This is a genomic window from Pseudomonas putida W15Oct28, assembly GCF_000708715.2.
Lineage (GTDB): Bacteria > Pseudomonadota > Gammaproteobacteria > Pseudomonadales > Pseudomonadaceae > Aquipseudomonas > Aquipseudomonas putida_R.
Genome location: NZ_JENB01000028.1, coordinates 1 through 57,671 on the forward strand (window position 1 = coordinate 1; position 57,671 = coordinate 57,671).

General features: G+C 60.6%; 54 protein-coding genes and 1 other RNA gene (1 of these 55 running past the window's edge). 18 read left to right on the forward strand and 37 right to left on the reverse strand.

Features of this window, described 5'->3' with window-relative positions:
* Positions 1–82 precede the first annotated feature (82 nt).
* Both AK81_RS18905 and ssrA read left to right on the forward strand, forming a co-directional pair.
* A complete protein-coding gene (locus tag AK81_RS18905; RefSeq protein ID WP_043201312.1) occupies positions 83–376 on the forward strand; it encodes a hypothetical protein in 294 nt (97 codons plus the stop codon).
* Positions 377–475: 99 nt separating this feature from the next.
* Positions 476–874, forward strand: a transfer-messenger RNA (tmRNA) gene (gene ssrA, locus AK81_RS18910).
* 621 nt (positions 875–1,495) lie between these two features.
* Here the strand turns inward: ssrA and AK81_RS18915 are convergent.
* Complete coding sequence (locus AK81_RS18915; RefSeq protein ID WP_043201314.1) at positions 1,496–3,889, reverse strand: TonB-dependent siderophore receptor; 2,394 nt, start codon at positions 3,887–3,889, stop codon at positions 1,496–1,498.
* Positions 3,890–4,092: 203 nt separating this feature from the next.
* On the opposite strand from AK81_RS18915, the gene AK81_RS18920 reads away from it, so the two are divergent.
* The 10 genes from AK81_RS18920 (at position 4,093) to AK81_RS28535 (ending at position 13,162) form a co-directional block, all read left to right on the forward strand.
* Entirely contained in the window at positions 4,093–4,863 is a 771-nt protein-coding gene (locus AK81_RS18920) for a nuclease-related domain-containing protein (RefSeq protein ID WP_043201316.1), read from the forward strand.
* Between the two features lie 282 nt (positions 4,864–5,145).
* Positions 5,146–5,664, forward strand: coding sequence for a hypothetical protein (locus AK81_RS18925; protein ID WP_043201318.1), 519 nt, complete (start codon positions 5,146–5,148; stop codon positions 5,662–5,664).
* Positions 5,657–6,520, forward strand: coding sequence for a hypothetical protein (locus AK81_RS18930; protein ID WP_043201319.1), 864 nt, complete (start codon positions 5,657–5,659; stop codon positions 6,518–6,520). The genes AK81_RS18925 and AK81_RS18930 overlap by 8 nt, the downstream gene beginning before the upstream one ends.
* A 12-nt stretch (positions 6,521–6,532) precedes the next feature.
* The gene (locus tag AK81_RS18935; protein ID WP_043201321.1) at positions 6,533–7,288 is read left to right on the forward strand and encodes a hypothetical protein; all 756 of its coding nucleotides are present in this window, start codon (positions 6,533–6,535) and stop codon (positions 7,286–7,288) included.
* Between the two features lie 181 nt (positions 7,289–7,469).
* Positions 7,470–8,426, forward strand: a complete 957-nt coding sequence (locus tag AK81_RS18940) for a hypothetical protein (RefSeq protein WP_241496095.1) — start codon at positions 7,470–7,472, stop codon at positions 8,424–8,426.
* A 7-nt stretch (positions 8,427–8,433) separates the two neighbouring features.
* Positions 8,434–9,609, forward strand: a complete 1,176-nt coding sequence (locus AK81_RS18945; RefSeq protein WP_043201325.1) for a hypothetical protein — start codon at positions 8,434–8,436, stop codon at positions 9,607–9,609.
* 22 nt (positions 9,610–9,631) lie between these two features.
* Positions 9,632–10,759 carry a M23 family metallopeptidase gene (locus AK81_RS18950; RefSeq protein ID WP_241496096.1) on the forward strand — a complete coding sequence of 376 codons (1,128 nt, stop codon included), beginning with the start codon at positions 9,632–9,634 and terminating at the stop codon, positions 10,757–10,759.
* Between the two features lie 27 nt (positions 10,760–10,786).
* A complete protein-coding gene (locus AK81_RS18955) occupies positions 10,787–12,178 on the forward strand; it encodes a hypothetical protein (RefSeq protein WP_043201328.1) in 1,392 nt (463 codons plus the stop codon).
* 90 nt (positions 12,179–12,268) lie between these two features.
* A complete protein-coding gene (locus AK81_RS18960; protein WP_043201332.1) occupies positions 12,269–12,694 on the forward strand; it encodes a hypothetical protein in 426 nt (141 codons plus the stop codon).
* Between the two features lie 15 nt (positions 12,695–12,709).
* Positions 12,710–13,162, forward strand: a complete 453-nt coding sequence (locus AK81_RS28535; RefSeq protein ID WP_081042107.1) for a hypothetical protein — start codon at positions 12,710–12,712, stop codon at positions 13,160–13,162.
* A 68-nt stretch (positions 13,163–13,230) separates the two neighbouring features.
* Here AK81_RS28535 and AK81_RS18965 read toward each other — a convergent pair whose 3' ends face one another.
* Entirely contained in the window at positions 13,231–14,004 is a 774-nt protein-coding gene (locus AK81_RS18965; RefSeq protein WP_241496097.1) for a hypothetical protein, read from the reverse strand.
* A 118-nt stretch (positions 14,005–14,122) separates the two neighbouring features.
* The gene (locus tag AK81_RS18970) at positions 14,123–14,704 is read right to left on the reverse strand and encodes a hypothetical protein (RefSeq protein WP_241496098.1); all 582 of its coding nucleotides are present in this window, start codon (positions 14,702–14,704) and stop codon (positions 14,123–14,125) included.
* Between the two features lie 144 nt (positions 14,705–14,848).
* Here AK81_RS18970 and AK81_RS18975 point away from each other — a divergent pair, with 144 nt between their 5' ends.
* Complete coding sequence (locus AK81_RS18975) at positions 14,849–15,196, forward strand: hypothetical protein (protein WP_043201339.1); 348 nt, start codon at positions 14,849–14,851, stop codon at positions 15,194–15,196.
* 23 nt (positions 15,197–15,219) lie between these two features.
* On the opposite strand, the gene AK81_RS18980 is transcribed toward AK81_RS18975, so the two are convergent.
* Both AK81_RS18980 and AK81_RS18985 read right to left on the reverse strand, forming a co-directional pair.
* Positions 15,220–15,873, reverse strand: coding sequence for an OmpA family protein (locus AK81_RS18980; RefSeq protein ID WP_043201342.1), 654 nt, complete (start codon positions 15,871–15,873; stop codon positions 15,220–15,222).
* On the reverse strand, positions 15,870–16,361 hold the full coding sequence (locus AK81_RS18985) for a hypothetical protein (protein ID WP_043201344.1): 492 nt from the start codon (positions 16,359–16,361) through the stop codon (positions 15,870–15,872). Before AK81_RS18985 ends, AK81_RS18980 begins: the two co-directional genes overlap by 4 nt.
* A gap of 291 nt (positions 16,362–16,652) precedes the next feature.
* Between AK81_RS18985 and AK81_RS18990 the strand changes: the two genes are divergently transcribed.
* Both AK81_RS18990 and AK81_RS18995 read left to right on the forward strand, forming a co-directional pair.
* Positions 16,653–17,186 carry a hypothetical protein gene (locus tag AK81_RS18990; protein WP_043201345.1) on the forward strand — a complete coding sequence of 178 codons (534 nt, stop codon included), beginning with the start codon at positions 16,653–16,655 and terminating at the stop codon, positions 17,184–17,186.
* A gap of 38 nt (positions 17,187–17,224) precedes the next feature.
* The gene (locus tag AK81_RS18995) at positions 17,225–18,478 is read left to right on the forward strand and encodes a DUF6685 family protein (protein WP_043201348.1); all 1,254 of its coding nucleotides are present in this window, start codon (positions 17,225–17,227) and stop codon (positions 18,476–18,478) included.
* Between the two features lie 22 nt (positions 18,479–18,500).
* Here AK81_RS18995 and AK81_RS19000 read toward each other — a convergent pair whose 3' ends face one another.
* The 5 genes from AK81_RS19000 to AK81_RS19020 all read right to left on the reverse strand — a co-directional run bounded on the left by AK81_RS19000 (position 18,501) and on the right by AK81_RS19020 (position 24,887).
* Positions 18,501–18,935: a hypothetical protein gene (locus AK81_RS19000; protein WP_043201349.1), complete on the reverse strand. Its 435-nt coding sequence runs from the start codon at positions 18,933–18,935 to the stop codon at positions 18,501–18,503.
* A 126-nt stretch (positions 18,936–19,061) separates the two neighbouring features.
* Positions 19,062–20,882, reverse strand: a complete 1,821-nt coding sequence (locus tag AK81_RS19005; RefSeq protein WP_241496099.1) for a phospholipase effector Tle1 domain-containing protein — start codon at positions 20,880–20,882, stop codon at positions 19,062–19,064.
* Between the two features lie 29 nt (positions 20,883–20,911).
* A complete protein-coding gene (locus tag AK81_RS19010; RefSeq protein ID WP_043201353.1) occupies positions 20,912–21,364 on the reverse strand; it encodes a hypothetical protein in 453 nt (150 codons plus the stop codon).
* 92 nt (positions 21,365–21,456) lie between these two features.
* Positions 21,457–21,834, reverse strand: coding sequence for a hypothetical protein (locus tag AK81_RS19015; protein WP_043201355.1), 378 nt, complete (start codon positions 21,832–21,834; stop codon positions 21,457–21,459).
* Positions 21,835–22,004: 170 nt separating this feature from the next.
* Positions 22,005–24,887 (reverse strand): DotA/TraY family protein, encoded by a 2,883-nt coding sequence (locus tag AK81_RS19020; protein ID WP_241496100.1) that lies wholly within the window; start codon positions 24,885–24,887, stop codon positions 22,005–22,007.
* Positions 24,888–25,893: 1,006 nt separating this feature from the next.
* Between AK81_RS19020 and AK81_RS19025 the strand changes: the two genes are divergently transcribed.
* On the forward strand, positions 25,894–26,490 hold the full coding sequence (locus tag AK81_RS19025) for a hypothetical protein (protein ID WP_043201358.1): 597 nt from the start codon (positions 25,894–25,896) through the stop codon (positions 26,488–26,490).
* Positions 26,491–26,500: 10 nt separating this feature from the next.
* Positions 26,501–26,854, forward strand: coding sequence for a hypothetical protein (locus tag AK81_RS19030; RefSeq protein WP_043201360.1), 354 nt, complete (start codon positions 26,501–26,503; stop codon positions 26,852–26,854).
* 94 nt (positions 26,855–26,948) lie between these two features.
* Here AK81_RS19030 and AK81_RS19035 read toward each other — a convergent pair whose 3' ends face one another.
* From AK81_RS19035 to AK81_RS19145, 23 genes are all read right to left on the reverse strand, one after another.
* On the reverse strand, positions 26,949–27,797 hold the full coding sequence (locus tag AK81_RS19035; protein ID WP_043201362.1) for a hypothetical protein: 849 nt from the start codon (positions 27,795–27,797) through the stop codon (positions 26,949–26,951).
* Between the two features lie 36 nt (positions 27,798–27,833).
* Positions 27,834–28,406, reverse strand: a complete 573-nt coding sequence (locus tag AK81_RS19040) for a hypothetical protein (RefSeq protein WP_241496101.1) — start codon at positions 28,404–28,406, stop codon at positions 27,834–27,836.
* 5 nt (positions 28,407–28,411) lie between these two features.
* On the reverse strand, positions 28,412–29,254 hold the full coding sequence (locus AK81_RS19045; protein ID WP_043201366.1) for a hypothetical protein: 843 nt from the start codon (positions 29,252–29,254) through the stop codon (positions 28,412–28,414).
* Positions 29,255–29,502: 248 nt separating this feature from the next.
* Positions 29,503–30,297: a hypothetical protein gene (locus tag AK81_RS19050; protein ID WP_043201368.1), complete on the reverse strand. Its 795-nt coding sequence runs from the start codon at positions 30,295–30,297 to the stop codon at positions 29,503–29,505.
* 12 nt (positions 30,298–30,309) lie between these two features.
* Positions 30,310–31,278 (reverse strand): hypothetical protein, encoded by a 969-nt coding sequence (locus AK81_RS19055; protein WP_043201370.1) that lies wholly within the window; start codon positions 31,276–31,278, stop codon positions 30,310–30,312.
* Between the two features lie 134 nt (positions 31,279–31,412).
* The gene (locus tag AK81_RS19060; protein WP_043201371.1) at positions 31,413–32,699 is read right to left on the reverse strand and encodes a hypothetical protein; all 1,287 of its coding nucleotides are present in this window, start codon (positions 32,697–32,699) and stop codon (positions 31,413–31,415) included.
* Complete coding sequence (locus AK81_RS19065) at positions 32,699–32,917, reverse strand: hypothetical protein (RefSeq protein WP_043201373.1); 219 nt, start codon at positions 32,915–32,917, stop codon at positions 32,699–32,701. Before AK81_RS19065 ends, AK81_RS19060 begins: the two co-directional genes overlap by 1 nt.
* A 103-nt stretch (positions 32,918–33,020) precedes the next feature.
* Positions 33,021–34,220 carry an ATPase, T2SS/T4P/T4SS family gene (locus tag AK81_RS19070; protein WP_043201374.1) on the reverse strand — a complete coding sequence of 400 codons (1,200 nt, stop codon included), beginning with the start codon at positions 34,218–34,220 and terminating at the stop codon, positions 33,021–33,023.
* Complete coding sequence (locus tag AK81_RS19075) at positions 34,217–35,101, reverse strand: type IV secretory system conjugative DNA transfer family protein (protein WP_043201376.1); 885 nt, start codon at positions 35,099–35,101, stop codon at positions 34,217–34,219. Before AK81_RS19075 ends, AK81_RS19070 begins: the two co-directional genes overlap by 4 nt.
* A 23-nt stretch (positions 35,102–35,124) precedes the next feature.
* Positions 35,125–35,625 (reverse strand): DotD/TraH family lipoprotein, encoded by a 501-nt coding sequence (locus tag AK81_RS19080; protein WP_241496102.1) that lies wholly within the window; start codon positions 35,623–35,625, stop codon positions 35,125–35,127.
* Positions 35,626–35,687: 62 nt separating this feature from the next.
* Entirely contained in the window at positions 35,688–36,212 is a 525-nt protein-coding gene (locus AK81_RS19085; protein WP_043201379.1) for a transglycosylase SLT domain-containing protein, read from the reverse strand.
* A gap of 2 nt (positions 36,213–36,214) precedes the next feature.
* Positions 36,215–36,832: a hypothetical protein gene (locus AK81_RS19090; protein ID WP_043201381.1), complete on the reverse strand. Its 618-nt coding sequence runs from the start codon at positions 36,830–36,832 to the stop codon at positions 36,215–36,217.
* Positions 36,833–36,949: 117 nt separating this feature from the next.
* Positions 36,950–39,901, reverse strand: a complete 2,952-nt coding sequence (locus AK81_RS19095; protein ID WP_043201382.1) for a TraM recognition domain-containing protein — start codon at positions 39,899–39,901, stop codon at positions 36,950–36,952.
* Between the two features lie 11 nt (positions 39,902–39,912).
* Entirely contained in the window at positions 39,913–42,975 is a 3,063-nt protein-coding gene (locus AK81_RS19100) for a type IV secretion protein DotO (RefSeq protein ID WP_043201384.1), read from the reverse strand.
* A gap of 63 nt (positions 42,976–43,038) precedes the next feature.
* On the reverse strand, positions 43,039–43,785 hold the full coding sequence (locus AK81_RS19105; RefSeq protein ID WP_043201386.1) for an HNH endonuclease: 747 nt from the start codon (positions 43,783–43,785) through the stop codon (positions 43,039–43,041).
* Between the two features lie 73 nt (positions 43,786–43,858).
* Complete coding sequence (locus AK81_RS19110) at positions 43,859–44,239, reverse strand: hypothetical protein (protein WP_043201388.1); 381 nt, start codon at positions 44,237–44,239, stop codon at positions 43,859–43,861.
* 37 nt (positions 44,240–44,276) lie between these two features.
* On the reverse strand, positions 44,277–44,861 hold the full coding sequence (locus AK81_RS19115; protein ID WP_019097480.1) for a hypothetical protein: 585 nt from the start codon (positions 44,859–44,861) through the stop codon (positions 44,277–44,279).
* Between the two features lie 15 nt (positions 44,862–44,876).
* Positions 44,877–45,500 carry a hypothetical protein gene (locus AK81_RS19120; RefSeq protein WP_043201393.1) on the reverse strand — a complete coding sequence of 208 codons (624 nt, stop codon included), beginning with the start codon at positions 45,498–45,500 and terminating at the stop codon, positions 44,877–44,879.
* Positions 45,501–45,510: 10 nt separating this feature from the next.
* Positions 45,511–46,941: a DotG/IcmE/VirB10 family protein gene (locus tag AK81_RS19125; protein WP_043201396.1), complete on the reverse strand. Its 1,431-nt coding sequence runs from the start codon at positions 46,939–46,941 to the stop codon at positions 45,511–45,513.
* On the reverse strand, positions 46,938–47,951 hold the full coding sequence (locus AK81_RS19130; RefSeq protein WP_043201400.1) for a DotH/IcmK family type IV secretion protein: 1,014 nt from the start codon (positions 47,949–47,951) through the stop codon (positions 46,938–46,940). The genes AK81_RS19125 and AK81_RS19130 overlap by 4 nt, the downstream gene beginning before the upstream one ends.
* Positions 47,952–47,953: 2 nt before the next feature.
* Positions 47,954–48,718: a DotI/IcmL family type IV secretion protein gene (locus AK81_RS19135; protein WP_043201402.1), complete on the reverse strand. Its 765-nt coding sequence runs from the start codon at positions 48,716–48,718 to the stop codon at positions 47,954–47,956.
* A complete protein-coding gene (locus tag AK81_RS19140) occupies positions 48,708–48,974 on the reverse strand; it encodes a hypothetical protein (protein ID WP_043201404.1) in 267 nt (88 codons plus the stop codon). The genes AK81_RS19135 and AK81_RS19140 overlap by 11 nt, the downstream gene beginning before the upstream one ends.
* A gap of 849 nt (positions 48,975–49,823) precedes the next feature.
* Entirely contained in the window at positions 49,824–51,362 is a 1,539-nt protein-coding gene (locus tag AK81_RS19145; RefSeq protein ID WP_043201407.1) for an MFS transporter, read from the reverse strand.
* A gap of 126 nt (positions 51,363–51,488) precedes the next feature.
* Here AK81_RS19145 and AK81_RS19150 point away from each other — a divergent pair, with 126 nt between their 5' ends.
* Complete coding sequence (locus AK81_RS19150; protein ID WP_043201411.1) at positions 51,489–52,358, forward strand: LysR family transcriptional regulator; 870 nt, start codon at positions 51,489–51,491, stop codon at positions 52,356–52,358.
* 7 nt (positions 52,359–52,365) lie between these two features.
* On the opposite strand, the gene AK81_RS19155 is transcribed toward AK81_RS19150, so the two are convergent.
* The 4 genes from AK81_RS19155 to AK81_RS19170 form a co-directional block, all read right to left on the reverse strand.
* Positions 52,366–53,406: a PDDEXK nuclease domain-containing protein gene (locus AK81_RS19155; RefSeq protein WP_043201413.1), complete on the reverse strand. Its 1,041-nt coding sequence runs from the start codon at positions 53,404–53,406 to the stop codon at positions 52,366–52,368.
* Positions 53,407–53,550: 144 nt separating this feature from the next.
* Positions 53,551–54,942 carry an amino acid permease gene (locus AK81_RS19160; protein ID WP_043201416.1) on the reverse strand — a complete coding sequence of 464 codons (1,392 nt, stop codon included), beginning with the start codon at positions 54,940–54,942 and terminating at the stop codon, positions 53,551–53,553.
* Between the two features lie 484 nt (positions 54,943–55,426).
* Positions 55,427–56,782, reverse strand: a complete 1,356-nt coding sequence (gene gudD / locus AK81_RS19165) for a glucarate dehydratase (RefSeq protein ID WP_043201419.1) — start codon at positions 56,780–56,782, stop codon at positions 55,427–55,429.
* 19 nt (positions 56,783–56,801) lie between these two features.
* On the reverse strand, positions 56,802–57,671 hold the 3' portion of the coding sequence (locus AK81_RS19170; RefSeq protein WP_043201422.1) for an MFS transporter. The gene runs 483 nt beyond the window's last position; only the last 870 of its 1,353 coding nucleotides appear in the window; the start codon falls outside the window, past its right edge; it ends in the stop codon at positions 56,802–56,804.

Below are 57,671 nucleotides of genomic sequence, written 5' to 3' on the forward strand. Positions count from 1 at the left end.
CCACCATCCCGATTGAACCCCCGCCAATCCCCCACAGTCCACCCTACAGGCCCACCTTCCAGAGGCCTCAGAGGAGACACCCATGAAAGGTACCGCGCTTTCGGCCCTGTTCGCGGCCGCCACCCTGCTGGCTTCGCCGGTGTTCGCCGCCGATGACCTCTGCACCACCAACCTGCAAAAGATCGACGACAGCATGGCCACCGCCGGCGCCACCTCCGAAGGCCTGGACAAGGCCCTCACCGAGCACGTCGACAAAGCCAAGGCCGCCCAGGCCTCGGGCGACACCAAGGAATGCATCGCCATCACCAGCAAAGTGCTGGAGCGCCTGGAGAAAACCGAGAAAGGCAGCGGCAGCGGTAGTGGCGGCGGCGCGTGAGCCTGAAAGCGGGCGACAGGACCGGCTGTCGACGTCGCCCGCGCAATGGCGTATACTCCACCCCACGTGCCGTAAGGTGCGTTAGCGTAACGCTAGTGTGGGGCCGATTAGGATTCGACGCCGGTAGCGAAACTCTAGGTGCATGCCGAGTTGGTAACAGAACTCGTAAATCCACTGTTGCAACTTTTATAGTTGCCAATGACGAAAACTACGGCGCGGAGTTCAAGCTGGCTGCGTAAGCGGCCCTCTTGACCCGTTGCTTCTGGTAGCTTCGGCTCCAGCAATCACTAGGGGATGCCTGTAAACCCGAACTGATTGTCATACAGAACAGGATCGTCGCGTAGCACGTTGTGGGCGAAGTGACTAAAACTTACACAACTCATCCAAAGCACCCTGCCCGTCGGGCGGCTGCGGATTAAATCAATAGACACGGCTACGCATGTAGTACCGACAGCGGAGTACTGGCGGACGGGGGTTCAAATCCCCCCGGCTCCACCAAATCCAAAGAAGAAGACGCCCTCGGGCGTCTTTTTTTGTGTCTGAATTTTGGGATCTGCTAGCCAGAGAAATCAGATTTAGCCCCTTTCTTGTAGGGCGTTTCCCAAAGATACTCCCAGCGCCTGGTTTGCGTTGCACACGCTAAATGCGGTCTCTACGGAAGGCACCGGCTTTGCCGGTATTCGCGGCTAAAGCCGCTCCTACAGGTATTGCATAAGCCTGAAGCCTGCGCGGTACCTGTGGGAGCGGGCGTGCCCGCGAAGAATCCAGCGCGGTAGATGGCACCGGCTGCGCCGGTGTTCGCGGGCTCGCCCGCTTCCACAGTGATCAAGCAAACGCTTGGAGTTGAACAAGACAGTTGACCCACAGGTACTGCATAAGCCTGAAGCCTGCACAGTATTTGTGGGAGCGGGCGTGCCCGCGAAGAATCCAGCGCGGTAGATGGCACCGGCTGCGCCGGTGTTCGCGGGCTCGCCCGCTCCCACAGTGATCAAGCAAACGCTTGGAGTTGAACAAGACAGTTGCCCCCACAGGTACTGCATAAGCCTGAAGCGTGCACAGTACCTGTGGGAGCGGGTTTACCCGCGAACACGGGCGCAGCCCGTGCCATCCCGCACGGCCTTACCAGCTATAACTCACCTTGGCCGTAACCTCGCGCCCCGGGTTGTAGTAATTCGCCGTCCCCGACCCCACCACATGCTGCTCATCAAACAGGTTGCTGACATTCAGGGCAAGGTCTGTCCCCTTGGCAATCTTGTAGTTCAGCGCCGCGTCAAACAGCGTGGTGCCGTCGCTTTTCTTGGTGTTGGCAGCATCCATGTAATAGCCACCCACGTACCTGGCACCCAGACCAACGCTCACATCCGTGTTGGCAATGTCGTAGTAGCTCCACAGCGAAGCCGTATGCTTCGGCGCCACTGTGAATTCCTTGCCCTTGAGCGAACTGCCGTCATACAGCGCACCGCGCAGCACCTCAGTTTCCATGTAGGAATAGGCACCGATCAGGCTGAGGCTTTGCGTGACTTGCGCCTTGGCTTCCAGGTCCAGGCCACGTGCACGTGACTCGCCCACCGTCTGTTGCTCGATGATGCCGCTCGGCAGCACGACGGCGATGGTGACGTTTTCCTGGGTCAGGTCATAAACGGCAGCAGAGAACAACGCATCCATGCCCAGTGGCGAGTACTTCACGCCCACTTCGTACTGCCTGCCAGTCTGCGGCGTTACGCCAACCTGCGGAGGCGAAACCGATTCCACCATGCTCACATAAGTGGAGACTTCATCGTTCACGATGTAAGTCAGCGCGCCACGGTAGGACGTTTCAGAGAAGTTGTCGCTTTGCCTGCTCACCCCGCCGACGTACTCCGTGCTGGACAGGTCCATGGAGTCATTACGCACACCCGCTGTAGCGATCAAGCGGTCATAGAAGGACAGGTTCTGCTGCAGGAACACGGCCTTGGTGGTGGCGTCGTTCTTCTTGCGGGTATAGGGCGTTACGCCGCCCGGTACACCGGTGAACACTGGGTTGGCGATATCGATGGAGGGCGCCAGGCTGTAGACGGAGCTCTGTTTGGTGGTCGAGTCGAGGTATTCCACACCCACCAGGGTGCTGCTGTCGATGTGCTCGAACTGGGCATCGTATTGCAGCATCAGGTTGCCGTTGAGCTGATCGGCATCGCTGTCAGTGCCGAATACATAGCGCGGGATGGTGGTACCCACCCGCGAAGCGCTGTCGCTCAGATAGACATAGCCAAAGTCATCGCTCAACTCGCTGTAGCGCAGGTTGCCGCGCAGCGTGAAGCCGTTATCGAAGTCGTGGGTGATATTGCCGCTGAGGCTGGTGCGCTCGACATCGTGGAAGTTGTAGCCGGGCTCGCCGTAGAAATCGCTGCGGTCGTATTCCTTGTCCAGTGGGTAGCCACCGCTGTTTGGCGAGCTGTTGGTCTTCAGGTAGTCGAGGATCACCGTGGCCGAAGTGAAGTCGGTAGGCGCCCAGGTCAGGCCGCCCATCACGAACCGGTTATCGTCCTGCGAGTGATCGTACTCACGGTCGCTGTTCTGCATCTTGGCAGTGAAGCGGCCCGCCAGCGTTTGTTCGTCGTTCAGGGCGTCGCCTACATCGATACCTGTCTCGGCATGGTCATAGGAGCCGTAGGTAACGTAGCCCTGGCCAAATTTCTCGAAGCGCGGCTGCTTGGTCACAAAGTTGACCGAGCCGCCTGGGTCTGCCGGGCCGAACAGGGTGGAGTTGGCGCCTCGCAGAATTTCGATGCGCTCATAGGCGAACGGGTCTTCCCGCACACCACGCATCGAGCTCAAGGTCAGGCCGTCACGGTAAGTGGTGGCCTGGAAGCCGCGAATCTGGAAGTAGTCGTTGCGGTCGTCCGAGCCGTAGAAGTCGCTGACCACACCTGGGGTGTACTGCAGCGCCTCCTCCGTAGTGCTGACGCTGCGCTGCTGCATTTCCTTGTTGGTCACCACAGACACGGAAGCTGGCGTGTTGAGGATGCTGGTCGCCACCTTGCCACCGACCCACAGCTCCTTGGCCACCACCGAGTTGGTGTCATCGTCGGCACTGGCCTTGACCTTGGCGTTGATGATGACCGGCGCCAGGCGGTAGTCCTCGGTCGCGCCCAGTTCCAGCGGGCCGGCCGGCTTTGGCTGCGGCACCACCAGGTAAGCACTCGGGCCTTGCTGCTCAGCTTGAAGCTCGGTCCCCTGCAACAACGACGAGAGTGCCGCCGACGTACCCAGCGCACCCTGCACACCCGCCGTATTGCGGTTGGCTACGCTCTGCGCATCGAACGACAGGCTGATACCGGCCTGGCGCGCAAAATGGTCAAGCGCCGGCGCCAGTGGGCCACCAGGAATGTTCCATTGCTGGACCTGGTTGTTGTGCTCGGCGCTTGCAGCTTGCGCAAGCGCAGGCAGCGCAGAGCTGCTGACAACCAGGCCCAGGAAAGCAGCGTGCACAGCACGGCTCAATGGATGGCGCTGTGAAACCGGGGTCGAACTCATTTTCTCGCTCCGTAGAGGGGTCGGCGGGCTGGCCTGTATTCCGGCCTTCTCTACAAGCCGAACGAGAATGAGAAAACACCTCATTTATTTTCAACTGGGCGCCTGTGTCGCCTCGCAAAGCCAAATTGCGGGCAAATCTCATCGTGTCACCCTGCCTGATTCGGTACAGTCCGCAGGCTCAAGGATCTATGGAGCGTCAAGAAATGGACTTCGCGGTAATCATTAGCCAAAACTGGGCAACCCTGAGCTGGTTCATCCCACTCGTCATTCTGTTACTCATCCTCAAAAGGCCCGAAACCAAGGGCTATCTCGGCGAGTTGCTGGTGCGGTATTTCGCATGGCTGAAACTGGACGAGCACACCTACCGCCGACTGCACAACATCACCCTGGACACACCGGATGGCACCACTCAGATCGACCATGTCTTCGTCTCGGTCTACGGCATCTTTGTGCTGGAAACGAAAAACATGGGGGGCTGGATTTTTGGCAGCGAGAAGCAGGCACAGTGGACGCAGAAGCTTTATAAACGCACCTTCAAGTTCCAAAACCCATTGCGACAAAACTACAAGCACCTCAAAGCACTGGAGGCGACACTAGGCGTCAGCGCCGAACACCTGCACTCGGTGATCACCTTTGTTGGCGACAGCACCTTCAAGACCGAAATGCCCCCCAACGTTACCCATGGCAGCAAATTCATTCGCTACATGAAGTCGTTCCAGCAACCGGTCTTCACCGAAGCCGAAGTGGATGCCATGCTGCAAGCCCTGCAAACCGGACGTCGAGCGCCCACCCTTGCGACTCATCGCGAGCATGTGCAGAACCTCAAACGTCGTAGCGACCCAAACGCAGAACGGCAATGCCCTAAATGTGGCAATGCCCTCATTGCCAGGACCTTCAAATCAGGCGCAAAAGCGGGGCAGCAATTCTGGGGCTGCTCGGCATTTCCCAAATGCCGAACCATGCAAACTCTCTGACCGGTATCACCATTCCCGTAAACGTGTGAGCAGCTGCTACTGGTAGCCCTGCGCGGGCCGCGCTCGCATCCCGTCCGCCGACCGAATAGATGCCTAGACAGCGCCAGCCAATGTGCTGGCGCCACCCATCCCCGAGTAAACAGCCGGAAATAATGGCCAATTGCCCCAGCCTTTTCCTGGCCTTGCTCATGTCAAAAAGTTGATACGCCATAATTTTTGATACAGAATAAGAAACAGGATGTTTTTTAGCGTATTTCAGTATGCTTTAATCGAGTGCAGGGAATGGACGAACACACAATCTCCGAAGCGGGCACACCGCCTATCGACCAGCTTGACCTCACGGCGCACGGCGTTCTAGGGCATTTTGCCAAGTCGTCGCGCAACGCCCAGCTGGTGCGTTTCCTGATGAGCATGGATCGGCTTGACCGCTGGGCTGTGGATTTCGATGAGGATGCCGCTGCGCACCAGTTCGAAACCCAGCTGCTGATGCAAGAGATCCAGGCCTTCGTCGAGGCCTACGCACTCGTCCTGCACCAGGTTCCGCAAGCCTTCACCGAGCTGTTGGCCCACCTCACCTCTTCGCGCTGCATGTACCTTATGCGGTATGTGGCACAGCGCAACGACGCATTTACCGGCGCGCTGGCACCCCTGCTGGCTGGCGACTTGTCGCAGCCCGCAGAGCTCACGGCATTTCGCCGCCGGCTGGATGCCTTCAGCAAGGCTCACCTGCTCAGCGAGATCTTCTCCGGGGAGCGGCTGCGCGAGATATCACAGATCATGGAGAGTTACGCAGATGTATGACGGACGACTGAACCCTGTCGCGTTGGCGGTAGGCAAATCTGTGGGCAAGCGCGCGGTGATGGGTGGTGTCCTGGGTGCCTGCCTATTGCTGGCCGGGCCGGCATTCGCCGCCACCAGCAGCCTGGGTTCCACGTCGAGCACGCTGCTCTCGGAGCAGAGCTCCGTAGTGGCCGAGGCCATCAAGGCCGATGCCCAGGACTGCGCCGACGGCACCAAGGAGGGGACGATCGGCGCCTCCATCAACGACGCATTGAGAATCCATACCGAACTGGCTGCGGCAACACCCAATGTCGAGTCGCTGTTCAGCGCCACGGCAGATTGCTTTGGGGGCCTGGGCAGCCTGTTCGACCTCTCCGGCTCCATCCCGAGCCTGGGCGCCATTTTCGCGGCTGCCCAGGAAGCGGTGTTGAAATATGCGCAGAAGAAGGTCTGTACCGCGGTACAGCAGGTTTCTTCGATGGTTACCACCCCTATCAACCAGGCAATCGGCAAGGTCAGCAGCGGCACTTCCCTGGGGGACCTGAACGGGCTGACCAATGGCCTGGTCAGCAAGGGCATGAGCACACTCGACCCGGAACTGGGTAGCAGTTACCACAGTACCCCTGCCGGCTACGAGGCCACCTACACGGTCGACGTCAACCCGTTCAACTACGTGCAGACGGACTTCGGCGGCGGCACCAGCACTGGCACTGGCACTGGCACTGGCACTGGCACCACCACCGGCAGTGCAGCCGCCACCAGCATTGTGGCGCCCGCAGCGAGCACTCCTTCTTCAAGCACTTCGAGCAGCACCAGCAGTTCCTCGTCCGGATCAGGCAGCGGGTCGTCCGGGTCGGCTGCAGGCCTGTTCAACTAAAGGGGGCTGACGATGAAGAAAGTCGCGGCAGTTCTGGCCGTTGGCCTTGCCTTGGGCGCTACGACGCTTCCGGCCCAGGCACTGACCTGGGCTTCGGTGCTGACATTCATCAGTACCATGCAGAGCGAGATGAGTGCCTGGTCGGTGACCGTCAAGCAGACCGCGTTGTCCGCCAACGTAATCTCGCAAATGGACAACGATTCGAAAAAGCAGCTTTCCAACGCCGTTGGCGCCATCGACATGTCCGACCGGGCGATGGCGGCCGTGACCTCGTTCGACTCTGCGGTGGGGCAACCGGTTACCAGCAAGTGCATTGCCCAACAGCAAGGCAAGCTGATGGTCGAAGCGGTGTCACAGCGTGACAAGGACGCAGCGCGCCTGATGGCGACCTATTCCTCCCAGCGGGTGGGCTCCAGGGCAGCGGCCGATCAGGAAACCCTGGCCATGCACCGCGACAACTACTGCAGCGTGTCCGAAGCCAGGCAGGGTATGTGCACGCTCAACGCCAACGGCATGCAGGGCTGGGATGTCGACTACGCCGGGCCGTTCAGCGAAATGACCCTGGCCCCGGAAGGCGAGACCGCAGCGTATGCGTACACCGCAATGATCACGGATCAACGCGCGGAAGCAAACATCGACTGCACCACCGTCGCCTGCAATGTTGCCCAGTCGCAGCAACTCGCCGCCTCGGCCATGACCGCGATGGCTGCCAACTCTCTCGTAGGGCAGGTGACGGACCGTCGCGTGCCAATGCTCACAGGGCAGTGATATGAATTTTCGGCTCAAGCTAGCCAGCATTGTCGTGGGTTCGACAATGCTCTCAGGTGTTTCCTACGGTGCGCTTTACGGTTTCGGCCCTGCCGAGCTTTGGACCACGGGGCAGATCACAGCGCTGTCAGGATCCGTGGGCGGCAACATCACCACGTTCGGGACGACCTTCGGTAACCAGATGACCATAAAGTTCGAGCAGATCATCTCGGCCGTGGCCGTAGCCACCAAGCAGGAGGCCCTGTCAGCGAGTGTGGTCGCGGACAACAGCAGGCAAACCGCCGAGCAACTGATCAATGCCAGCCGCGCGCAGCAACAGAACGCGGCCGCGACCAAGGCCTACCTCGACTTCAACGCAGCAACCGGCCAAGGTTTCGACCCTTGCGGCACCGTGATCAAGAACAAATCGATGGACATCGCATTCACCAGCATGGCAGCCAAGGCCAAGGCAGCTGTCGGTGAGCTGGATGCCTCCCCAGGTCGCCTGGTGGCTTCCACGGGCCAGGCGATGCAGCAACGCCTGCAAGAGCACCGCGCCAAGTTCTGTACCGCCGCAGAGGCAGACGCCGGGCTGTGCACGCTCAGTACGCTGCCCGGTGGTGACACCAACGCCGCCCTGCTGTTCGAAGCCGCGGATGCTGATTCGCTGGCTACCGAAGCGCGTACCGCCTACATCCAGCACGTGATGGGCGCGCCGGACGAAGCCCTGGCCAAGGCAGCCGGCGCTACGCCCGCCGGCGAAACCTACATGGTGCAGAAAAACCGCAAGGACTCGATGCTGTCTGTGCCAGCCTACAGCCTGTCGATGATCAACGCAGCCAACACCCGCAGCAACGCGTTCGGCGGCAAGTCACCCAATGAAGTGCTCAAGCTGCGGGTGAACCAGTACTTCGGTGGCAAGGAAGCGCAGGAATGGTCGGGCAACCTGGCACGCCAGACCCAACGCGGGCTGCTGGTGGAGGCGGCCAAGATGGGCGGCCTCGAAGTCTGGATTCATCAGCAGCAGTACGAGCAGAACCAACGGCTGCTCGCCAACCTGGCAACGCTGGTAATCGCCTCCGCTGACGGCCTGGAGGCCCCACTGGAAGCGCGCTACCAGAAAGTGTTGTCTGAAACAGCAGCGCAGTCGGTACAGTGAGGTGCCCATGAAAAAGGATTTCGACGAAGCGCGTGAAGCGCGCAAATGGAAGGTTTCGCTGGGTGTTTCGCTTGTGCTGACCTCTACGCTGGCCTGGGCCTATTGCCCGCCCCAGTATCAGGAAACTACCGTAGCGCCGGCATTCACTGCCGCCACCCAGACACTCAACGGCCTGGTGTCCGGGGTGGATGCTTCGCTGTCGGCCCTGCTTGAAACCGAGAGCCAGCGCCTGACCTCGGCCATCGCGATCCTGACCAAGCAGAAAGCCCTGGCAGCAAACCAGATCGCAGAAGCAGGGCACAATGCCGCCCAGCAAACGGCGACGGGGCTCAAGGTGCTGGCCCAGACCCAGCGGGTCAAGCAGTCACGCTTCGACTACGGTGGCGAATTCGGCCAAGGTTATTCGCCTTGCTCGGTCTACGCGACGCGTACGCTGATCAGTGCCCGCGATGCCGACATGGGCACCGAAGTGCGCCAGCGGGTCAAGTCCGAGATCGTGGCCGCACCAGGCACCTACGCCGAACCCATCAGCGCCCAGACCGCACTGGTCAAGGCACGCAAGCAGTTCTGCACCCAGGACCAGGCAGATTCGGGCATGTGCGAATCGGTTGGCTCGCTGCCGGGCGCCGACCTGACCGTGGCCACCTTGTTCGAACCCGTCATGGAAAACGAGCCGCTGTACCAGGCGAAAGTCGGGTTCGTCAATAACGTGGCCGGCCTGCCGGACGGCCCGGTGCCGGCATCGGCGGGCAAATCCGCCGCCACCGAAGACTACGCGCTTTCCAAGGCCCGCAAGGATGCGCTGGTGTCGCCGGCACTTGCCAGCCTCAAGGCGATCCAGCTCGACTATTCCGGCGTGGAAGGCAAGGAAACAGGTACTGACCTGCCACTGGCCGTGCACTTTCGCACCGAGGTCAAGCGCTATTCGGGAAACACGCCTCAATATGACAGCTGGGCCCGGGTCATGTCCGCACAGAACGAGCGAGGCGCGCTCATCGAGATACTGAAGATCAAGGCGCTGGACCTGGCCATCCAGGAAAAACAATATCGCCAGTACGAAAGCATGGAAGCCCAACTCGCTTCGCTGGTGTCCATGTCTGTAACTGCCGCGGGTGCACAAACCCAGACCAGCCAGGCAGCGGCAAATGCCGCCAAGCAGAACGTGCAGCAGAGCGTGCAGTGACGGAGCGCAAGGGATGAACAGAATGATCGTGCGCAGCCTCGCCAGCCTGAGCCTGCTGGTGTGTGCCCACGGCGCCATTGCGGACACCTGCATGGTGTCCCCCACCGACAAGGAAATTGTTTCCGGTCGTTTCGGCAAGTTCCGGGGTGGCGGCGCGGCCAACCATGGCTCGGCCAACCAGAAAGCGCACATGCACGATGGCCTGGACTTTTCCACCAGCGGTACATCGCAACCGGTGTACGCCACCACCGAGGGCAAGATCACCTTCGCTGGCTCTCGGAGGTCTGCGGGTAACGCGATACTGATCCAGCGGGCCAATGGCGATATCGTCGCCTACTACCACCTCAGCGGCTTCGCCAACGGCATCAAGCAGGGCGTCACGGTCAAGCCGGGCCAGCAGCTGGGCCTGTCAGGCAACACCCCCAGCACGACCATGGCGAAACACTTGCACTTCACCTACGGCACCACGAAAAAAGACGACGCCAGGGCCAAGGCGTTCAGGGAAAATGCTCACCGAGGGCCATTCAACCCGGCGCAGTTGCCTTCCGCCGTGGTCACCCCGCAGGCTGGCATTGGCTGGAAGACTGACCCGGCCCCCTATTTCTGCCAAACTTACGCCATCCAGGATGGTCATCCCGAGCATTATCCAATCCTCGGCAAGGACACCAAGGCGCAGCACCAGATCCTTTTCGGTAATGTACCTTCGGGCGGGGTTGCGCCAGACTCCACGGCTGAGCCTGTCCAGGTGGCAGCAGCCAACGCCGACGCAGCGCTGGCCGAAGCGGATGGCAAGACGCCCGCGATGTACTTGTCCGACGCTGATGGCTATGGTGCCTTGCCGACCGCCCCTATCGGTGGTTACGACACCATGTCGGTTTCAGAAATGCTGGCGACCGAAGCCACCCGACGCTTCAGCGATGCCGAGTGGAACAACAGTATCACCCATGTTTCCAGCCGAGCTCTGTGGGTCGACTACAACCGGGCGGTCGGTGTCGGTAATTATTTGTCGGAAGCGATTTATCGCAAGAAGGAAAAAGTTGAAGCATTGCTTGCCGTTTACGCGTCGCAGAAATTGGCAGGTCAACGGATGCAGACCGACGGGGCCCAGCAGCGTGCCCAGACAGGAGCTGTTTCCAGATCCATTGAATAACGCGGCGCCCACGAAAGGTAAACACAGATGGAACCCAAAGAACTCGATAAGCCTGAACAAGCCGTCGCTGATTCTGCTGCCGGGCAAACAGCCCAGCCAGGGCGGAGTTATGCAGGCATCCTGGTCCATCATGGCGCAGCACCCTATCAAAATGACCTTGCCAACCAGGCTAGCTACTACGTAACCCTGCAAACACCTGCCGGTGAACAGACCCTTTGGGGGGCAGGCCTCGAACAGGCCATGCGCGAAACCGCGCCTGCCGTCGGCAAACCCGTGCAACTGGATTACCAGGGGGGCCCCGACGCAGGCAGCGAACAGTCGCCACAAGGTAGCTGGAGCGTGCATTCGATCGATGCGGCGGCCCTGCAGGCCCACAATGACGGCCAGAAAACAAACGCCAGGCCGTCGCCACGCGCTGTGCCAGATATCGACCCAAGCGCATTTGACGCCATCATGAAGGTTGCCGGAGAGGTGAAACCCAAAGGGTCCTCCCTCGACCCTGATGAAGTACGGCGCATCAACGCAGCCCTTCTCGACACCAACGCGAGCAAGGCTGCAGAGGAGCCGAAACCCGCAGAACCCGCGAAACAGCAGCCACAGCACCCGCGCGAAGCCAACGGTGCCGAATCACTGCTCAGGGGCGGCGCCCAGCTCGTAGGGGGTGTAGCCTCGCTCACCGGCGCCGCCATGCAGGGTATCGGCAAGGGCGCGAGTGCCCTGGCCACTGCCCTGCGTGGGGACGGGCAAGCTCAGGATGCACAGGTGCCCTCGGCGCAATCGGCCACTGCAGAAAAACACGGCGCGGCGGTAGAGCCCGGCTCAGCGGACGAAATGACCGGACGCGTGCAGGTGTTGCCGCGCCTTTCCGAGTACCGGGTAGATCAGGTTGAAAAGGCCGCGAACAACTACGAGAAAGCCCACACGGCCTTCTGGAACGCGGGGAACATGCCTCAGGTACGCGAGCAGATCGAAACCCGCGCCGAGCAAACCGGCCTGAGCGTTCCCGAAGTGATCGAGAAGATGAAACCCGACGGCGAATACACCGACCTGCACGAAAAATTCGTCGAAGCCGTAGGCGAGTCGCCCGACGCCCAGAACAGCAAAAAAGCCATGGACAAGGCCCTCACCGGCTGGGCCCGGCAGTACGGGCGCGCACAGGAAGAATTGCTGAACCCGGAAACCGAAGACAACCCGCACTACGACAAGCTGAAGAACCGGCTGGAAAGCTCCAGCGAGAGCATGCACCGCAATGCGGGCAACATGCCGGCTTTCGAGGGCGAAACGCAATCGCACCTGGAACGCCTCAAAGATGTGATGCAGCGTATTGGCGAACGCCTGAAGGAAATGGTGCAAAGCATCGTCAGCCTGGTTCGCGGCAAGTCTTCGGGCCCTTCACAGGGCAACGACTTCACCCCTTGAGGCAGCCGGCCAGAACACTTGGCCGCAACTCAGCCGGTGCCCAGATGGAGCCATGAAGGCGCACGTAATCATCCAAGCAAGGAGAACGGAATGACCGAGTACAGCAGCTGGAAAGAAATCACCGCCACGCCGGAAGCCCACCTGGATTTCCTGCGAGTGATCGACGGCAAGCTGGAAGAAGGCCTGGGTGGCCGGAACCTGTATGAAAAGCTGTCCAAGGACATCACGGTGGAAGGCAAGGCCTTCAGCCAGTCCTTCCACCTGAACAAACTGGAAGCCAGCTCGACCAACTGGGATACCGACGAGACGCCTGACCCGGTGAAGCTGGAAATCGTCGAGTTGACTTCGAAGATCAAGGAGGCCGATCCAGGCTACGACCTGGCTCACTTCATGGTCGGCTATGAGTACATGATCGGCGAGATGAAAGAGCGCGGCGTGGAAGTGAATGCCGGCCTGGACCACAGCGACCCTGTGCCAAAGAACCGCAGCGGCTCGGACTACGAGCCTGGCATGTGATGCCTGGAGGTGCCTGTGAAAGCGACCCTGTCACTCATGCTGACATTCAGCGCGTGGGCCCTGGTGAGTGCGGCCCATGCCCAGCAAGCCCCCGCAGCGGCCGAGGAGCAATGGCGCGAGCTACCGCGCAATACCACCATCTACGTGCCGGTACCCAAGCAGGTCACGCCGGTTTCGGCTTACCGGTCGTGCTCGAACCGCTACGAAGGTGAGCGTTGTGATTTCTCCACCCCTCGCCAAGGAGTGGTCGAAGGGACATGCCAGGCACCGGAAATGCGACAGCCGCCCGCCTATGGCTACGAGATGCAGCAATACCCCGCTCAGGTGCGCACGGCCTTGGTATGCGTTCCTGTCGAGGACCCGGCGGCTGGAAACCCCGGCATGCCAGACGGTAGCCCAGCCAACCCAGGCCACGAATCACCCTACCCGCCACCCTCAGCCCCGCCAGCGGAACAGCCGAACCCTTAGCCACCGGTGCAATCCCTGCAGGCGCGGCCTTGAACGCGATGCAGCCGACCTCGGTTGACGCATGTCATTCATGGCGTCGGGGCAAGATCGTCAGCATCCGGGCGCGGTGCTGCCGGCTGCAGCATGCCCATGATGAACCGCTGCATTTCCGGCAACTGCTTGCCGAACGCCTCATCCAGTTCCGGGGCTAGCTGGATGTCTCCCTCGCGCAACCCCAGCTCGACTTCCTGCTGATAGCGCGCGACGAAACGCTCACGTATCGATTGCGCATCAGGGGTGTCCTCGCCAACCAGCTCTTCCAGCACCCCCTGTGCCGCATGCGCGAAAACCAGGGTTCGGTTGTATTGCTGGGTTTTCAGGCCGGACTGGGCAAAGGTGGACTGGAACTGCGTCTCCATCGCTTCAATTGTGGAGTGCAGCAACCGGTTGGCCTCCCTGAGCGCGACAACCTCCTCGGCGAGGCTTGACTCGCGGTCGCCCTGGGCACCCGGTGCGCGGACCGCTTGCGCCATCTGCGACATCTGCCCGTGCATCAGCTGGATCAGTTCGCGCAGGCGCTCTGCTTCGCCCCTGAGCTGTACGGCTTCTTCAAAATACTGCCGAACATACCCACGCAGTGGCTCCAGCTTCTCGTTTGCACGCGCCACGCCGGCATTCCAGCCTTCCGAATAGCCTTGGGAGCGACCCGTTCTGAAGCCCTCCTGGCGGCCATGCCCCCGGCCTTCCTGGTAGCCCTCCTGATAACCCTGCTGCCGCCCTTCCTGCCGCCCTTGATCGCGGCCTACATGGAGGTTGGCAATGGCCTGCTGAACAGAGCCGTTGTAACCGCCATCCAGGCTCATGTTGCCCTTGCGTGCAGCCCAGTTATGGTCCATCTCGCCATCTCCCTGGATCGGCGCGCCGCCGGAGCATGCGCCGCTAGATTCTGGTCAATGCCAAACCCGATACTGTCGAGCGGGTTCAACGCGTGGTCTTTACCTCGCTCCCAGCTGCTTGCTGGGCTTCGGCCTGAGGCAAGGCAAAATTGGCCAGCCGATGCAGCGCAACCGCTACCCAATCGCCACCGAAACGCTTGTCCTCCAGCACCGACTTCAGCGCCAGGATCGGTACACAGTGCCTTGCCTCGCCTTGGACATAAAAAGCAGCCATCCATTCGGGCAGCAAGTGTTTTATATCTTCGTGGGTTTCCACGCTGAACACCAACGCAAGGATACCAGGCATGGTTTTGACCTCCCGGCTGGGCAGCGCGTCGGCCAGCCAGAAGGCCACCTCGCCAAGCTGCCCGGCCTGGATCGGCAACAGGGCAACGACCTTGTGCCCGTCAGGATCAACGACAATGCCTGGTTCAAGATCGAGCGTTCGCGAGCCGAAGCCTATCGCTTCCTGACGAATGGGCAGCGACTTGAGGAAATGCTCCAGCAGTGTGTACATCTCGAAAGCTGCCGGAATGTCCTTCTGGATGGCCGGGGCACTCTTGGCCATCACGCTGACGAAGCCGCCCCCCGCCTGGGCGAGAACATCGCCACTGATGGCCTGCGCCACGAAAGCCTCGAGTTCATACAACGAATACATGGTCCCACTCCCGCGCAACGGCTCGACTAGACTGAACTTCAACCTGCTGCCAGGTCCAAAACCTCAGTCGTTCGTGTTTTGTATGTTTGCAGCCCAAAACTCAAGGATGTACCAATGACCCATCAGTTTCACTGTGCATTTCATCCCGCGCCGGGCAATGACGGTGGCGTGCTGAACATCGGCCCCGCCTCGGTCAGCATCGACCTGGAAAACCTCTGCCTGTTTGCCAACGTGGTCGGGCAGATCGAAAAGCGGCGGGCCGCCAGCGTCGCCAGGTCGGAGATTCTCGGCGAGTGGGTGGGCAGTGAAGACATCGACTGGGCACATATCGGCTTTCACCCCTGCCGCGAGAGCTACAGCCTGCGTTACAACGGGGTAGCCTGGGAGGCGCCTGCCGACGCCACCATCGCTGCCGCTGCCGAGGCGCGCTTGTTCCTCGACAACATTCGCCTGCAGGCCTGACCGGATGGCGCGGCCCTTGCCGCTTAGCGAGCGAGGGCCGTGTTAGCCTGGTACTGGCCGAAAAACTCGAATTCAACCCGGCGATTGGCTGCACGGCCACCGGGGGTGTCATTCGCAGCGATGAAGTCGCCCTCCTGGCCCTCGGCGCTGATTTTCGCCGCTGCTACCCCCCGCCGAACCAGGTACATCTTCGCCGCCTGCGCCCTTAGCAAGGCGACCCGGCGATTCGCTTGCACCGTGCCCACGCTGTCGGTAAAGCCGACGATCTTCACCTGCAGCGCGTCCTGCGCCGAGCGCACCAGAACGTCGCCATCCTCGGCGCTGGGGCTGAAGCGTGAGTGGCCGAAGGCAAAATTGAGCGTCATGTGGTTGATCGAAGACTGGATCTGGTCCTGCCGCGCCCGGATTGCCAAAAGCTCCTGACGGCTGCCATTGGCGTCGGCTTCGGCCGCAGCCAGCCGAACCCGCAAGCTCTGGACCTCGCTGTTCAGAGCGTTGATGGTCTGCTGCATTTGTGCGGTGTTTTGCCCTTGCGCCGAGGGTGCTACGTAGGGCACCGGCGCGGCGGGGCTTTCCACCAGCTCGAACCCTGCGAAAGCCTTCGGTGCAAGTGCCACCGAGAGCGCGGCCACTACCAGCGGCAACAACCGGCGAGGGGTGGAAACGGGGGTGCTCATACATCTCTCCAATATCGCAGGATCACGAAAACGATGGCCGACCAGGCATACCCCAGCAGCAATACAAGGATGCCTGCCAGGAAATAGGTACGCAGTGGATCCATTGCATCCTGGCCCAGCGGCTGAAGCCCGGGAACCAGCGTGGCCGGGAACCAGGCGAACAGCAGCCCCACCAGCGGTGCCAGCCACAGGCCAAGGCGCAGTCGGCGATGGTCGCCCTCACGCGTCCACCATGCGTACCAGCTCAGGCTGAGCAGGTAGGCAGGCAGCAACATGACGCTCAGCAACAGTGCTGAATAGGACAGTGCGGCAGCGTAGAAGCGCGGTGAGCCTTGGGCCATTTCACCCATCAGGGTGGCAACCACCGCAATGGCAAAAGCGACCAGCGCCACCAGCAGGGGCACCGACAGCAGCCACAGGGCTGCGCGACGATCGCCCACGGCCCTGAAGCCCGGCTCCACGGCAAGGGGAGGTAATGCGTAGGACATGCCTGAAAACTCCTTGTAAGGGTCGACTGCGCGGCCAGGTTCAGGACAACCCTCGCTGCGTACTAGCCAACGTCCGACACCCTGTCGTTTGTCAAAATAACTTGTTAGAAAAATGTTGATATTGATGGTGAGTATGAATTTGAAGGCTTATGCCGTCAAGGTTTGAGTCTTCGCAGCGGACGCGGACTCACTTGACCACGCGCACGGCGTAGCGCACACTCCTAGCATCTAAAAAACGTTTTTCTAACAACCTGAATTGATAGAACTCTGTCATCCAGAAGGATCTGACGCATGAAAGCCCTGCAACTCGCCCTGCCTCTGCTGGTTTCGCTCGCCTGCACGTCGGCATACGCCGTGCAAATCGATCAGGCCGAAGCCAATGCACGCATCACTCAGGCCCTGACCTGCAAGCGCAACGTTTCCCCCGAACAATTCGAGGCGCTGGTCAAGGCCGCCAACGGCAAGGCCATCGTGCAGGCGTCGGACCTGTCCGACGGCGAGTACACCGTGCCGAACCCGCTTGACGTTTTCGGCCGCGCCGTGACCAAGCTTGCAATGCACCCAGGGTCCAATGGCGAAGGTGACTTCGATACGTACTCCGGGGCGTTCACGGGCGAGAGTATCCAGGCGGTGGCCAAGCTGGCCGACATCCCCAAAGACGAATTCGGCCAGTACAAGAAAGAAGTCGGTAACCACGACCTGTGGCTGTATGAGGATGGCAACGACACCTACATCAGCTGCTCGTACGACATGCGTACAGTGGTGAAGACCATCAAGAGCACAGCCCGCAAGGCAGCGGACGCAGTGCAGCGCGCCACCCAGTAACGCCATGCGAACCTGTAGGGGCTGAAGGGAGTCACGCCATGAGCTTCAGGACACTTGCTGCAAAGTTTCTGGAAACGGTCAAGGACGACCTGGGCATCCCTGCCCGTTTACGCCGGGTCATCGCCGACACCCCCAGGCTACGCATGCGGGTGGATGACACCGCCGCCGTCATCGCCTCATCGAGCGTGGTGCGCTGGCATGAGTGGTCGCAGCGTATCGGTTTTGGCCAGGGCAGCGAACAGAACGGTGAGGTCAGGGGCTGGCGCGCAAGCAACGGCCACTACCAGAGCGAGCATCGGCAGATCACCGCACTGGCGGGGCTGGGCAAGACCGAAACCCTGCATGAATTTGCCTGTGACATCAGTGATGTAACCGGCCTGTCCGCCTCCAAATCCGAGCTGTACAGGTTTTTCTCCCTGCAGCAGATGGCAGAGCAGGCCTGCCAGGCGTTCACTCGCGACATGAGCCAGGAGGGGCTTGCGCAGAACCTGCGCTGGCCGGAGATGGGCATCGTGCATGGTGGCAGCGACTTCATGGTGCGCTACGACTGGGATGATGGCCTGTACCTGGCCAACAGCGGCGGCTCGCACCACTTTGTCGCCGCCCGGCATATCGCCACGCAGTTGCAGCAACCGGTTACGCTGCACGGCCGCCTGGTCCGCAACGGCCTTGATGCCGAGGCCGCCTCCCGGCTGAACGAGGAGTACGCTATCTATGCCGTGAACAAGGACGCGTTCTTCACTGAAGCACTCGATGCCTTGCGCGACTTCAAGGCCACTCATTATTGGGGCTACCTGCCGCCGCCGTACGACAACGGCATGGCGATCTTTCTGCCCAGAGAGGAAGCACGCTCACACAAGGTCGCGCAAATCTTCGCCAGCGAAGGCTTTACCGATGTAGGTGAAGTGCTCGTCGAACTGGCGTCGCCGGGGGCGGCCGTGCAGCGCCGGGCGCGCCAGGAAGATTTGCGCGCGCGTATTGAAGCCCTGCCAGGGCTGGAAGCAAAAGCCGGCGTGGCACACCTTTTCGGCAAACACGCGGCAGCCGCCCTGCGCGTTGAGCTGGCGACACAAGTGGACTGGCAAACCGTGGAGCAGGCCACCCTGGATGAAGCCTTCGGCGTGCACCAGCTCGACGCCCAAAGTGTGTACGAAGCACTCGCCCAACATAGCCCCGGCGCCGTTTCCAGGCATTCACTGCAAACACTGCGCGCCACAGTCGATGGCTACGCGGCGCTTCATGAGCGCCAACTCGCCAACCTTTCTACGCCTGACGCACCAAGCCCCGACTGACTGCGGGGCAAGCGTCGCCTTCTCAGTTAGCGCAATACTGCCCAGCCAGTTGATGAATACGGGCAGCGGATTGCTCCTGGGCACTGGCCTGCTCGCAAGCCCACAGCAAGGTTGCCTCATCAGGAGCACCGCCAACCCCGGCAGCCTTCTGTGCCACAAACCACAGCGCACGCATTACGAACAGCGGGTCAGCATTCAGCCGCGGATCCCCGGCTGCCTGCAGGTAACCGACCAGCGCCTGGGTCGCGCTGGCCAAACCCTTGTCTTGACTGAACTGGACCAAGGTACCCAGTGCCTGCGGATTCATTGAAGGATGAATCGTCAGCGGCGTGCAGCGCTCGGAATCGAGCAAATCCCAAAATGTCACGCCGTCCTTGCAGACCATACCCACACGGCGACCACCCGCCATGTCATCAACCTCGATGAAGCCGCCTGGCTGGTATTTGTGGATTTTCATCTTCTAACCCTTACCGATTGACTGGCCGACCCTCGCCGGCAACAGGTGCATTCTAAGCAAGCAGGTTGCAAAAAGCGTTACTGCAGTGTTTGCCATCGCCCGTATTGCGTAACAGCCTTGGCTCACTCAGGGCTCTGGAGCCTCCCAGGTAACGGTTCGCTGCTGCTCGGGCACAACAGGGCAGTCAACCATGGCACGAACCAGTGGCCTGCCATCTGCCCGGGCAATTTCGAATTCGTCCTTCAAGCTACCCTCCGGCCGTTCGACAATCCATTGCGCAACCTGAGTGAGACCATCGCGAATGAACCCCGCCTGCGCACCCGGCGCCACGCCCTGCATGTCTATCGCAACCAGGAATCCGCGCTCACCCGCGAATGTCGGCGCCTCACGCACGGCCTCCAGGCTCCCCACCACGTTGCCATTGGTATCGTGGAGCGCGATCGGTTCATCGATACTCAGCGATCCTCGATTGCCGGTGAAATCACCGGCATCGGCAACAATGCGAGCGGCCTCGTAGCCAAAGCCCAGGTCAGCAAAGGCAGAAGAGCCTTCGGGGTCGACCCGAAGCACTGCATACTTTGCCGACACGCTCGCGCCGGGTAGAGGAACTTCCTTCAGGGCCAGGCGCTGGATATGTTCGACCTCAGGCTTTGAGGCCGCGAGCAATGACGAGAGCTCTGCCACTTGCTTGCGCGACTCGGCAGCAATGGCATCGAAGTCGTCATCGATCAGCGCCATGGTGCTACCCATGCTTTCTGAAGTGTTATCCGGCTCGGACGATGGGGCGCTGACCTTGCCGTCCCACCCAGCCAGCGTCTGCCCCACATGCTTGCCTATTTGCTGGATGAGCGGAGCAGCGAGCGAGCGATCATTTTCGAAGATGACTTTACGACCACCCACGGGATGGTCGAATGGTTTTTGTTGCCATGCCAGAAAACCGGGCGCGCCTTCCCACCCGATAAAATTCCATGTGCCGCTCTCGGCAGGAAACGGTCGGTTATTGATACGGGTGTAAGACCCGTCCTCTTCCCTCTTGAACGCTTCATTACCCTTGAGCAAGCGAGAGTCAATCAAAGCATCCTGCAACCGCTCGGGGTCTTTGATCAACGCATTATATTGCTCGATGCGTTCAAGCTCTTTGGCCGGAAAAGCCCCCAACTCCACGCCTGCTGACTTCAAGCGGTCATACATGAATGCCAGCGGGCCAGCGGCCAGCAAGTCATTCCGATAGCCACCCCCAACCTGCGAATGAGCCCCTGCAAACCTGACCTCTTCGATACGCGAGTTGTCGTCATTGCGCAGCGCGCTGGTCAAAGGGAATGTCGCACGGTATTCATGCATTGCCACCAAGTGCGTGGTGGACCTGACGTTCCTACTGATCTCCAGGTTTTTCCGGACGTGGCTTTCTGTAGTGGGAATACCGTACGAGGCAACCGTGTCAAAAATGGCAAGCTTGTTGATTTCAGCCTGACCAGGCGGGATCAAGTAATCGTCCGTGGCCTTCCACTGGCTGTCGAGCCTGGGCACGCCACGGTCGATCACCTCGTTGGTAAATGCACGGGCCTGCGCCGCCCCTCGACTGAAGCCGATCACATTCAATTCAATATTCAGATCAGGGTTCTTGTTGCAGAACGTGACGAAGGCATCATAAGCCTGCTCGATCCGGTTCTGGCTGCCCCGCCCAGTACCTCGCTCGATCAAGGCGATTGGCGTATTACCCTTCTGGCTCCCCACCCCATCAAGATAAATTTTCTCCGACTGGCCGGTAATGCCGCCAGGGCCATACTTGCCGGGCACAGCGCTGGAGTTGAGGGAAAGGTTGGTGCCGTGTGCGGTGTCGTATTCATAAAGCCTGGCCACATTGGTATGGCCACCGAGCGGCGTGTCCCTGTCCTTGTTGTTATCGGTGCCATCCATGTAGACACTAAAATAAACTGTATTATTCACTTCATATCCCTATGAACAAACTGCCGCCATCAGCCCTGATTCAACTTCAGAATATGCGTCTTTATGGCCTGCCCGGCTGCCTCGACAAGGCTCAGATAGAACGCCTTGCCCAGGCCGAGCAACGGCGATCCCTTCAATGATTCAGCCGTCGCCTTCAGCGTGATGACGCCGAATTGCTCTGCGATGATCTCGATACTGCGCTGGCGCTTCCCAGGCTGGTCATAGGGCTTTTGATACCACGTGGCAATCTGGTACTGGGCGTCCTCTCTTTCGAATGCCGCGTACAAGTGCTGGGCCAGCGCAATAACCGTTTCACGAATCAGCCCAGGGTCGATATCTTGATTTTCCAGCAATGCCTCGAAAGGGGCATTGGCTACCGCCAGAAGATCTCCGATGGTGTAGCCCGCCATCGGTGGAAACACACCAGGCGGCAACTCCACGGCTGGGCCATTCCCTTCATTTGAACTGTCTTCGTCGTGCATAAAAACTCCTTGCGCGAAATGTGGAAAAGCGCTGGCTACCCGCTGGTATTGGCCAATACCTGGCCAGACACCGAACACCATGCTCCGGATACCTACTGCAATCGCAGCACAGCAGCATGGTAGAGCAGGGTCAGATCCCGCCTGGCATTCAGCACTTCACTGTGAAAAACCGCAGATACAAAAGGCGCCACCTTGAAAAAGTCCGGCAGCACCTCCGGAGGGCTGGCATGGATCGGAAAGATCGGGTTGGCCGGTGCAGCCAACTGGAACTGATAACCAAACCCGCCCAACCCGGCGCGCTCGGACAGCGTCTGGGCAATGCACAGCACCGCCACCAGCCCGATCTCCGCCACGTCGTCAGCGTAGAGTTCACCACCATCGTAGATAAACTGCTCACCACGCACGATGGCCTGGTCAGCCAGGCCGGTCAGAAGCCGTCGAAGCTGCTCTTCCAGTTGATTGTCATCCATGCCAAGCCTCCGCCAAGCGATCCGAGTCAGTTATCAAGATACGCACACGATTGCGCGTCACCGTCCAAGACAACCTGGGGCGGGTAAAATTCCGCCAACACTGGCAAATTGCCAGACCATTGTTGCACCCGCTCAGTGCCAAGCCATGTGCGGCATGACCGCGCTGTTGTTCATCGAACTTCGTCATCGCCGTCTTTGCCGCTTGCCGAGTCGCTTCCGGCTGGCAGCGCAGCGTCGTTGAACGGGTGATTCTGGCTCGCTGAATTTTCTGCACCCGCATCAGACGAGGCAGGCTGCTCCTGGGCCTGGTCGCCACCGGCAGGTGGCGCCCCCCCCTTCAGCGAGGCCTTGAACGCGTCGATTCGGGCGTCTGCACCTTCATGGTAGGCCGCCTTGCCTTCCGACATCGCTGTCGAAAAGGCTTGCTTGTACTCGGCGCCGGCGGCGCTTGCAGTAGACGCCAAGCCCGCACCTGCAGTCAGCGCGCCAGCCGATACAGCGCCACGCACCCGGCCACCCAGGGACGCGGACCCAGAGTTGCGCCAAGACTCCACGCCCGACCGCCCCGCAGACAATGCTGCACTGCCCGCGCCCCGCATGGCCCTGCCTGTTGAAGCGGCCCCCCCGGCGATCGCCCGCCCGAGGGCGACGCCCGCCGCGTCGCTGCGTTTCTCGCCGAGCGTACGATTGTCAGTCGACGCAGTCTCACCCTTGGCATCGCTGCCTTGGCTTGCACCGCCCGCGCCTTGACCGTTCGCACTGAGCAGCGGCGTCTTGCCTCCGGGACCACCGCGCGGCCCACCCCCTTTCGGCCCACCGCCCTCGGGGCCACCATCAGGAGAGTTGCCATCCCCAGACGTCAGTTTCTTCTGGCCCCCGCCCAGGCGCATGCCCGAGCCACTACCTTGCACCCTCGACCCCACAGAGGCTACGCCACCGCGCATTTCCGATGTTGCGCTGGTTTCACCCATGCTGCCGAGGCCGCCGCCGATCCACCTCAGCACCTCGTCAGGCAAGGTCTGAGGCAGACCGAAAATCATGTACAGCACAGGCAGAAGTGTCAGGCCGAACACCATGAACCACCAGGCAAAGGTCAGGAACTCGGCAATGACCCCAACGCCACCGCTCGAAGAAACCACCGCCCCCCGCATGGCGAAGAAGCCCTGCGCTATGTAGTCGATCACAGGGTCGGATACCAAGATCGCGGCAAACAGCCCCAGAACGGCCAGTGCCGGGCGAGCGAACAACGACAGCAGCAACAGGTAGCCCTGCGTCTGCGAACCCACGAACGTCCGATCCGGCGTCATGTGCATCACGGCCCATAGCGGGGCAGCAATGATGGATTGCAACACGGCGAGCACCCAACCGACGAACACGATCATGAACAGCGTATAGGGCAAGCTGGGAAGGAATACGCCAAAGTAGAAGGCCAGAGGCTCAATGTAGCTCGCCAGCAGCGCGAGCTGCTTGACTGGCACTTCCATGACCCAGTCCCACAGCGGGATGACAATCTTGTCGAGATCCAGACCGTTACCCAGCGCCTTGACCGATGAAAGAGTACCGGCCAGCACCCGTACCGTCGTCGCAGCACTCTTGATGGCAACATCGGCGAGCAGTATGCCGCCGCGGGCAACGCTGAGATAATCGCCCACGCACTTCATGCGGTTGAGCGAGCCCCCCATCTGCCCTGCCGTGCCACACAGTGGCGTCTGCCCGTTACTGCCCGCCCCCGTGGCAAGCTCGACCACGTTCTGCATCATGCCGTTGACGAACGAGGACATCTTGCTATCCATGTCCGCCCTCAATGACCCTACGTTGATATTGCTGTGTGGGTCCTTGGGGATGAGGCTCGCCAGGTCATCAGCCTTGGCGGCCTTTGCACCGGTGTAATCGTCTTTCTCTTCAGCCTTCTTGTCGATTGCCTCAGTCACAGTGGTGAGGCTGTTGCTGAGCAGCGAGAAACGCGCATCCGAGGGCAGCCCCGCAAGGGATGGCGCACCCACCGAGCCCACCGGTTCGGCAAGCACGTTGGCTATCTGCCCTCGCACCATGCCGACTCGCTGGAACCAGCCTCCAGCCGCAGCCCAGCCATCTTTCGTGAGCGTATCCAGGAAATCCTTCAAGCCACCATCAACGTCGCTCTGGCCGTCAGTGACCTCCTTGACGAGGTTCGTCGCAATCTGGTCTTCCTGCGTCTTGACAATGGTATTGAAGCGGTTTGAATCGACCTTGTCCCAACCGGGATCGTTGATGGTCGCTGGCCATGAGTTGACCCACTTGTCCAGCTCGCCCATCAACTTGCCGGCCGCTTTCACTTTCGCAAGTTGAGTTTGTTCATGCACCTTCTCCAGCGCCTGGGGAATGGGGTCGTCCTTGGCCTGCGCCGCGTAGGTAGACAGCTTCACGGTACCGCAGAACGGCTCACCACCGCCCAGGTTGGTTACCGCATTGCGATCCTTGAGGAAAAACGTGTATTCGGTACGCCCATCGACCAACGTCTGCTTGTCGTAGACCTGCTCGACCTCACCGTTACCCAGGCTTGTGCTCTTGGACTGGACAGCGGGCTGGATACCAGACCCACTGTTGGCGTAGATGGCGTTTGCCGCCCTGGCGCAGTACGAAACAGCTACGTATTGCCGCGCAAAGTCACGCAAGCCATAGAAGTTGCCTGCCTGGTTGACACCTTGAACGATCCCGTCCGATGACAGCACGCCAATCGCCATGCCGGCTTTGTAGGTGCCGTTGGCAAAGCCGATGCCCCAGAGGGCGAACATCAGGACGATCAACTGGATGAAAGAGTAGCCGCTGGTAGTCGGCAGCAATACGGCACCGCCTGCCACGATCCGCACCGGCGTCCACAAGGACGACCAGCTCTTGCCCATTGCCTCCCCGTCGTTGGCCGTGTTGGTTACCCCCATCACTGCCACGTACGAGACGATCAGCGACCCGATGATCAGGATGCCGCTGTTGAAGAAGCTGAACATGGTGGCAAGGATGTTCGCACCGGCTTCCACAGCGTTAGGGTCAGTACCAGCGACCAGGCTATCGATCACTGGCCCGAAAATTCTGCCCAGCATCTGAACCGACTGATCGGAGCAGTTGCTTGGGTCGCTGCACGGTGAAAACGGCATTTGAGCCATTGTGAATACCTACCTGAATCGAGTTGCGGACGGTTGATCTGAATCGTTCGCGACGAATTCCCTTGGAATGCTCCGTCGTCCTTGAAGTGGGCTGCCATCCAACCCGGCAAGCCACAGGGCCCAGGCATGCCTGCGAGCCCAAGCCATGGCGCTACCCCTGCAGCATGGCTGTCAGGATAGCGAAAGCGCGGTAATCTTAAACCAGAAATCGTCTAATTATCAAAATAATGTTATGAAAGAAAACTAACAAGCACTGACGACAGGATGCTAGCTACCTGAAAATACGGATGGCGGTGCCAGACAGGCCAAAAATGTAAAGTCGTGTAAATATTGGCATTTAGCCATCAAACGATGGATAAACTACCGAAATAGCGTGATAACCTTCGCAATCTGCGGAAAACCCCTGCTACGCAGTGGATCATTCTTCAGATACTGCTTTCATAGGTTTTGCAGTCGGTTTTCAGGCGCCAAAAGGACGACATCGCGCGCTTTTTGCCAATTAACGAACTGAATGGCGTTTTTGCGCGACGAGTACAGAAGCCGGGTCGACACATCGCCAAAAACAGACCAAATGGCTGTTTTACGGGCGGTTGAGCCATCCTGGGAGTGACGGCAACGCGGGGATTGCGGTCTTGGACTGGCACCCACTTCGACCGGCTCGGCGGGGATACCTAAAGTAACCAAAAAAACGATGATTTCGGTGCACGCCCAAGAAATGCGAAAGCAAAAATGCTAAGGTCAATCGAGTAGATGAACCCCTAGGGTTCGCAAGGGTTTATCCAGCACGTCAGCGGAGAATCAGTGGATATCCGCATCAGCCTACGCGACGTATGTACGGCGAGCCGCGCAGGGAAGCAGACGATGCTGAATGCCGACTGGTTGGGCGCATTCAGGCCCTGTGAATAAATGATGGACATAGATGCAGTTATCAATACGTGATGCCAGCCAATTCGTGATCGGTGCCGGGTTAATGCGGGAGAGAGCCATAGAGGCCTCGGGCAACCCGGCAATCAGCTTTGAGAACGTAGCGCAAGCGGCGCTGCGCGAGGGCCCTGACGGCCAGAAAGTCCGGCAGACGATCGACACCCTTGCCGAACATGAGTCGGCCTGGCTGCGCAGCACGCCACCCCACACCCTGCGTTCCGACCGGATCATGCAAAGCAGGGCAGCCGAAGCAAACGCTTTCACGGCCATTCATTGCGCCGTGGTCAGTGCCATTGCCTTTGAGGTTGCCACCCCAACCGACAAGACCCATGCAGAGTCCGGCCTGCGCCAGTCACTCACCCGTGCTATCGATGCGATCGACAACACCCCGGGTTCCCGAGCGGATCGTGAAGGGCTGCTGGGCAGCCTGCGAGACCAGGTGGTGTCAGTGGCATCTGACGGCAACTTCATGAAACAAGCGCTGCGCCAGAGCGAACAGGCCTATCTGACTGCCGAGCTGGACAAGACATTCGCCCGCTACGCCAAGCCATCGCTGTCGCGCAGCGAGGACCTCAACGACTACAGCATGTAAGGACGAGACCATGCCGACTGCCCAGGACTTCCAGAGCTTCACAGCCTCCGTATTCCCGTCACAAGCGGCGGAAATCGTCATTGCCAAGCAGCCGGTGCTGGCCGAGTACGGCCAGGAGTTGCGCGGAGCAGTCAATCAGCTTGCGCCGGAGGCTTCACGAGCACTGCTCGCAGAATATGGTGCTGCCTCGCCAACGCTGCTCAACAGCATCGAAGAGTCCATCCTGCAACGCGAGTTCGCCCATGAACATGCGCCTCAGCAGGCGCACCTTAGCCAGAACTGGCTAAACGCCGCCGACGCGCATGCGACCGGTATCGACGAGTCGGCGGCAGCGGCTGACGACATCTGGAATTCGGCGCCGTAATACCCCCGACCCGTATCGCCGGCCTTCAGCTGACCTGAACCCTGGCGATAAAAAGCAGCCGGCCCGGAGGAAGGGCCGGGCACCGCCGCACTGCTTAGCGCGAAGCGCTCTTGTACCCGTGCAAGGCATCCCTGCACGAGAGCGACGATACGGTGAAACGCACCACATACTGCATATAGTCACCAGGCGCGATATTGGCCGGGCGCGCGCCTCGGTCGACGACCGAACTGTAGGCAAGTACGGCATCACACGTTGTCCAGTCGCCAACCTCGGTGTCCAGCTTGGCCGACTGCGCGCGCATCTGCGCAGCAAACCCAGCATCTTCCATGACAACCGGGATGCGCTGAGGTGTGGTAGTCAAAGCCACATGCTGCCCACCCCCCACCCCCATGAAGCCTACGCTGATAGTGATGTTACCGTTGCGATCGACGCGCGGGAGACCACCAAAACGCGTGGCGAACTGCTGCGTGGCCGCCAACTGAGCAAGCGTCTGCCCTTTCAACCCGGCCCAGTACGCATCGGGCGGATTGTCTACATCATAGGCAGGTGCCGCCCTGTCGTACGGCTTACCCGCAAGCTTCAGCGCCACTTGCCGCTGGAAGTAACGGTCACGGCACGCTTCGTTGAGATTGTGATCCAGCTCTTTGCCAGATTTGGCGCTGTACAGCAACGCGGACGCGCAGGTGTAGTCATACTGCCCGTTGAAATAAAGGTACTGCCCATTGCCAAGAGGGCTCTTGGTCGGTACCAGGTCCAGCCCGCGGCTACCTGCCCCACCAGCAACACCGGTTACAAGGCCATTGGGCATCATCGAAGTCAGCGAGCTGACCGCTTCGTCCGAGAACCGTATCTTGGTCGTCCCGTCCGGCATCTGCTCGGTAGTGACACAGCCCGCCATGGCCACGGCGGCCAGCACGGGCAGGATGAGTTTACACTTGGTCATGCACGTATCCTTACTTGAAAAGTCTGCTTGAGCGCATCAGAAGAACCGCCCCATGTCTTGCTGCTGCACCTTCGCCTGGCGGGTCTCGCGCAGCTGGCGCACCACGTCACCCGGGCGCATCTCGACAGGTTCGCCACACGGCTGGCCCACCTCGACCACGTAGCCGTCACGGACCGACACCTGCACGAGCTGGACGAAACGGGCAGCGGCCATCAGCACACGTTTTTCACCCTCGTCGACGAAAATGCCCAGCGCCAGCGGTGGCATGCGCGTATCCATGAAGTTCACGCCCTCGACCGACAGATACAGCCGGTCAGAGACGTAGGCAGCCTCGAAAGGCATGCACGAAGCCCAGGCAGCCTCGAATGGCTGGACACCCACATACAAGGTGTCGCCCTCCAGGGCAAAGCTGAAACGCCCACTTTGCATGGGCGAGAGCAGTATCACACGGTCGTGTTCAGGATGGCGCAGCACTTCGTCCCGCTTGAAGTTCGCCGTCCAGCGCAGAAAATTGGCATACGCCACCACCTGCCTGGCCGCCCGCGCTACACGGGCCCGCTCCTCTGCACTTATTGCCGGCCCGACGTCCTTATGGCCCTGGATCCCCATGTAAATCAGTCCTCGTGCTTTTTGCGTTTTTCCAGCATTCCGAAGAAGTCATCCAGAATCTTGTTCAGCATCTTCTGCGGCGTATGGCCAAAATTCTTGGCGTGCTCCGACACCCGCTCATGGTTGTCATTGCGCAAGGTGTAGGAGTTGGACGGGTCCTTCTTGCGGTTGCGGAACGAAATCAGCCCGGAACGCCGCGCCATCGACATCATGCGCTCGTAATCCGTGTGCGAAATGTTGAATTTCTTGCGGATATCAACCTTGGTCAGGCGCTCGTCCGCCTTCATCAACCGCACCGACTCCACCATCAGGTTATGCAACTGGTTCAGCCGCACCAGGTGGTTGAACCCGCTGTCGATCTGCCCCCGCTCCACAGCCCCACGATCGGTGTCCGGACGCGCCAGGCCACTGGAGAGGTTCTTCAATACGACCTCATCGGACAAGTCGAGCGGGTTTCGGTTCTTTTTGGTTTCCTTGAAATCTGGTGATTCGCCGCTCAGGTAGTACACCGAGCCTTGCTTGGCGATTTCCACTTCCAGGAATGAACAGGCAACCATGAAGATGTCTTCGGTACACAGCTTGCGCGACACACCCTGGTGAATAGCCTCGCGACTAAGCGGCTCGTCGGCAGCGCGCATGGCGGCCTGGGTATGCTTGGCCCGCTGGATGTCCTGGACCATATTGAAATACGACTTCAAAGGCAGCACCTTGTCGGACAGGTTGACCAACGGATGCAACTCTTTGACGGTGTCGGCCAGTACATCTGGCGAGGGGACCAGCAGCGACCTCAGGCCCTGGGCAAGGGACAACAACTTGGCCCCGTCTTTAACTTCATTCGCTGGTCGCATATACGTACCTAAGATTTCCAATCCAAAATAGTCTTAAAGTGCCTGCGCAGGCATAAACACTCCGCTCAAGCAGAACAGCAGCGCCAGGCTTCGGGGGCCGGCCCGCTCTCATTCTCCAATCCTGGAAAAGATCCTCCTTCGGCACCGCAAGGCAGCATTCGGGCGACGCGAGAGGGTTCCCCGCCATTCTACGCGCCCGCAAACCAGCGAAAGGCATACCCCATCCGTGAAGCAGGAAGCAATGGCAATCATTGCGGCGCCAGGCACCCAATGTCACCGCCCTGACCTGGATCAAGCCCCATGGACTGCAGGGTCTGCTTGGTCAGTTCCACCTGCGCCTTGATCGACTCTGGGTCGTTCGCCATCTGCTGCGCGACTGCATTTTCAATCGGCGACTGGGAGGAAGCAAGATGAGACAGGGTCGCCATCACCGCAATTACCACTAAAGGCGGAACCAGCCAGGCCATTGCGGTCTTGCGCCGGCGTGACCTGGCCTGGCGCTCGGCATTGCTTGCGGCCTGCTCGCGCAGGGCCTTGCGCGAAGGCTGTGGCGCTGCGCCCTGGTACTGCGGAGCAGTCAACGGACCCGGGCGCACAACCTCTGCAGGCACAGCCGCCCTTTCAGCCTCTTCACGCTGGAAGTAGTCGTTCAGCGCCTCGTTCAGGCATTCCGAAAGGGCCTGGCGCACCTTGTAGGCAACCAGCGCAGGCTCGATATGAGTAAGCGCACCCTTGCGGTCTGCCTCAGCATGGAACACCAGCTGCAGGGCCGCCAGCTGGTGACTGGCCTGCACCCCGGCATCGTCCTCGATCGCCAGGCTGACGCTGCCGCTGAGGACCCGCCGATGGCCATCGTCTTCAGCCACGTCGAAACCGGCCACTACCAGCGACATCTGCTGGAAGGCCCTGGCAATACGCACGGTACGGGCCGCGCGCTGTGCATCATTGGGGCTTTGGCTGTCGAACACCACCAACAGGTGCTCCCCCGATCCGAAGATGCGGATACTGGGGTCGAACTCGAAGTTCGGCGCTTTGGCTTTCATGTACTTTGCTCCTTAAAGTTTTCCAAAGATGTCTTCAAGCACGACCGCCTGTGAAAGGCCGGTCATCATCCTTGGCTTCCCTGTACGGTGATCGATGAAAAATGCAGCCGGCACACCCACCTGTTCCTTGCCGTTGTGTTCGAATGCGGCAAACAGAAACGCCAGGTTGGTGCTTAGCTGCTCGACGGTTTCCGGCGATGGCTCGGAACGGACCTGTTCATGCTTGCCCAGCACCCGCGCCAGCATCTTCTGGTCCTTGGCCTGCAGGATGGTAGCGGCCAGTGGTACGCCATCTGCCGGATTGCCCAGCGCCGCGGACGGGATCCACTTGATCGAGTGACCCTTCGCTGCGTATGCCCTTGTCAGGTTGTAGGCTTCGCGGCAGTACGGGCAACGCGGGTCGATGATGATGTAAACGGTATCGCCGATACCGCCCTTGCCTTCCTTGATGCCTGCCAGGGAGTCGACGGTTTTCATCGACTCCGGGATCGCGCCCTTGAAGCTGCCGTCCATGGCTGCGGCTTCGCGCACATTCGGCAGTCCAACGGCCGACATCTGCGGCGCAGCTGGCACGGCCGCGACCGGGGCAGCAGCAGGCGGCGCGACGACGGCCTGGGCGACGCCAGGCAGGAAGGCATCGGAGATATTGCTGCCCGTTTCGGCATTCCAGGCCACGCCGGTGAACAGCACCGCAGAATCCGGGGTACTGAAAAGCACCACCTGGTGGCCGTTCTTTTCCACAGTCCAGGCGGTCAGCCCACCGAGGCCGACCGGCCGGGCGCTGACAATACGCCCATAGCGCGATACCCGCTGCGCGGTCAGGTCATCGAGCTCCTGCTGGCCAGGGTTTACCTGTGCAGTGCCTTGAGCGGTGATGAAGGCAGAGAGGTCCGCCGATTGTGCCGGGGCGGCATGGGCGACTGAAACCCCCGCCGCAAGCGCCGCCAGCATGGCGACAGGTCTTGCAATCACACCTTTCATGGCTCGATGTCCTTATTAATAATCCAATACGACCGTATTCTAACAAAAAAGCAAAAAAAGGCACCAAAAAAACAAAAAAAGGCCATCTTAATAGATGGCCCTTTGCTTCTACTTAAACCCTCAAGGCTGGCGCTTCAGGCAGCACCCTCATCGAGCGCTGCGCCTTGTGCCTCGGCATACCTGTCCTGCTGCATGGCCTCATAGCGTTTCTTGTCCGCCTCGGAATACTTGTAAGCCGACATCGCCAGCTCAAGACCGTTGACCGCCTTGTCCAGCTGCGGCTCCGCCAGCGATACACCCGCTTTGCACTCGTACAGGAAATGCGACAGGATGCCCGGCGCTTCCGGGAACCCGGCCTGGCGCCCGATCGTCTGCAGGGCATACCACATTTCACGATCGAAGAAACGCAGCCAGCGCATTTCTGCGGGTGGCAGTACACCCAGGCGGCGCGCCTGGAAGTACATGGCAAAGATGATGGTGCGCACGAATGCGTGCGCGTGCAGGATCGCACTGGCATTAGGATGCTTGATGTACTTCTGGATGATTGCCCGAGGCACTTCCAGCGGCACTTCGGGCTTCAGCCAGGCAAAAGCTTCGCCCCGCTGCTCGGCCTTGTCGTCAGGTGCCTTGAACTGGTCCCAACACCAGGCAACCATGTAGTCGCTGTCGGCCATTGCGGCCTTGAAAGCATTGTCATCCAGCGCCGTATCGGTGGCGACCACCCGAGGCAAAGCTATCGCTACCAGCAGGGTTTCTGCCGGCGTCAGGTTGGCAACCCGGGTCCAGTGCTGGCCCAGCTGGCGACGCATCACCTCGGTGGTTTTCTCGCGGTCCAGGGTTGGCGCCCAGCTGCGATCCGATTGCTCCTGCCAACCACTGATCAGCAAGTGCCGGTAGGCAAACTGGCGAGAGGTCTGCGACATGCCGAACAACGGGTGGTCCAGCGGCTGGGCGATCAGGTCGAGTTCGGCGAACATGCGCAGGTGCGGGTACTGCGCCTTGTTCTCTTGCACAAAGCTTTTGATATTGTGCGTTTTGGTAAACCTGAGCTTGGGGTGGGTCTTGTTGATACGCAGGAACATGCGCACCGACAGGATCACAATCAGCAGCAGGAAAAAACCGTTCATGAACAGCGACGACGAAGTGATTTCACCCCACGCCACGCTCGAAAAATCTCGCTGACAGGCACCAATAATGCCATCCGGCGCACACATGCGCCCGACCCACTGGTTGATCGAGGCGATTCCAGGCAGCGCGGCGAAGTCACCCAGCACACTCGGCAACCACAACTCCACGTAGCGAATGTAGGTGTACGCCTTGGCAATCTTGTCATGAGCGAAGTACCAGGCACCCCACCCCCCGAGGTAAAGCACCGCCATGATCCCGAGCAAAATGGCGGGGTCATCCCAGGGAAAGCCCACTACCTGGCCAGTTCCTTGAGCAAATTGTGCGTGGTACGCACTCGCCCCACCATGAACACTGCGGCTCGGCGGCAAACCGCCCGCACGGTCATTTTCTTCACCACCTCGATGTAGACCAGGGCCAACGTCATGCACAGGGCCAGCGGCAGCAGAAACTTCCACAGCGCCGGCACCAGCAGCAACATCAACCATGGCAAGGCGGCGCTTGCGTTGATCACAAAAAAACGTGCGGGTGGAGCGCATCTGCTCCAGTGATACCGTCCTGTTGCCATAACTTCTCCGTAAATTCGTTGCAGTCAGCATTGGCGGGCAGCCTGCGCCTCAGCCGTGGCGCAGATCGCGGGCAGTCGCCTCGCTGATCAGGCCCGCGGCCAGCAGGCGATCTGCCTCGGCAGCAAAGGTATGCCCTTCTTCACGCACAAACTCGGCAACCCGCTGGGTTACCCGGCCCATATCGGTCAGGTCCATCAAGGTGTCGCGCACCTGCTCGGTAAACCTCAGCCACGATCGCGCAGCGGTACGCTTGCCATCCACCGTAGGCACCAGCTTCTGCGCCATCATGAAACGGCTGGTATCGACGAGGTCGTAGATGGCGGTGGCACGCTCCTGCTCGGGAAAGCGGGAAATCATCCGGCGCATGATCGCCGCCACATCCTTGGCGTGCACCGTGCCGAACACCGGGTGCCCGGTCAGCGACAGTTCCACCGCCGCGCGAATGGTCTCCTGGTCGCGCAACTCACCGATCACGCACAAGCCAGGCGCACGCCGCATGGCCTCGCGGTTTGCCCGGTAGAAGTCTTTGAAGTGCGTGGGAATCTGCGACTGCACAAAGATCGAATGCTTGCTCTGGACCTTGTCGTAGGTGAACTCGATCGGTTCTTCATGGCTGATCAGGTTACCCTTGATCGGCGTGTCGTTTTCCAGGATGAAACGGTTGATGGCGGCAAACGTGGTGGTCTTGCCATGGCCCGTAGCCCCGGCCACATAGACGATGCCATCACGCGGCGTGGCCATTCTGACGATGTCCTCGCTCAGGCCGACGTCCTGGATACGTGGCGGATCATCGGGAATGGCCCGGATGACAATCTGACAGGACGTATCGCCATGGCAGGCGATGGGCGAAGCGTTTACCCGGTAGGCATAACGCAGGCGCGCACCGCGGGCATCCTTGCGCTGCGGGTCGAACAACTCGTAGCGCTCGTTGACCGCCGTGCCGGAGACGATATCAGTGGTGGCGGTGTCCCGGTTGGCCGCCATCTTCAACAGTTCGTTGACTTCCCCGACATCGAGCGTACGGCGGGTGACCGCATACAACCGCCCGTACTTCTTCACCACCACCGGCAATGCGGGCTGGATGAAGATATCGCTGACGCCATGGGTCAGGGTTTCCAGCATCATTGCCTTGAACTGCTCGGCGCGGTCGAAGCGAAACGGGTCTTCGTAACTGGTCAGGCGCTCCAGGCGCTCGATCATCGCACCCGGCTCCAGCATCATCACGTCGTCGTGGAAGTCCTGCTTCATTCCCGCCCGCCTTCAGCGCCCGCCGGCTGTCCGGCTGCCGCCGGCAATGGCGCCGGGCTGCCAGCGCGGGTTACCGGCGCACGGTGTGGCGGGTTGGCAATGGTCGAGGTGGCGATCGAACTGCGCCAGACGTTCATGTTGTCGTTGAACTCGGGCAAGGCAGTGATGCGCAGCAGGGTTTCGTCCACCGCCATCGACCGCCCTTCCCGGGTAACAGGGATAGCCGCACCAGAAATGATCGGCATGGTGACCTGGCCGTGGCGGGCAAACTCACTGAAACGGCGCATACCATCGATATCGCGGTTCATCCGGTCGAAGCCGTAGGTCAGCATCAGGTTGGCCTGCTCGACACCTTGTTGCCAGCCCTCACGCACGGCCAGTTTCCACACCCGCTCTTCCTCGTCGGAACGCGGCACCAGTGCCGAAACCAGCGAGGTGCGATCGAAGGTGGGCAGCGGGAAACTCAGGTATTCGCGCCAGCTGGGCGGCACGGACGAAAACCGTGCCTGCGATTCGATCTTGTAGGCGGCCCCGGAAAGGCGCAGCGTGTAGTCACCCTCCTGGTTGTACAGGTGGCGCGCTTCGGTGATCACCGGCGGCACCACGCGGTCCTGAATCATCAGGCTGCTGAAGTCATAGACCGTATCGAACTCGCGCTCGCGCACCTTCAGTGCCTTGTTTATGTTGGTGAGCTGCCAGGCCAGGCCAGCCTTTACACCGACCTGCAGCGCGGCATCGAGAATGGCTTCGCCACGGGCTGCCGATGCCTGGTTTTTCTCATCGCGCATGGCCTCGACAGCAGACTTGGCGTCACCGGTGTCGCCCTGCTGCTGAACGTAGGCAGGCTTGTCATAGAGGCGCTCGGCGTCCTCTAGGGTCATCGGAGGCATGTCCATTGCCATGTTCAGCCCCTCCCCAACGCCAATGGTACCGGCTTGTAGATCAGGCGCAGGGTGTTGGTGCTCTTGTCGAGCACCACATCGGCCCCGGTGTCGATCTGCGCGCCCACATCCTTGAGGACGTCGATCGGAGTGGCCTTGCGCACCCACACGTTGATGGGTTTGAGGTCCACACGCTTGCCGCTTTCGACATAGGCATAGCCGTAGCGGCTGGCAAAGGTCTGCAGCAGCTCCTGGGGCTTGCCGATGAAATCGATATCCACCTGGTCGGTATCGACCGCAGCCTGGCGGGAAGCGGCTTTCACACGGTCAGCGCTCAACCGCGATACGTAGTTGTGCTGAGAGTTGACCGCCACCGACACCTTGTCGGCGATGATCCGGCTGGCAAACGCCTCGGTGTCGTCGGTAGTCGGCTTGGCCGAGCTGGCACACCCGCCCAGCGCAACCAGTGCCAGCAGCACGCCCCCAGCCTTGCAGCAGCGTGCACCCATGAGCATTCCTTTCATGTAAAAACTCCTGAAGTTGTCATTCTGATCGACCCTGCGCAGGGGCAGCCTACGGCGGCCTGTTACTGGTAGCTGACCACCAGCCGGTCATGGCGCTGCCGTTCAAGGTATTTGCCCCATTTCACCGCGAGCGGGATCAGGTCTTTCTTGTAGATGTCGTTGAATTTGCGGGTGCGGGAGTGGTAGTTGGCAGCACGGGTCCAGAAGTCCTGACCATTGTTCTCGGCAAGCTTCTGACGCAGCAGCCAGGCCGCCAGCTCGGCGTTGTAGCATCCACGCCAGGCGACATCGGATTTGGTAATGGCCGGGTACGAGGCGAACACGCCTTTCGGCCCCCAATGGGTGGTATTGATCTGGAAGTGGCCAAGGTCGAAGGTGCCATTGCGGTTCGACACGCTTTGGCCGTTCTTGCCGCTTTCCTTGCTGGAAATGGCCAACAGCACATTGGCCGGCACACCCTGGCGCTGCGCGGCCTGCACCACGCAGTCGATATCAGCCGGCCGCACGGCATAGAAGTCATCGGCCAATGCCTGCATGGCGCAGCACATCAGGGCGATGAACAGCCACTGAGGCCGTTTGCGCGTCATGCTCAAATGATCCATTTCTGATGCTGGAACCAGAACCAGAATGCGCCCTCGACAAACAGCTGCCCGGTCGACACCTGCCAGCTGCGATAGGACTTCTTCATGCCGAATACCCAGAGCGCGAAGCCGATCGACAACCAGTTGAGGGCAACCAGGACGCCCGCGCCGGTCGCCAGCATGTAGACGAACCCCGCAATCGCAACAGCGCTGGCAATGAAGAACGCCCTGGAGTGCAAGCGGTGGTTACGGGCAATCCGGTCGATCTCGTCACGTTCGATGGTGGTCAGCTGCGCCTTGACCCGCTCGTTGCGGTAACGCGCGGCATGCTCCTTGACCTTCTTGGCGTCATCTTCTTCAAGCAAGGCGAAGTCGCAGTTGTTGCAACCCCAGCTGTGCAGCACACGCATCTTGCCTTTGGGCCCCTGCTCGAACTCCTGGTGGTCACCTTCTGCCTTGAGCAGCACACCCCGCTCGCAGTCGGGGCAAGCGGGGCTGAAGTTGGAACGCCAGAGTGCCTTGATGTGCTGGTTGCCCATGCGCAGCTGATTCACGCCCAAGGCCGCCATCGGCATGGTGATGAACGCGAATTTCGCAGCTTTCTTCCCTGAACTGAACAACCCCATGGCCTCATCCTAGCATGCAAAAATTCTGGTTTCTGATTATCTGTCAGATATCTATCGTCGTCAATTTATGACATCAAATAGAATCGCCCGCCGACAGACGGCCCTCGCGCCCGCTGCCTACTCGCTCGGCTGTTCCTTCATCATCAAGCGGCACTGGGCCTGCAGGTTACTTAACCGCTCTCGCATGCCGGCCACATCCTGAGCATCGGGTTCAGGGGTTACGCTGTAGTCCGTTTGCCGGGCAATCTCTGCGCAGGTTTGCTCGATCCGCTCTTGTGCGGCCCACTTGTCCGACAGCGATGCAAAGCCTTCGCCGCTGGCCATCACCTGCATGTCGAGCATCTGCTGCGGCAAGGCCATGGCCAGCTCACGCGCCCATTCATCGTCCACCACCTGCTCGTCTACCGGTGCAATGGCGGGGGGCACGGGCGTCACTGGCAAAAGGTCCGCAACGGCCAGGATGCTTGCCTGGATTGCCTCCGGGCTCATGGGGTCAACGTGCGGCGCGGGCACAGGAGCCGTGGGAACAACTGGCGCAACTGGCACCTCGGTAGGGGCCTGCGGCACCGGTTTTTCTACCCGTGGTGCGACTGGAGCCGGCTTCTTCAGGTCGCCGGACAAATACGCCCCGAGCACCCCGAACGAGGTGTCCAACCGGCCCAGCAGAGGCCGGTCCGGGTCTGCATAATTGTGTTCAAACGCACTGTGCATGCGGGCAAAGGTCGGATCACCCTTCACCACCGCCCGCACCCGCCTGGTGAACGAGCCATCTTTCAGGCTGTCGATAAATGCCTGGCGCGACTGCCTGTTTTGCGGCAGGTCCGACGGCTCGGGCGGCTCGACCGGAATGAAATCATTGATGCGCATTTCTTTCGGTGCCGGGCCGGCCGTGTAGAAGCCCATGCCCCGGATAAGGGCCACCCCACCGGTTTTGCCATTCTGCGATTTCTTGCCGACCAGGAAGGTGAACTCGCCGTTTTCCTGCATGGCGACGTCGTCGTAGTTCAGCCGGCTGCGCTGCTCGATGGCGATGTTGTCCGACTGCCGCAGCTTTTCGTTACCCGCGGTACGTTCGAAGTTGCCCAGCATGGCCTGCGAAGACTCAGAAGCCGCACCCTGCACACGCCGCCAGGTTTCCGATTCGGTGCCCGAGGTCAGGCGGCCGACGGCGCGGATATTGGTGTTTTCCCAAGTAGCATCCGCCTCTTCGGCGCTGGATTTCTTCAGCGAGGAAAAGTCCTGCGCGGCAAAGGTGACGCTGAACCCCAAGCTACGCGCCTGAGCAGGCGCCACTGCAAAGCCAACCACCGCGTAGTAGCCGTATTCGTCCAGGATGGTATAGAACGGGAACTTCGAGCCGGTCGGGCGGCTGTCGATGATTTCGCGCACCACCCCCTCCACGCGGTTACCCAGGCAACCGGCCATCATCTGCTTGATGCTGCCGACGATCATCTTGCCAAGCATGCGCATGCTGTCCGGTGCACGCTCCAGCGCCGGCAGCAGCACCACCAGCAAGCGGCGGTTGATCACCACATCGTAGAAGTCCACGTCACCGACGCGGGTCTTGAAGATGTGCCCGTAGTTGAAGGTCAGGTCGTTGAAGATCCGCCCCAGCTGCATGACGATGTAGCCGTGTTGTTCCAGAGTCTTGGTTTCCTGCTGCTTGAACTTGGCCTTCTGGTAGCCCGGCAGCGTCAGCAGGTACGAGCGCAGCGGGGCCACGATCACGTCGAACATCTCGCCGTATTTGCCGCCGTGCTCCCACACCAGGTCTTCGATCACGTTCAGCTCGAAGTACTCCAGGTACTTCTCGGGCGACAAGTTGATGTGGCCCTTGTCACGCAGGTAGGTCAGCGGCCGCGTCAGCGCGGCCACGAACATGATCGCCCGCCCCTTCCACATGTCGCCGCCACCGCCCGAATCATCCATCAGCGACACGATCAGCTCGATCAACATGCCCGACGAGGTGTTCCCCATCATGTTCATGTTGTTGGTCACCTTGTCGACCTGCTTCTCCACGAAGTCGCGGCCGGACGTGATGAAGTTGATGATCAGCAGGTCATCTTCGCGCCCCAGGTAGCGAGACAGGCGGAAGATCTCCTTCTGCAGCTTGGGGTCGCCCTTGCCGTCTACGTAGATGAAGCCGGTATTTTGCACCAGGGCGTTGAACACGATGCCGAGCAACAGCTCGGTGTTGTGGGTAACCAGGCTGTCGTCGGTGATGTACAGGTGGTGCGGGTGATCGATCTCGATGCACTGGCAAGGCGCCTGGCCGGCAGCAGTCACTTTCCACACCTCGGCCCAGCCATTGAACTTGGCCGAGCCGCGCTTCTTGCGCACCTTGGGCAGCATCACCACCATGCCGCGCGCCATCAGCTCGCGGATGGCATCGGTGGTCACGGTGTGGGCCTCTTCGCTGCCATCCTGCCCGCGGGTAAGCACCCGCCACAGGTGGTCACCCGTGGCTTGCGCCCGGCGCCCGTCACGCGTGGCCAAGGTCCAGATCGGCTGGATACCCTGCTCGATCACCCGCAGCACTGCAGCCTGCTTGCCATCGGGCGTGCACACGCTGTCGCCGACCCGGATGCGGCCCATTTCCACCCAGCCGCCCGGCGTCAGCACCTTGGCATGCTTGGGCTGCGGCTTACCGGAGCCCGTGGTGCCCAGCACCAGCTGGTGGGTGCGCAGGTCACTGTCGCCGGCGTAGATCTGCTCTTTGCTCTCCAGGTCATTGCCGAACAGCGTCACGCCCTCGCCTTTCTTCTTGCCCTTGTACGAGCCGTCATTGACGTCTGCCAACTTGGGTACCCGGTAAGGGAAATCGAAGGCACGGTTTTCTACATCGACGAACTTGCGCTTGAACGCCCAGGCCAGCAGCAACAGCAGCTCACCGGAAAAGGGCACCTTGATCGAAATCAGCGCCAGGACCGGCAGCGCGAACGTGCCGAATACTGCGCCGTCAGCAGACTGGAAAAAATCACTGAAGCGCTGCCCGGCCAGGCGCGTGTCTTTGCGCCGCCGGCTGGTGCTGACTTCATGCTGACGGGATGCGCCCTTGTACTGAGCCATCTGTCACTCCCTCACACTACGTCTTCGTATGCACTGGCGCTGATGTAGTCAGCGACCAGATCCTTGGCGATGCGCGCAATCACGGACTGCTCCATGTCGTCATCGACGAACTCGACATCCTTGAATGTCTCGCGCTTGAGGCGCTCCACCATGTCCTTGCAGCCGCCCGACGGGAAGCGGCGAGCCAGCAAAGCGAGCGCGTCCGGGCGCGGCATGTGCTCGTAGAGCATGGTGCGCAGCTTGCGGTCCTCGGCCGTGGTGGTCAGTGCCCACAGGCGCATCGGCCCGGCAGACATGGTGAACAGCTGGCTGTAGGTGGCGTTCTTGGTTTCGAAGCGCGCCAGGAAGGTACAGCCATGCTTGTTGGCCCCGTGCACGAAGTTGACCAGCGCATGCTCTTCGGTGTCGGACAGGCCGATGTTCTTGCGCAGCCAGTCGCGGGTTTCCTTGGTGCCCGAGTCGAGGATGAAGGTGGCCGTGGCGATCTTGGTCAGCTGGCCGAAGTCTTCCATCAACTGCGAAGCCAGAATGATCTCCATGTTCCACTTACGGGCCTCACGGCCATCGGTCTGCATCTGCTCCTGCAAGCCAACGTGGCCACCGGTCTTGTGGAACTCGTCCATGCACATGACCTTGTATTCATCCACAAGGTCCGCCACCAGGCGCTCGTAGAACGGCAGGTACTTCTCGGTGAAGAACGGGAAATCCTCCTTCGAGAAGGCCACCTTCTTCATGAAGCACTGCCGGGCGATCATGTACATCAAGGCGGTCTGCTTCTTTGCCGACGCAGAGCCTTGCAGCGCCACGTCCTGCAGGTCGAGGGCCACGATGCGGGCACTACCCACGTCGAAGCGGGTGTGATCGGAAAACACCGGGAAGTCGCCAACCGCCTCCCGAATACCCAGGATGAAGGCATCGACCAGGCTACGCCCGACCTCGCCGGACCCCTCGTATTCGGCCCGCACCTCCTCAGTCGACGCCACCGCCACCAGGTCATTGAGGGTTGGCACCGCGAAGCGCTGTGTCACCTCGGCCTCGTACACCATGCCGGCGTCGAACATCGCATCGACCAGCTCCCAGTAGGTGGTCGCCGGAAGAATGCGAAAGCTCAGCTGCGCCACGGCAGTGTCCACCACATCGTTATGCCCCGGCTTGTAGGTTTCCGGGCTGGCCCGCTCGATCTTGTCGTCCTTGCGACGGTAGGCCAGGTCGACCATACGGCCGACGAAGTTGCTCATCCCTTCATAGGGCTTTTCGCGCTCGGGCGGCGTAACCAGAATGGTCAGGAAGTTCTTGTTGAACTCACGATCCTTTGGCAGCGGGTAACGCTGGCCCAACGGCGTATCCAGCGGGTTGATGCAGTCTTTCCTGGCGTTCTGCAAACGTTTGTACACCACCAGGTGATGAAGCCGGGGTGGCAGGTTGTCGCGCACCAGATCACAGAAGCCGGACGAGGAAATGCCGATGTCGGTAATGCCGATATAGGGCAGGCCGGTCAGGCCAGGCATCAGGCAGGACTCGAAGTGGTTGTTGTTCATCAGTACCGACTTGCCAGAACCCGGCTTCCCTGCAATCAGGGTGATCCAGGTGGTCTGCTGCGACGAGAAACGCTGGTACTTGAGGATCTTGCCGTCCAGGCTGCGGTAGATGGTCGAACCTTCCTGGAACGGCGAAGCCGGCCGGGTCAACGGCAGCATGGCCACTGCATCGCCCAGCGGGGCGGCGGCAGGGTCGCCCATGTGCTTGGTGGTCAGGGCCAGGCAGTTGGACTGGAACGCCTGCATCGGGTTGCCCGTGCGCTCGATGAACACCGGCTGCCCCCAGGCCTCCAGCGTACGCCAGAGCTTCGACTTACGTAGCGCAAGCTCCTTCACGCCCTTCTCGTCAGGGCTGGCCCAGGTCATGGCGGCAACCTGCAGCTTGACCATGCACTCACCGTCACGCACCCGCTCGCGCAGCTCCTTGGTGGCCAGGTTGATGTTGCGGTTCTGCTCGGAGGTTACCGAGAGCAGCTGGGCGAACAGGCTTTTCCAGGCAAGCACGCTCATGCCATCGGAGGACAGCATGATCGACACCGAATACGGCAAGGCGCGTGACACACCGTTTTCCTGGGTTTCCGCGCGGTTCAGGCTGTTGAACAGGGTGTTGAAGTATTGCGGCTCTGCCGGTGGAATCGACATCAGCAAGGGCGCATAAACCCGCGCGCCAACCCGAACGCTGGTAGGGTCCGGCAGCAGGCTGGTGCGCTCGCCACTGCCGATTTCAGCCGAAGTGACCATGATCTGGCTGGGCAGCGTGGGGTACATGAACTCCGACATATCGCCACTGCGCTTGCTGGTCTTCCAGCGCATGGGAATGGCGCTGCCCGGAATGTAGGGCTTCCAGGTACGTGGCGTGATGTCGGGGTTCACCTTCGCGCGGATGGCGCGGATTGCTTCACTGACGTCGAGCACATCCACCGAGCAACCGAACTCGGGGGACGTCAGGTCTTCGGAAATCTTGGTGACAAAGGAAAGGTGGCGGTCCTTGAGGTAGGAAATGGGCCGCAACAGGTTCTGCGCTTCGGCGGTGGCCGGCCAGTCCGATTCCTTCCTGAACTCGTTCAGCGCCTCGCGCGCCATCGACCTTTCGGTCTGGTCAAGCAGCGCGGGCCGCGACCAGAACACCAGGTAGCACTCTTCGTCGTACACATACTGAGCGTATTTGCTGACCCCCTCATTGATCAGGTGGCGCACGTTCAGGTTCAGCCGCTCGGCGGTGGCCGCCTGCTGCTGGGCGTTCTGCTCCAGCGGTGCGGTGGCATCCAGGTCGCGGCTGAAGACAATCTGCAGGTGGTGGCCGCGTACCTTGAAGTACACCGAGAGCGACGCTTCCAGCAGGCTCACCAGGCGTTCGAACTGTTCGCGCCCCAGCACGCTCTTGGTGCCGTTGAAGCGCACGATGGACGCCAGTGAACCGTCGTTGGCGACGATGGACTGCCCGCCATCGACCGTTTCCAGGTCGCAATAGTCCTGTACGTCTGCCTTGAGCTGGCTCAGCACCGTCAGGATCACCGCTTCGAGTTTGTTAAACATTTCCTTGTTCTCCCTTGCCAACGCTCTCAACGGCGAGACTGAGCAGCTGTACGAGCGGCTGCATCAAGCAAAATTCTTCATTAACTGGCCGGTCAATGCCAACCAGTTATCGGGCAGGAACAGCGCGCGGTTATTGGCCGCGTAATATTCAAGTTGTCCATCTTTGAACGCGCTTTTGGTTGGAAACAGCCGTAACGGCGCCAGCCATTCAGCGCGCTTGTTAAATTCTTCATCGCTGACAAGTTGCTGGCTGGCGAGGGTTTCCGCCACGCCAAGCACGGTGATGACGTCGCCACCGAATATTGCTTTCAGCGTGTCAGTGCCACGAAACTTAAAAGCCGCCAGCAAGCTGGCCAGCTTTTCATTGACCGCCACGTCATCGAGTAACTCATTGACGTAGATACAGCGGGCAATATTATTGATCTCGGTTTGCGTCAGTTCTTGCACGGCGACGAAAAAGCCGGTGTCATTCATGGCGCAGGCGCCAAGATGATGAACCTGACGACACAGGTTGCACGCGGTGATCAGGTTGTCCTTGGTGCAGTTGTCGGCATTGCCGTCCAGTGCATGAAGTTCCTGAAACTTGGCAGACTTGAACCCGCAGAAGCGGCAGGTGTAATTGTCGCGCTGCCACACCGAAGTGCGAAGTTTGCTGTTTTCATCGCTGAACAGTTTGCGTTGGTCATCGTCAGAGCGCCACAGTGGCCGACGCACGCCAAATACCGGCTGGTTGGCCGTTCGACTGAGATAGCCACTCGACAGCGTGGGCACAGTGATTGCCCCGCGTTCAGAAGCGTTTGTTTCGCTCACGTCCGAATATTCCCGAAACTGTTCTTGTGGTGCGGGGCATTGCGCCCCGCCATAGGTTCAGCGGCGCACAGCCTTAGTCGATCATGGTGTTGCGCATGATCCACATCACGGTACCGACGCCGGCCATCAGGCCGCCGATGAACAGGCCGACAATCGCCGACATCGGCTTCTCACGTTCATCCTTGGAGGCTTTCCACAGGGTGTACAGCGAGATGGCGACGACCACGAAACCACCAATTGAAACCAGCGAGATCAGCAGCGTGGCACCGCCCTGAGCGGTGTCATCGATGTTGGTCATGACATCGCTGGCCGTCTTGCCGCCGGACGTATCCTGGGTGAGGTCAGTCTTGGTGATGGCGAATGCCGACGGCGCAGTCAGCGCAGCAATGGCAGCGGTAGTTGCACGAACCTTGGCCGAATCGTATGCAGCTTTCAGGGTTTTGAGTGCTTTCATTAGTGACGCTCCTTGATTTTCATGTTTCGAAAAGCCGTTACGACCACGGCGTGAAAAGGCCAACCAGATTGAATCCGATTGTGTTGTTGAGTACATCGCTGAACCATTTGAAGTTCCACGCCAGGACACCGCCGATGATCCATCCGCTGGCGGTACCGAGGCCGGCTTGAGTTTGATTGTTGTAATAACCGTTTACCGTCAACCAACCTTTCACCATGGCGATCAGACCGACAACCTGCATGATGCCCAGCAGGGCCAACGTTGCGAGTTGTGCCTGTTCTTGCAACGTCGTACCGGTCGAGGAATAGGACAGCATGCGCGAGTTGGCATAATCCCCGGTCAAAGTTCGCGACATGATGCCCATCCACTCCAGCGTACCGATCGCCAGCAAGATAGAGCCGATCACCAATTGCACACAGGCAGAGCCGACAGAAAATCGCTGCCGCCCGGCCACATATTTCAACGCGTTGTCATGGGTGACACCCCATATCTCGATCAACGCAGCGCCGGTCAGGTAAAGGCCGATAAGCGCGGCAATCCCTTGGCACATCATGATCGCTGTCGGAATGACCTTCCCGATATTGACCATTACATCTACTAGATCGGCAAATCCGGCCGCCATGACAACGTCCCTGTTTTAAAGAGCGGGTGAAGTAACTACGATGCCGCTGTCGCGATCGACGGCAAGCACTTTCAATTCGCGCTGCACCGGCGGCAACGGGTCGCCGGCCTTGACGCTGTCTTCGCTATCGCCATTTTTCACCCAGGCCCGGTGCCCGACCACCGCTTGCACCTTGTAGCCAGTGGATTGCGGGATCGGGTGAGCACGCTTGGCGTACCCTTGCGCAACAGCAGGCGCCGGCTCCCTGCGCGGTGGCTTGATCACCTCCACGCGCTGACGGCTGTCTTCGTAGAACTTCATGCGCTGCTGCAGGCCGGACAGGTTGTTATCCAGGGCTTTGATCTGGCTCAGCAGCAACTGCGTATTGCGCTGGGACTCCTCGCGAACGATCTTCAGCTGTTTTTCGCTGTTTTCCTGGGCCTGCAGCGCCGCCTGGGCCTGCTCCCGTGACTTGGCCAGCTCGATGCTCAGCACATCCATGCGGGGTTGTTGCACCGATTGGGCCTGGGCCTGCGTGATGCGTCTGGCCTTGGCCGATGGCGACGAGGTGGCCTTGATCACGACCACGGCGAGCACGATGAGCGCGAGGAAGCTGCCGGCAAAAACGCCGATGAGTTTTCCGAATGACCAGTTCTTCATGTCGAACTCCTTATCGAGATTGATCGTGAACGTCTTGCAGGAAGAACAGGCCAAAGCCCTTGTTCGCAGGTGTTGCGTAGGTAGCCGGGCGGTTGAAGCCGCGTCGCACTTCCCCGGCGATCGCGGTGCCCATTTCACCGACGGACGAACCGATCACCTGCTTGGTCGAAGGCTCGGTAGTGGTCTGTGCCACGACACCGCTCGGGCTGATGATCGTGGTACCCGCTGTCTGCTGGTAAGCCCGCCCGTAGCCGGACAACAGCGAGGCAGCACCCAGGGCGAAATAGCGCTCCATGGTGTGATGGTCCTTGGTCTCGGCAATGCCTTGCTTGGCATCATCCTCGCGCAGTGCCACGGCGCTGATACGCATGGTCGGGCGAGGGTCGTTGACCGGTGGCGCAAGGATGGTGAACTTCACGCGAATGTTGTCGGGCGCCTGCTCGATCTTGCCGATCAGCTTGGCGCCGTTCCACTTGCCGCCTCGAATGGTCGCCAGCACGTCACCGCCATCATCGGTGTTGACCTCGGCATCCAGCGTGGCGTACATGATGGTACCGGTCTTGATCAGCAGCGCCCGGTCGGTGTCACCCACGGCTTCGATGCCATTGGGGTCCTTGTCGTCCTTGGCAGTCCGCACTGCGGGCCCAGTCGCACCGCTGCCAGCGCGCTCGGTCGGGTAGTAGCTGACGGTGCTGAAGCTGCTTTTCTCGGCGAACCCCTTGGCACTTTCAGACTCGCCCATCAGCTGCTTGATCGACTTCAGCGTTTCGCTTTTCAGCTCGCTGACGTATTGGTCGCGCTGCTCCTCGGCCTTTTTCAGCTCCTCCTCCAGGCGCCTGCGTTCCTGCTCCTGGTACTGGGCGTTGGCCGCACCAGGCTGCTGCGAAACCTGAACGGATTCACGAGGCGGCTGGCCAGCCCCGACGTAAATCTCGGGCGGCCTCTGGTTGCCGTCATTGTACGGCTGCCCGGGTACATTGAACTGGGCGCCCTGGCCACGGGCCAGATCCCTTCCGGTGGACTGCACGATGTTCGGATCGAAGCCAGGCTGATATGACATCCCGCGCTCGGCAGCCTGTTCGGCCTCCAGCGAGCTTCGCTGCGCACGGCGCTCTGCTTCGGCGGTGGAAATAGGGTCGATCGACACTTCAGGCTGCGGCGCATTCGGCACGTCCACCGTGGACGCCTTGCCCGCAGGCGCGCTCTTCGAAGACATGCCGTTGTAGGCCAGGGCGCCCAGCGCCAGCACGACCAACCCGGCAGCAATCAGCGAGACCTTGCCGACACCGGAACCGAACACCGCCCGCAGGTTGCGCTGCATCTCATCGGACTTGCGCGCCTTTTTCACGTGCGAGCCAGCCGGCCCGTCGCGGTCGGCTACCAGGTGCTCGTCTTCTTCATCGAAGCCCGAGTCGTTCGGCGGCATGTTGTTATCACTCATTGCAGATTCCCTTGCTCGATGAAGACGGTTACGGCTTGCCCGCCAGTCGTGAACGTGACGCTGTTCTGCAGGCCCGCGTAGCGATACACCGCCACGCCGGTGGTGCTTCGCGCAGCGTTGGTGTAGGCCGGGTATTGCGCATCAGCCTTGGCTTTCACGTACATGTTCGGGCCATAGCTCCAGGCTTCGACGCCCTCCAGTCCGGTCACCTTCAGGCGGTTGGCCTCTTTCGGCGGCACACCGTCCAGGAAGTAGGTCAGCGCCTCGTCGATCGACGGCATCCGCAGCATTGCCACACTCGCTGTCGCATCCGGGTTGCGCCCCGGCACCTTGGCATCGACACGCATGTCCACTTCTTCCTGGCCGGCGGCCAGGATCAGGATGATCGGCGTGGCCAGGCCGCGCAGGGTGACAGTGACGTTGCCGTAGGCCGCCGCCGTGGCAGGGTCCAGGGTGAGGATGTTGGTCGGTGCAGCAGTGCCGTTCTGACCGTTCTGACCGCCTCGCTCGCGCCCGTCGCTGAACAGCTCGCGGTTGATCGACACGTTCTGGATCATCCAAGGCTGCCCGGCATAGTCGGAGAACACGATCGACGACTGCTGCCCCTTGCTCAGGCGAACGATAGGTGGGGACACACCCGGGTCCAGGTTCAGTGCAAGCGTGCGGGTCACGGGTTTGGCCGGGCTTATGTAGGCCGTGGCTTTCTGCTTTTCACGCTCCAGCCATAGCTGCTTGATCAGCTCTACCTGCGACGACGTCAGCTGCGAATCCTGAACGTCCTGTACCGTGTCGCTGATGACATCTTCCGGGCGCGGGTAGACCACTTGAGCAACACTGGATACTTGCCGGCCCAGGCCATTCGTCGGTGGCTGGGGCGGTGCTTCGCCAGCTTGCGTTGCGCCAATCTGCCCCATGCCGCCCTCGGCGGCAGGCGCTTCCGGCGCCTCGTTGGCAAATGCCGGGATGGCGATAGCGCTCGCAAGCAACGATGCGATCAGATGCTTCTTCATGGTCACTTCCTTGAGGTGTACGGCGACAGCTGAACAGAATCGACGGCGATGCCTTTGGTGTTGGTGGCCGAAGCGGGGATCTGGACGATGGTTACGGCTGCGAGGAAATCCTGGCGCGAGCGTGCTTGCTGATCACCGCCGACATAGAACTCGATGGCAATCGGCACCTGTACCAACCAGTAGCTCTGCCCGCTTGCCAGCACACCGCTTTCTTCGACCTGGGCTACCTGCGTGGCCATGGCACGCAGGATCATCCGCCCCTTGAGCACGCGCTCCAGGTTGCCGGAATCGTCAAGCGTCTTCAGGAAGGCCTTGCGCCCTTCATCGGTGTACCACCGCGCACCCGCGGCATTGAGGTTGGAGCGGTAGTTCACATAGTCGTAGGAGTACGAGTTGACCACCGCATCCTTGGCGTACTCGGCCAGCGTCGCAGGGGTGACGCGCGGGTTGCTTTCGGTGGAGACTTCACAGATGGCATGGTTGTCAGTCGTCGGAATCCAGCGGTACTTCGGGTACCAGAACACCACCGCCGCGATGGTCACACCGAACACGCAAGTCAGTGCCAGCAGTTGCCCCCAGACGCGCTTGTTACGGCGCTTGAGATCGAGGCACTCCAGCTGCAGGCGCTTGACCTCCCTGACGGTGGCTGCGGCCTCACCGGGCGTTTCGTCCAGCGCCAGCTCCAGCAGCTTTTCTTCATCGGTGCCCCGCCGGGCCTCCGGCGCATCACCACCAGGGGTTCCGTGTTGGGTTTCCTTACTCGACATTGCGGATTTCCCCTGTCGTTCCGTCGTAAATGCAAATCGAGTCGGTTCCGTCATAGAACACGACGTTTTCAAAATTCGTTTGCGTCACCAGCCAGATGGCGGCCACTGCCACACAAGGCAGCAAGCCGATGCAGGCCCACTCCCCGATATCCAGCAAAACACCCAGCAACCGGTTGTAGCGTCGTAGCGCGCGAACATCCACGTCCTCGCCTGCACCGCTGCCCCATGACGTTGTGGTTTGTCCCAGTTCGTCCATATCTCGCTCCATGAAGCAGCATTTTCATCCAAGACTTAGAAATGTGCAACAGCGAAATTTTGACAGATTGAATTACTATCTGCAATCCGCGACGTATTTTTACACACCAATGCAAAAGCTTTTGACGCCGACCAACCAAAATCGAGGCAGGCCATCGGCCGATAAGCCCATGCCAAAATTGAGGCTATTGCCCTGATATTACTGGGGAAATTAACGAATTAAGGGGTGATGCTTCACCTTGGCGGCGTACACAATGGCGGCGCCTGGCCAACTTTAAAAATTGACCGTTAACCTATATTTTCGATGGACAAAACCTGACCATTCGGACATTTAAAATGGCTGAAGTAAGCGGACTGAAAAATGTGCGAAAAGCCTTGAATGCCACGTAAATCATGGCCTTCAGCGCCTGATCAGGATGATCGGCAGAGTTGATGGCGGGGTTTGCAGCACATCGTCCATGACAAGCCTGAATCCTGGCTCAGTCCTCCTCCTTGAGTGCCCAGACACTGAGCGCAATTTTTACTAGAACCCTTGTAAAACAATGGACAAAGCCATTTTTAAGCCAGCCGCCGAGGAGTCGGCTGTGGCAAAACGCTGGCAGAGCTGCCCAATGTTGAAGGACGATTTTTCCCACCCAAGGTTATGCCTTGGTATGGCAAAAACGTGATTTTCCACCATCTACACAGTTTTGTGCGATAGCGGCTTTTTGCCATCAGGCCATCAGATGGCTTTCATTGCACTTTGGCATCACCCAACAGGCCCGTAATCAATGACATTTGCCGTTCGAAATAGTTGAGGCACCAAAAATAAATAATTTCAAAACGCCACACCGTGACGCCGCATGAGGCCTCATGCACCGTGTTCGGCCGGCGCATCCAGCTGAACGGGCGGGCGGCTCAGCAAGACACCGACGACAATGGAAAACACCAGGGCGGCTACCCCTGCGACGTGCAGCACGCGTTCAAAACCACCGATGAACGCCTGCCGGGCAAGGGGAGCAACCTCGGCGCGCAAGCCGGGATCAAGCATGGCCAATGCCGCGGCCAAGTCACCGGCAGCCACTCGCGCGGCCATCGTGGCAACCTCGCCCAGGCGCGCTGGCGCCACCCCTGCCATCGCCTCCTGCAGCAGCTGCCCGCTGCGGGCGGCCAGCACTGCGCCCAGCACTCCAATTGCCAGCACGATCGCGCCGAACCGCGTGGTGGTGCTCAGCCCCGATGCCATGCCAGTACGCTCGCGGGGCACACAGGCCATTATGTTCTTCTGTGTATCGCCGTTGAGCAGCCCGGCGCCAGCACCTAGCACCAGGCTGGCCACTGCAAACGCGCTGTAGCCGCCATGGCTTGTAGCCCAGGCGCACAGCAGGTTGCCTACCCCTACCAGCACCAGCCCAAGTGCAAACACCTGCGCAGCGCTGCAGTACGCTGCCAGGCGCATGCCCACACGCGGCATCAGCAACATGGCCACGGCAAATGGCAACATGCCCGCACCGGCGGCCAGGGCCGACAGCTGCAGGCCGTTCTGCAGGTACAACGGCAGCAGGGTCATCATCACCTGGGCGCAAGCGGCGTAGGCGAACATGCCCAGCAAGGCACCGACGAAGCGCGCACTGCGCAACAGCCGCAGGTCGATCATTGGCCGCTGCTGGCTGCGCTCGACCATGACGAACAAGCCGAACAGGAATGCGCTGATCACCAGTCGACCTAGCGTTTGCGCACTGCCCCAGCCCACCTGGCTGGCATCGATCATCGCCCAGATCAGGTAACCCAGGCTGCCGGCAAAAGTCAGGCTGCCCCATGGGTCGAGCCGGGCCGCCGCGCTGTCGCGTGACTCATCGACGCTGCACAGCACCATGACCGCGAGCACTGCCACCAACGGCAGGTTGATGTAGAAGATCCAGCGCCAGCCCAAGGTACTGGCGATTATCCCGCCCAACAGCGGCGCGAAGGTGATGGTGGCGCCCATGCAGGCCCCCCAGAAGGCCCAGGCGCGCATGCGCTCCTGCGGCTGGTGAAAGCGGTTGCCGATGGCAGCCAGTGCCGAGGTCAGCAACAACGCAGCCCCCACACCCTTGGCGGCCCTGGCCAGGTCAAGGAACAGCAGGTTGGGCGCGGCACCACACGCCAGCGAGGCCATACCGAACAGCACCAGGCCGAGCAGCAGCATGCGCCGCCGACCGAAACGGTCGGCCAGGCTGCCGGCGGGCAACAAGCAGGCAGCGAAGGCCAGCAGGTAGGCGCTGACCACCCACTCGATATCGGCGAACGAGCCGGACAGGTCGCGGGCGATGCTGGGCAGGCTGACCGCAACGATGTTGGTGTCGAGGATGATCAAGGCGCAGACCAGGGAGGCGGTCAACAACGTAAAGCGTGCAGAGGGGGCAGGCATGACAGGCTCCAGAAGCAGGCTGGTCGCAGCCGCGCCAGCCTTGTAGTGTTGCCCTCAACATAACGCCGCCCGCATCAAGGGTTGTTAGCCCCGGCGGCCCGCATCATTACCCTGTAGGTAACACCTATGGAAATCCGCCATTTCCGCTATTTCCTCTGCGTCGCACGCCACGGCCATTTCACCCGTGCCGCCGAGCAACTGGGCATCGCCCCGCCTACCCTCAGCCGGCAGATCCAGGACATGGAGCGCGAACTGGGCTTGCGCCTGTTCGAGCGCAGCCAGCGCGAGGTCAACCTGACCGCCGCCGGCCAGGCGCTGTTGATCGAGGCCGAGCACGCCGTGCGCCAGTTCGACGCGGCGCAACTGGGCGCACAAAGGGCCGCCCGTGGCGAAAGCGGGCGTATCGAACTGGGCTACGTGGCCTCGGCCGCCTACTCGGGCATGCTTCAGCAGCACGTCAGCCGCTACAGCGAAACCTGCCCCGCCGTGCGCCTGAATATCCGCGAACTGCCCATGGCCGAACTGCCCGGCAGGGTCCGCGACGGCTTACTCGACCTTGCCTATGTGCGCTCACCGATGGAGCTGCCTGACGAACTGGAAGCCATTGCACTGCACCAGGAAGGTTTCGTCCTCGCCTTGCCCGCCAGCTCGCGGATCAACGAAGTGCCGCAGATCCCGGCCTCGCGCCTGGCCAATGAAACCTTCATCCTGCCCGAGCAGATTTCCGGCACGCTGGAAGTGGCGGCGCAAGGTGGGTTCGTGCCGATGCTTGGCCCACAACCCGGCAGCCTGGTGGCCGTGATTACCTTGGTATCACTTGGGCAAGGCATTGCAGTAGTCCCGGAATCGGTGGTGCAGCGCATCAACCTGCCGCAGGTGAATTACCGGCGGGTCGTCGATTGCCAGGCTAGCTCGTGGCTAAGCCTGGTTCACCGGCGCTTCGAGAAAGCGCCGGCTGTGATGCGATATCTGCAAAGCGTTATGGGCGGTACTTGATGGCTGCTCAAGCACCCTGATCTTCAGCAGCACCCAGGGCATAAAACTCATGCAGCTTGGCTTGCAGCAGTGCCTTGTCTGGCAAACGCGTTTGATACTCGGCAATCAGCGCTGGAGACAAGCTTCGATTAAGTGCGTACTCGACCACCTCGTCATCTCTGCTGGCGCATAACAACACGCCGATGGCAGGGTTTTCATGAGGCTTACGCTCATTGCGGTCCAGTGCTTCAAGATAGAAATCGAGCTTGCCCAGGTACTCAGGCTCGAAGCGGCCGACTTTCAGTTCGACCGCGACCAGGCAGTTGAGGCCACGGTGGAAGAACAGCAGGTCGAGTGCGAAGTCACGGCCGCCGACCTGAAGCGGGTATTGGGAGCCAACGAAGCAGAAATCCCGGCCCAGCTCGATCAGGAACTGTTTGAGCCTATCTATCAGCGCACCCTGCAGATCCGCTTCGACATGGCCACCCGGTAGGCCCAGGAACTCGACCACGTAGGCATCTCGAAACACATCCATTGCAGCAGGGTAATGCTGTTTCAGATTTGCTGAGGCTTTAGCAGGGTTCGCCACACTACGTTCGAAAAGAGAAGTTCTGAACTGCCGCTCCAGCTCACGACTGGACCATTTCTCCTGGATGGCCAAACGCAGATAGAACTCACGCTCGTCAGGCAATTTGCTCAAGGTCAGGATGGTAAGGTTATGGGTCCAAGGCAATTGTGTCAGCAGTGCTGACACTTTCTCGTCATTCCGATACGCCTCATAGAACTGCCGCATGCGGAAGAGATTGCGCTTTGTAAAGCCACGCAGCCCAGGCTGGGTCTGAGCCAGATGGGCCGCCAGCTGGCTTACCACAGATTCCCCCCACTCAGCTCGCTCCAGCTTGCGGCTGATGTAGGCCCCCACCTGCCAGTACAAATCGATCAATTGTGTATTGACCGCCTGCACCGCACGTTGCCTGGCATTTTTAATCAACCCGAGCACTTCCTCGAACCGGTCATCCTTGACCGAAGGAAGGGCCGCCGGCGCTTGTGTTTTTTGTTCAGCGCTCATGCATCGACTCCCTTTGTGAATTCGACAGGAAGTCTACCCCCGACAAGCCAGCGCCCGGTCGCCCGCGTCACCAGACAAGTGTTTCAAAAAAACAAAGGGCACCCATCCACGGGTGCCCTTTGCCCTACCGCCAGGTGAACTGAGTCACCCCACCGACCGCGCCCCCACAGGTTGCGCATGGCCACGCGAGGTCACGATCCCCAGGAAGGAAATCACGATCGCCAGGCCTAATGTCGAACTTACCTCCACCCGGTGCTCGGGCGTGTACATCATCACCGCCAGCGCCCCGGCAATGAAGATGATCACCGCCCAGGTCAGGTACGGGAACAGCCACATGCGGAACTTCAGCTCGGTGTTCTCCCGCTCCAGGCGACGGCGCATGCGCAGCTGCGAGATGGCGATGACCATGTACACCAGCAGGGCGATGGCCCCGGAGCTGGCCAGCAGGAACTCGAACACGCCCTTCGGCGCGAAGTAGTTGAGCACGGCGATGGCTGCGCCGATCAGGGTGCTGCCAAACACTGCGGCGCGCGGTACGCCAACCTTGGAAGTCTTGTTGAGGAAGGCCGGGGCATCACCGCGCTTGGCCAGCGAATACATCATCCGCGAAGCAATGTAGATCGACGAGTTCATGCAGCTGGTCACTGCCACCAGCACCACCAGGTCGACCATGAACGCCGCGTTGGGGATGTTCATGATTTCCAGCGCACGCTGGTACGAGCCCACCACCGCCAACTGCGGGTCGTTCCACGGCACCACCGAAATGATCACGAAAATCGACAGGATGTAGAAGGTGCTGATCCGCCAGATCACCGAGCGGGTGGCTTTGGCGATGTTGCGCGACGGGTCGCTGGATTCGGACGCGGCAATGGTCACCGCCTCGGTACCGATGAAGCTGAACATGACGGTGATGAACGCACCGACCACCGCCGACCAGCCCTTCGGTGCAAAGCCGCCGTACTCGGCAATCAACCCGTTCAGGCCACTGACCTCGCGGTTGGGTAGCCAGCCCATCAGCGCGGCAAAGCCCAGGCCGATGAAGCCCAGAATCGCCGTCACCTTGAGGATGGCGAACCAGAACTCGAACTCACCGTACTTGGCCACGCTGAACAGGTTGGTGCAGGCCAGCAGCAGTACCGAGGCCAGGGCGAAGATCCAGCTGTCTACCTGGGGGAACCAGGCGTTCAGTACATGCCCGGCAGCCAGTGCTTCGATAGGGATCACCAGTACCCAGAACCACCAGTACAACCAGCCGATGGTGTAGCCGGCCCAGCGGCCGATGGCCTGGTCGGCGTAGGTGGAAAACGATCCGGTGTCAGGGTGTGCCACGGCCATTTCGCCGAGCATGCGCATGACCAGTACCACCAGGGTTCCGGCCACGAAATAAGAAACTATGGTTGCTGGCCCGGCCGCCGCGATGGCGTGGCCAGAGCCTACGAAAAGTCCGGCGCCGATGATGCCGGCGATGGACAGCATCGTTACATGACGAGGCTTGAAACCTTGTGCAAGGTTGCCATCAGATCCCACGGTGCTCATTGATGTTGTTCTCTTTTTGCTGACACAAGGATGGACGGGCAGGCGTAGGCGAAAATATCTCCTTTCAAATCAGTAAGTCGACAGGTTGCTCGCGCGCTGTTGTTGATCTTTGGCGCGCATCACAGAGCAATGTGTCCGTGCGGTTCGGGCTTCATTTAAGCCTTGCAGGGCTGTGGGAAATTACACGAGAACGCCCCGGAACTGTTCGATCACGACAGCGCAGTCCCATTACCGCCAGATGTCGCGAATGGCATGCCCGATCGCGTCACCGGGCCGTCTGAAGGTTTTGTTTTTCATTTGGATGTGTGTTGCCAGTGCCGGCCTCTTCGCAGCACAAGGCTGCTCCTACAGGCAGGCAGTGGGGTCCCTGTAGGAGCAGCCTTGTGCTGCGAAGAGGCCAGCACAGGCCCAGGCATTTTCAGCCACCCACAAAAAAGCCCCGGTCACCCGGGGCTCTCTTCGCACAGCGGGGCCTGTAACCGCCTCAACGCACCAGGCAAGGCCGCTTGTTATCGAAGCGCCACCCGGAAATCAGAAACTGCATCGCCACGCTGTCATCCCGCGCCCCCAAACCCATGTTGCGGTAGCACTCATGCGCCTTGGCCAACTGGTCTTCATCCAGCTCCACCCCCAGCCCCGGCCGGGCCGGTACCCGCACGTGCCCGTCGACAATGCGCAGCGGCTCACGGGTCAGGCACTGGCCGTCCTGCCAGATCCAGTGGGTGTCGATTGCGGTGATCTCGCCCGGCGCCGCAGCTGCCACCTGGGTGAACATCGCCAGCGAAATGTCGAAGTGATTGTTGGAGTGAGAGCCCCAGGTCAGCCCCCAGTCATTGCACATCTGCGCGACCCGCACCGAGCCCTGCAAGGTCCAGAAGTGCGGGTCGGCCAGCGGAATGTCAACCGACTGCGACTGGATCGCATGGCCCATCTGCCGCCAGTCGGTGGCAATCATGTTGGTGGCGGTGCGCAGGCCGGTGGCACGGCGGAACTCGGCCATCACCTCACGGCCCGAGTAACCGTTCTCGGCGCCGCAGGGGTCTTCGGCATAGGCCAGCACATGATGCTTGTCGCGGCACAGGGCGATGGCCTCTTTCAGTGACCAGGCGCCGTTGGGGTCAAGCGTGATACGCGCTTCAGGGAAGCGCTCGGCCAGCGCCGTCACGGCTTCCATCTCCTCCTCGCCACGCAGCACGCCGCCCTTGAGCTTGAAGTCGCTGAAGCCATAGCGCTGCTCGGCCGCTTCGGCCAGGCGCACCACCGCTTCCGGGGTCAGGGCCTTTTCGTGGCGCACACGGAACCAGTCATCATCGGCATCGGCCTCGTTGCGGTAGGCCAGGTCGGTCTGCTGGCGGTCGCCGATGTAGAACAGGTAACCCAGCATCTTCACCGCATCGCGCTGCTGCCCCTCGCCCAGCAAGGCCGCCATGGGCACGTTGAGGTGCTGGCCAAGCAGGTCGAGCAGCGCCGACTCGATGGCCGTTACCGCATGCACGGTAATCCGCAGGTCGAAGGTTTGCAGGCCACGACCCGCCGCGTCACGGCTGGCAAAGGTCTGGCGCATGGCATTGAGCACGCGCTGGTAGTGGCCGATCGGCTGGCCGACCACCAGGCTGCGGGCATCTTCCAGGGTCTGGCGAATCTTTTCACCGCCAGGCACCTCGCCCAGCCCGGTGTTGCCAGCGCTGTCACGCAGCACCACCACGTTACGGGTGAAGTACGGGCCATGGGCGCCACTGAGGTTCAACAGCATGCTGTCATGGCCGGCCACGGGGATAACGCGCAGGTCGGTGACCACCGGGGTGCGGGTATGAACGGCGGGATTGGTCTGCATATTCATGATTGTTGTCTCGCAGTCATCAGTGGGTCTGGCCCAGGGCCGAGGGGGCCTTGAGGTCATCGGAAGGGGCGCCCTTTGGGCGAGTGCGCACGAAGAAGATGGCAATGGCCGCCAGCACCGAGGTCACAGCCAGGCCATACAGCCCGCCCTGGATCGAACCGGTCTGCTGCTCCAGCAGGCCGAAGGTGGTGGGGGCAACAAAGCCGCCAAGGTTGCCGACCGAGTTGATCAGGGCGATCACTGCTGCCGCGATGCGGGCATCCAGGTAACCCTGCGGGATCGGCCAGAACAGCGACGATGCCGACTTGAAACCGATGGCCGCGAAGCACACGGCGACAAAGGCGAACACCGGCCCACCCGTGGTGGACATGAACATGCCGATGGCCGCGACTACCAGGGCACCGGCTACCCAGGCCTGCTGGAACTTCCAGCGCGCAGAACCGGCGGCAAAGGCGTACATGGCCAGGATCGAGATCAGCCACGGGATCGAGTTGAAGAAGCCGACCTGCAGGTCGCTGAGGTCACCCATGCGCTTGATGATGCTGGGCAGCCAGAAGGTGGCAGCGTAGATGGTCAACTGGATGCAGAAGTAGATCACGCAGAACAGCACGATCTGGCGATCCTTCAGCAGGCTCCAGGACGATGCCTTGACCGCCCCCACGGCTTCGCGCTCACGCTGCTCGCGGTCGATGGTGGTCACCAGCGCGTCCTGCTCGGCCGGGCTCAACCACTTGGCATCCTGCGGCTTGGAGTCCAGCCAGAAAAACACGAAGAAGCACAAGGCGACCGAGGCCATGCCTTCGATGAACAGCATCCACTGCCAGCCATGCATGCCCAGGCCCTGGATCTGCATCAACGCCCCGGCCAGCGGCCCGGAAATCAGCGAAGC

Coding starts and splice junctions, on each gene's coding strand:
- AK81_RS18905 (WP_043201312.1), top strand. CDS start 83: ATGAAAGGTACCGCGCTTTCGGCCCTGTTCGCGGCCGCCACCCTGCTG.
- AK81_RS18915 (WP_043201314.1), bottom strand. CDS start 3,889: ATGAGTTCGACCCCGGTTTCACAGCGCCATCCATTGAGCCGTGCTGTG.
- AK81_RS18920 (WP_043201316.1), top strand. CDS start 4,093: ATGGACTTCGCGGTAATCATTAGCCAAAACTGGGCAACCCTGAGCTGG.
- AK81_RS18925 (WP_043201318.1), top strand. CDS start 5,146: ATGGACGAACACACAATCTCCGAAGCGGGCACACCGCCTATCGACCAG.
- AK81_RS18930 (WP_043201319.1), top strand. CDS start 5,657: ATGTATGACGGACGACTGAACCCTGTCGCGTTGGCGGTAGGCAAATCT.
- AK81_RS18935 (WP_043201321.1), top strand. CDS start 6,533: ATGAAGAAAGTCGCGGCAGTTCTGGCCGTTGGCCTTGCCTTGGGCGCT.
- AK81_RS18940 (WP_241496095.1), top strand. CDS start 7,470: ATGACCATAAAGTTCGAGCAGATCATCTCGGCCGTGGCCGTAGCCACC.
- AK81_RS18945 (WP_043201325.1), top strand. CDS start 8,434: ATGAAAAAGGATTTCGACGAAGCGCGTGAAGCGCGCAAATGGAAGGTT.
- AK81_RS18950 (WP_241496096.1), top strand. CDS start 9,632: ATGATCGTGCGCAGCCTCGCCAGCCTGAGCCTGCTGGTGTGTGCCCAC.
- AK81_RS18955 (WP_043201328.1), top strand. CDS start 10,787: ATGGAACCCAAAGAACTCGATAAGCCTGAACAAGCCGTCGCTGATTCT.
- AK81_RS18960 (WP_043201332.1), top strand. CDS start 12,269: ATGACCGAGTACAGCAGCTGGAAAGAAATCACCGCCACGCCGGAAGCC.
- AK81_RS18965 (WP_241496097.1), bottom strand. CDS start 14,004: ATGAGCCTGGATGGCGGTTACAACGGCTCTGTTCAGCAGGCCATTGCC.
- AK81_RS18975 (WP_043201339.1), top strand. CDS start 14,849: ATGACCCATCAGTTTCACTGTGCATTTCATCCCGCGCCGGGCAATGAC.
- AK81_RS18980 (WP_043201342.1), bottom strand. CDS start 15,873: ATGAGCACCCCCGTTTCCACCCCTCGCCGGTTGTTGCCGCTGGTAGTG.
- AK81_RS18985 (WP_043201344.1), bottom strand. CDS start 16,361: ATGTCCTACGCATTACCTCCCCTTGCCGTGGAGCCGGGCTTCAGGGCC.
- AK81_RS18990 (WP_043201345.1), top strand. CDS start 16,653: ATGAAAGCCCTGCAACTCGCCCTGCCTCTGCTGGTTTCGCTCGCCTGC.
- AK81_RS18995 (WP_043201348.1), top strand. CDS start 17,225: ATGAGCTTCAGGACACTTGCTGCAAAGTTTCTGGAAACGGTCAAGGAC.
- AK81_RS19000 (WP_043201349.1), bottom strand. CDS start 18,935: ATGAAAATCCACAAATACCAGCCAGGCGGCTTCATCGAGGTTGATGAC.
- AK81_RS19010 (WP_043201353.1), bottom strand. CDS start 21,364: ATGCACGACGAAGACAGTTCAAATGAAGGGAATGGCCCAGCCGTGGAG.
- AK81_RS19015 (WP_043201355.1), bottom strand. CDS start 21,834: ATGGATGACAATCAACTGGAAGAGCAGCTTCGACGGCTTCTGACCGGC.
- AK81_RS19025 (WP_043201358.1), top strand. CDS start 25,894: ATGCAGTTATCAATACGTGATGCCAGCCAATTCGTGATCGGTGCCGGG.
- AK81_RS19030 (WP_043201360.1), top strand. CDS start 26,501: ATGCCGACTGCCCAGGACTTCCAGAGCTTCACAGCCTCCGTATTCCCG.
- AK81_RS19035 (WP_043201362.1), bottom strand. CDS start 27,797: ATGACCAAGTGTAAACTCATCCTGCCCGTGCTGGCCGCCGTGGCCATG.
- AK81_RS19040 (WP_241496101.1), bottom strand. CDS start 28,406: ATGGGGATCCAGGGCCATAAGGACGTCGGGCCGGCAATAAGTGCAGAG.
- AK81_RS19045 (WP_043201366.1), bottom strand. CDS start 29,254: ATGCGACCAGCGAATGAAGTTAAAGACGGGGCCAAGTTGTTGTCCCTT.
- AK81_RS19050 (WP_043201368.1), bottom strand. CDS start 30,297: ATGAAAGCCAAAGCGCCGAACTTCGAGTTCGACCCCAGTATCCGCATC.
- AK81_RS19055 (WP_043201370.1), bottom strand. CDS start 31,278: ATGAAAGGTGTGATTGCAAGACCTGTCGCCATGCTGGCGGCGCTTGCG.
- AK81_RS19070 (WP_043201374.1), bottom strand. CDS start 34,220: ATGAAGCAGGACTTCCACGACGACGTGATGATGCTGGAGCCGGGTGCG.
- AK81_RS19075 (WP_043201376.1), bottom strand. CDS start 35,101: ATGACCCTAGAGGACGCCGAGCGCCTCTATGACAAGCCTGCCTACGTT.
- AK81_RS19080 (WP_241496102.1), bottom strand. CDS start 35,625: ATGAAAGGAATGCTCATGGGTGCACGCTGCTGCAAGGCTGGGGGCGTG.
- AK81_RS19085 (WP_043201379.1), bottom strand. CDS start 36,212: ATGACGCGCAAACGGCCTCAGTGGCTGTTCATCGCCCTGATGTGCTGC.
- AK81_RS19090 (WP_043201381.1), bottom strand. CDS start 36,832: ATGGGGTTGTTCAGTTCAGGGAAGAAAGCTGCGAAATTCGCGTTCATC.
- AK81_RS19095 (WP_043201382.1), bottom strand. CDS start 39,901: ATGGCTCAGTACAAGGGCGCATCCCGTCAGCATGAAGTCAGCACCAGC.
- AK81_RS19100 (WP_043201384.1), bottom strand. CDS start 42,975: ATGTTTAACAAACTCGAAGCGGTGATCCTGACGGTGCTGAGCCAGCTC.
- AK81_RS19110 (WP_043201388.1), bottom strand. CDS start 44,239: ATGAAAGCACTCAAAACCCTGAAAGCTGCATACGATTCGGCCAAGGTT.
- AK81_RS19115 (WP_019097480.1), bottom strand. CDS start 44,861: ATGGCGGCCGGATTTGCCGATCTAGTAGATGTAATGGTCAATATCGGG.
- AK81_RS19120 (WP_043201393.1), bottom strand. CDS start 45,500: ATGAAGAACTGGTCATTCGGAAAACTCATCGGCGTTTTTGCCGGCAGC.
- AK81_RS19125 (WP_043201396.1), bottom strand. CDS start 46,941: ATGAGTGATAACAACATGCCGCCGAACGACTCGGGCTTCGATGAAGAA.
- AK81_RS19130 (WP_043201400.1), bottom strand. CDS start 47,951: ATGAAGAAGCATCTGATCGCATCGTTGCTTGCGAGCGCTATCGCCATC.
- AK81_RS19135 (WP_043201402.1), bottom strand. CDS start 48,718: ATGTCGAGTAAGGAAACCCAACACGGAACCCCTGGTGGTGATGCGCCG.
- AK81_RS19140 (WP_043201404.1), bottom strand. CDS start 48,974: ATGGACGAACTGGGACAAACCACAACGTCATGGGGCAGCGGTGCAGGC.
- AK81_RS19145 (WP_043201407.1), bottom strand. CDS start 51,362: ATGCCTGCCCCCTCTGCACGCTTTACGTTGTTGACCGCCTCCCTGGTC.
- AK81_RS19150 (WP_043201411.1), top strand. CDS start 51,489: ATGGAAATCCGCCATTTCCGCTATTTCCTCTGCGTCGCACGCCACGGC.
- AK81_RS19155 (WP_043201413.1), bottom strand. CDS start 53,406: ATGAGCGCTGAACAAAAAACACAAGCGCCGGCGGCCCTTCCTTCGGTC.
- AK81_RS19160 (WP_043201416.1), bottom strand. CDS start 54,942: ATGAGCACCGTGGGATCTGATGGCAACCTTGCACAAGGTTTCAAGCCT.
- gudD (WP_043201419.1), bottom strand. CDS start 56,782: ATGAATATGCAGACCAATCCCGCCGTTCATACCCGCACCCCGGTGGTC.